Consider the following 41,555-nt stretch of genomic DNA (forward strand, 5'->3'; position numbering starts at 1 on the left):
AACTCGCGACCCCAACCTTGGCAAGGTTATGCTCTACCAACTGAGCTATTCCCGCGTGCCGCTTATAATACATTAAGCAAAACAAGGGTCAACAACTTTATGCAAATAATTATGCTGATTGCATAAAATAAAAACAGAAATGAGCATTTAGAGCTATTTTTATCGATAAGTTGCCGAATAAATAGACATTTTGTTTGAAGTCAAAGCATACAAGAGCAACTTTTGTTTGTGCGTAGACAGGGTATACTAGGTCCAAATATACGAATAATCGTAAAAGGAAAAGCTATGAGCCTTGAACAACAGTTGATTGAACGGTTACAAACCCTTGCACCTAGCCATTTGGAAGTTATTAATGAGTCTGCCGGCCACGGTGGTTATTTCCCAGGTAAAGAATCACATTTTAAAGTGATTGTGGTAAGTGAAGAGTTTAACGGGTTGCGTTTGGTTCAACGTCATCAAAAAGTTTATGCCTTGGCTTCTGATTTAATGAATCCGGGACAAATCCATGCTTTAGCAATCCATGCCTATTTGCCAAGTGAGTGGCAAGGACAAGTGCCAGCGAGCCCAGAATGTGCACATGCACCTAAAAGCTAAGGGCTGATTTATGGACGCACATTTAATCACTAAAATTATTCATATGACTGCGGTGGCTGCCGCACTTATGGTGTTTGTTTTACGCGCTTCTACACTGTTCATTGGGGTACAAGGTCAACAACCTAACCCAGCAGGGCGTAAAGTATTAGTTGCTTTGCAACATTTGTCATTTACTGTGGTTTTTATTACGGGTGCAATTTTACTGGTAATGAAGAACTTTCAGGTCCAGCCATGGTTTTACGCGAAAATTATCTTATTTTTAGTGCTGTTATCATCACTAATGAAAGCCTTTAAAAAGGATGACACTATTTTACTTGCCCAGCGCCGTGCAGGTTTAGCTATTAGTGCAGTCGCATTTATTGCCATTATTATTTTGGTGATCGTGAAACCAGTTTTTGCTTAATTGTTCTACATTCTTTGCCTTTTTGCTTAAGCTCTAGGTTAAACTGCATACAATAAAAAAATATGTAGAGGGAAGCATGCTAACTCGTGTGGTGTTTAACCAAAAAGGCGGTGTAGGGAAATCAAGTATTACTGTAAATTTGGCTGCGATTAGTGCCAAACATGGCTTCAGGACCTTGGTTATCGATCTTGATCCTCAAGCCAACTCTAGCCAATACCTTTTAGGCGAAGAAGCAACATACGCTGCTGATAAAGCCGTTTTAGAACCAAATATTGAAAACTTCTTTGAAGATGTGTTGGGGAATAATCAACAAAAAGGCTTAATTGGTAATGCACTAGGCTCAATTTTAAAAGCTCCTCGTAACAAAGATCTCGACAGTTTTGTGCACTCGACATCCTTTGATAAATTAGATGTACTTCCAGCAAGCCCTACGCTTGGCGCACTTGAGCACGCGCTTGAAAGCAAGCATAAAATTTATAAGTTGCGTGATTCTATTCAAAGCTTAATTGGGCGCTATGACCGTATTTATATCGATACACCGCCGGCCTTTAACTTTTTCACGTTGTCTGCCTTAATTGCAGCAGATAAAGTTCTGATTCCTTTCGACTGTGATGTGTTTTCAAAGCGTGCGTTACAAACATTGATTGAAAATGTTCTCGAAACGCAAGATGATCATAATGATCGCTTGGAAATTGAAGGAATTGTGGTGAATCAGTTTCAATCCCAAGCAAAATTACCGCGGGAAGTGGTTCAACAGTTAAAAGATGAAGGCTTACCTGTGCTTAATAGCATGTTACCGCCTTCGATTTTAATGAAAGAATCACATCAGAAAAATTTACCTTTGGCTCACTTGGCGCCAGAACATAAATTGACTCAGTCGTATGAGGCATTGTTCAGCGAAATTGAACCAAAAAGATAAGAGAAAAATGATGAAAGGCTTATATATTGTGCCTTTGGCAGCAGCCACTTTACTATTGGGCGCTTGTGCCACGACGGTAAAACCGACTTATGTGTCTCCGACGCAGTATCAATCTTTGAGTTGCCAACAACTACAAAGTGAATATAACCGCATTCAACAATATATCGACAATGGTGTACAGACTCCAAAAAGTACAGGTATGGGTGTTGGCGTTGGACTTGGTGGTGGCTGGGGACGCGGCGGTTGGGGTTTTGGTCCATCCATCTCTGTCAACATGGGGCAATCTTCTTCAACCAAGAATACCGAACTTTCACGTGTAATGGGACAACAAGAAGCGATTGTTCAGGCTGCTCAGTTTAAAAATTGCCCAATTATTGTTCGTAAAAAGGCGAATTAATCACCAATTTTGCATCACAATATGCTAGTCAAAGCATATTGTGATGATTAAAGTTTAGCAAAATGTTTCATAATAAAATAAATATAAATCAATCACTTTTTAAAAATAAAACTCTAAATTAGCTGTGTTTTTTCTAGTCAAAATACTCTCTAAACTTGCTATATTTTGCCTATTTCGTTTAAGGTGGCCGCATCTTTACCAATGTGGAAACTTTATGATTGAAAGCTGGTTTTTTGTATTAGCAATGTTGGCTGTGTTGCTTATCCCGGGTCCGACAAATGCACTACTTGCAACCGCTGCTCACTCACAAGGTTTATCTAAAACATTCTGGCTTATTCCAATGCAATGGTTGGGTTATGCTTATGGGATTAGCTTTTGGGCTGTGTTTATTCATTTAGCGGCCCCAGTTTGGCCTGCGCTACTGCTCATTTTGCATATTACGAGTGTGTTATATGTGTTCTGGATGGCATTTCGTTTATGGAAAACTACGCATTTACAGCAGTTTAGCCAGAATCACCGTAATATTCGTCCACGTCAGCTATTCTTCTCTACTTTAAAAAATCCTAAGTCCTTACTGTTTGCAGCTGGTATTTTTCCAGCCGAAACATGGAATTCACCTGAAAATTTTCTTATGGTTTTTGCCGCTTTTACTTTGACGCTTATTCCTGCGGCGAGCTTTTGGATGATTTTTGGACGTGCTTTATTGACGGGTTCAATGCAAAAAATAAAAGCCGATCATTTATATAAAGGATCGGCCATGTTACTCATTTTATGTATGCTTCCCGTGGTATTTCGTTTCTTCTAAATGCAGTCTTAAACGTTAGCCTTACGGTTTTTTAACTTCTCGCGGATAAATCCGATAATACCCGGTAGAACACTAATAATAATGATGCCGAAAATAAGATGGGTAAAGTTGTCTTTTACAACTGGCATATTTCCAAATAAATAGCCCAAAGTTACAAAAGAAGCCACCCAGCAGAATGCTCCAATTAAGTTATATGTTAGGAAAAACTTATAATTCATACTACCGGCGCCAGCAACAAAAGGGGCGAAGGTACGGGCAAATGGAATGAATCGAGCAAAAATAATTGTTTTGCCACCATGGCGGGCAAAGAATTCTTGAGTTTTCGTTAAATGCTGTTTGTTAATGAGACGGGAATTCATTTCAAACACACGTGGACCGATAAAACGTCCAATATGATAGTTCACTGTGTCGCCTAGAACAGCTGCAAGGAAGAGTAGAGTACCCAACAACCATGGATCCATCTTACCTGTAGACGCGGCTAAAGCACCTGCTGCAAATAATAAACTATCGCCTGGCAAGAACGGCATAACCACTAGACCAGTTTCGACAAAAATAATTAAAAATAAAATGCCATAAATCCAGGTCCCGTAATTTGTAATAAATTCGGCCAGATGCTGGTCAACGTGTAGAATAAAATCAAGAAGTTCCATGAGATAACTAAGTGGTAAACCGTGCTCAAATCGTAGCAGTGAGCCTATCGAAAGTCAGTATAAAACATCAAAAATATACAAATTGATCATTCTATTTGTGCAACGATATATATGGATTTTGTATATTTAATTATCAATGTCCCAAACCTAGAATAAGTTCATCAACAAATAAGCATTTAAATAAAGGTGGCTGTATGTTTAATCCAAATGTGGTGGTCAAAAATATCGTAACGCAACCAGGCGCGGATAGTTTTATTAGCCTTGTTGCTCGTGTACTTATTGCGTATATCTTCCTTGTTGCTGGCTGGGGGAAAATTACTGGTTATGCAGCAACTGTAGGTTATATGGAAGCGATGGGTGTTCCAGGTGGAATTCTACCATTAGTCATTTTGGTTGAGTTCGGTGGTGGTTTAGCATTGTTATTTGGTTTCCAAGCACGTTTTGCAGCTTTTGGTCTTGGAATCTTTAGTATCTTGACTGCGTTCTTGTTCCACCAAGGTGGTGCTGATGCAGCAGCGCAATATAACAATGGCATCCACTTTATGAAAAACTTTGCAATGGCAGGTGGTTTATTCTTCTTGATGCTTCACGGTGCTGGACGTATTAGCCTGGACCATGCAATTGAAAAATAATATTCAAGACAAAATAAAAACCGGATGATCAATTCATCCGGTTTTTTTATATTTAAAAATTAGAGCATAAACTGGATTTGTAATTCCCCAACAACAAAACCAAGTACTGCGCCTACTGCAATGAGTGCCCACTCATCTTCTTTGAACGCAGGACGTAACATGCCTTCAAATTCGGATGGTGTTAATTTTTGCATGCGTTCAATTAAAGTACTGCGAATGTTCATCGCATCTTCTGCATACGACTCAACATATTTCATGGTCTCTGGCAGCTGTTGCATAATACGTTCAGCAACCTGCGTTTTCATATTCTGGTATTTTTCTCCACCAATTGCATAAACAACAAGTGGGCGAATCACACCTGCTTGCATGTCAATTTCCTGTTTAACATGACGGTTAACCAACTCAATCACACGTGCAGAGTGAGTACCAGAAAACAACTCTTCCATCATATGACGTGAAGTCAAAAGCTGTTTGGAAATTAAGGCTGCATAGTCAGCTGCTACTTCATTTTGACGTTTAATAAATAGACCTTGCCATGTATAACCCAATATCTTTTTCGGATAGAGAGGTCTAAACATCATTTGTAGCGCAATCCAGTCACTAAAGAATCCTACAAATCCGCCAAACATCGGCAGCATCCAAGGATATTTGCCTTGTGTGATAATCCAGCACAACATTTGGATTACACCAATACCAAAACCGAATACAAAGCCAACATTACTGAAAAATTTGAATTCTTGTTTACCTACACGTTTAAAAATATTGTTGAGTAGACGTTTGTCTTTAAGCAAGTTGCTAATCACCAAATGCTTAATATCAAAATATCGATTTACGTCACGTTGCACCTCACTCATGATGTGCTCGACTATTTCCGGTGCTTTTGATTGCACTCTACGGATCAGTCTTTGACGGGCAAACTCAGGCATACCTTCCCATAAACCGGGTTGATACTCTTGCGCCACTTCACGCGTAATATCTTCTGCTGCTGCCATTAATGGTTTTTCAATTTCTTTGGCAATACGCTTTGGGTCAAGACGAGCAAAAATTTCTTCGGGCTTAATCAGCTTGGCTGTCATGAGTTCAACAGCAATGGTTGCCATTTTTTCAGCTTTACGAGGTACGATACCTTGCCAGCCAAAAAACGGTTTAATACCTTTAAATTCAAGTGGTGAGAACATCATTTGAATGGCAATCACTTTTGTGACATAGCCAATTAAACCACTCATGAAAGGAATAGAGACATACAACCAAAAATGTTGCTGGAAATCTGCAATCATACTTTGAAGCATTGTTGTTCCTTAGATTTCTATTGATTTTGATATGGGGCAACAAGCCATAAAAACGGATAACTGTTTAAGGACAGACAAATATCGCTAATGGTATTTACCTTTCCATGGTAATGCCTGTTTTATCGGGTCATCTTAACATCAAATTCACAACGATGTTGCATAGAATGTGATGAATTTATCAATGTGTATGAAGTTTTTAAGGGGTATACAGTATGTTGATAAATATCAATAAATTTTAATTTATATTGATCAATCCCAATATAGAAATGATTCTGATATGAAAAAAATAAGATATATGATGATTTGCGGTGCGCCGAAGCGTGAAAAATGTTAAAATGGCGCGCTTAATTCTTTTGCCATTTAGTGGTTTGTCATGACTACCAATACTCAAATTACTGAAGATCGTATCCTGATCCTGGATTTCGGCTCTCAATATAGTCAGCTCATTGCACGTCGTGTACGTGAAGCTGGTGTTTACTCTGAAATGTATGCCTTTGATATGTCTGAAGAAGACATTCGTGCTTTTAAGCCAAACGGTATCATTTTATCAGGTGGACCTGAGAGTGTGCATGAAGAGGGCAGCCCACGAGCACCGCAAGTGGTGTTTGAGTTAGGCGTTCCAGTATTGGGTATTTGCTATGGTTTACAAACCATGTCTGAACAGTTAGGCGGTAAAGTTGAGCCGGGTACTGTACATGAGTTTGGTTATGCCGAAGTTGATATCGTTAAACGTGACCAACTGATTGGCAACTTACAAGACCGCGAAAACCAACTCCATGTTTGGATGAGCCACGGCGACAAAGTGAGCAAGATTCCAGAAGGTTTTACGATTACTGCAAGCACACCAAGCTGTCCAGTTGCTGCTGTAAGTGATGAAACGCGTCGTTTCTATGGCGTGCAATTCCACCCAGAAGTAACACACACGGCAAAAGGTGAAGAGTTACTTGCAAACTTCGTTCATAAAATTTGTGGATGTGGTGGTCTTTGGACACCTGAACACATCATCGATTTACGTGTAGAACAATTACGTGAACAAATCGGTAATGAAAAAGTTCTTTTAGGCCTTTCAGGTGGTGTTGATTCATCTGTTGTTGCTGCGCTTTTACACAAAGCAATTGGCGACCAGTTAACATGTGTATTTGTTGATAACGGTTTACTTCGCTTAAACGAAGGTGACCAAGTGATGCAAATGTTTGCTGAAAACATGGGTATCCGTGTTATTCGTGCAGATGCTGAACAACGTTTCTTAACTGCATTGGCTGGTGAAGTTGATCCAGAGAAAAAACGTAAGATTATTGGTCGTGAGTTTATTGAAGTATTTGCTGAAGAAGCACGTAAACTTGATGGCGTGAAATTCTTGGCACAAGGTACGATTTACCCAGACGTAATCGAATCTGCTGCAAGCAAACAAGGTAAAGCACACGTTATTAAATCTCACCACAACGTAGGTGGTTTGCCAGAAGATTTAGCATTTGAATTGGTTGAACCTTTACGTGACTTGTTTAAAGACGAAGTACGTAAATTAGGTACTACACTTGGTTTGCCGCACAGCATGATCTACCGTCATCCATTCCCGGGCCCTGGTTTAGGTGTTCGTATTTTGGGTGAAGTTAAAAAAGAATATGCAGATATTCTTCGTCTTGCTGATGACATCTTTATGCAAGAGCTTCGTGACAGCGGTTGGTATGACAAAACAGCTCAAGCATTTGCCGTATTCCAACCTGTTAAGTCAGTTGGTGTAGTAGGTGATGGCCGTCGTTATGCATGGGTAATCGCACTTCGTGCAGTTGAAACGGTTGACTTTATGACAGCTCGTTTTGCACATTTACCATATGAATTGGTTGATAAAATCTCAACCCGTATTATGAATGAAATTAAAGATGTATCACGTGTGGTATACGACGTGTCATCTAAACCACCAGCAACGATTGAGTGGGAATAATTAAATGAAAAGGCAGGATTTAATCCTGCCTTTTTTATGTCTATTGATAAAAGCATTATTTATGTTTATCGATATACTGGTGACTAGTAATAAAAAAAATACTTTGATTTGAACCAAAACGTTCTACTGATTTCTCAAAAATCATTCCAACACGTTCTAGTAATTTGATTGATGCTTTGTTCTGTGTTTGAGTTTCAGCTATTACTTTCTTAAGATTTAACTCATTAAATGAATAATTTAAAACAAATTCAAGTGCTTGAGTTGCATATCCATATCCCATATATTCTGGCAGCAATTCATACGATACTTCGATATCTGAGCCGTCATGATGAGTATCCAGAGATATAATTCCTAGAAAATTATGATCAGTAGAAGATCGAATTGCCCAAATAGGTAATTTACTTGGAGTATTAATATCAGTATGTGCTCGCGTTTGAGCTAGAGATACTTCCAGGGGTCCACCTAAATACTTTCTAGTCGTATCATTTGTATAAAGTCTAACTAAATTAGAGACATCTGCTAATGTTAAATCGCTTAAATAACACAAGTGCATATTATTTATGATTAAAAAGAAAAATTAACATATTACATTTTATAAGAAATTCATCCTAAATATTATTTTCTTTCGTCAGCTTAAACTTCTTCTCAGAAAACGAGCTAGTAAGATGCTTAAGCACTCTTTTTTATTGCTTAACTTTTAAAGCTAAAAATTAATCCTAATAAATATCAATACACTAGTTCGTATGCTATTACTTATACTTGATAAAAGATATATTAAGATATATCTTAATATACATAAATTAAACATATTAGAGAATCTTCAAAGATGAAACAACAATCAGAACATCATCATGCTGAACACAATGAGCATTATCGAGAACATCACCGTTCGGGGCGTCGTGGGAGACTTTTTGAAGCGGGACGTATGAAACTTCTGGTACTTCACCTTATTCAGCAAAGCCCTAAGCATGGTTATGAAATTATAAAAGAAATCAGTGATTTGGTCGGTGATGGCTATACACCAAGTGCGGGAACAATCTATCCGACTTTAACCAGTCTGGAAGAAATGAACCTAATTAACTTACTAGATATAGAGCGTAAACAATATCAAATTACAGAATTTGGGAAAGCTTACTTAACTGAACAACAGGACAAACTAAGTGGGCTGTTAGAGAAATTGCGTTTGAGACGTGAAATTCACAGTAATGATCAATTAATCGAAATTCACCGCGCCATGGAAAACTTAAAGACGGCTTTACGTTTGAAATTAAATACAACTGATTTGCAGCAAGAGCAGATCTATCAAATTGCTGAAAAAATTGATCAGGCTGCAGTTGCAATCGGGCGCCTATAAGTTGAGATACAACATGTTAGAGCTACAGCAAAAAATCAAAGAAGCAGGTCTAAAAGTTACTCATCCAAGACTTACTGTTTTGTCTTTAATTCAGCAGCAAGCGGAAGATCTAACGGTTAAACAAATTTATCAAAAGCTATATATCCAAAAACAGAAGTTAAGTTTGGCAACAGTTTATCGAGTGGTCAGTGATTTAGTAGGAGCCGGTCTAATCTCAAATACTCAATTTCAGCGTGGCGAAGCTAAATTTAACTTATCAGGCTTAGCCAATAATCAACTCCTACAAATTCATTGTGCAGAACTGACAGAAGCCAAACAAGAACAATTTTTAGCCTGTTTGCAATCGGTATTTACTCAATTTCAAGTTGACTTGAAGCAGGTTGAAATTATCCAAAATCATTAATTTTTAATAGAGAATTTATATATGAAACAACATCAATATCACGTAACAGTACAGCATTTGAAAAATGCCAAAGGCGAAGTTTCTACCTATACGGAAAGACTTGAGTTCTATACTGGTAATCATGACGATATTTTTGAGATTGTTGAAAAGTTAAAGAGTGCAGAATTTTTCGATGATCAAACCACAAAATCTTTTGCTGTTGGTCTAAAGTTATTTAGTGAAGTCATGTTGGAAAATCGGGACCATCCACTATTTGAAGAGTTCTTGCCACAATTTGGACAATTTATGAAAAACTTAAAACAACTTGTTAAAACTCAATCTTCTTAAAAAGTTATCTTATATACCTTTAATCATTTTCTATAAATAAAAAGTCGATTGTCTCATTGATAGCACCCTGTGTATTACTAAAAGACTATATTGAATAATGAGTGTATTGTTAAGATCAGTATAACGACTCATTGCAAAAGCATAGGTAAAAGAGAGTAATATCATGAGCAATAATAATGATTACGATATTTCTGATTCAAAGGATTGCGAGAAATTTGCCAATCAATTTATTCAGGAATTTCCAATTCGCTCTGCTGAAATTGGACAGGGGACAGTAATTAAGCGGGCTTTACCTAGCCGTCAAAAGCGTATGATTGGAGCATGGTGTTTTCTAGACCATGCAGGCCCAGTAACGTTTCCTGCAGGTAATGGTTTAGATGTAGGCCCACACCCGCATATTGGTTTGCAAACCTTCACGTGGATGATTGAAGGTACCATGATGCATACCGATAGTTTAGGTTCAAAGCAGTTAATTCGCCCTAAACAGGTGAACTTAATGACAGCGGGGCATGGTATTTCTCATACCGAAGTTGCACCTAATACAGAAACCCAAATGCACGCTGCACAGCTCTGGATTGCCTTGCCAGATGCTAAGCGCAACATGGATCCGAAATTTGAACATTATCCTGAGTTGCCTGTTGTTGAAAAAGACGGTTTAGAGTTTACCGTGCTCGTGGGTGAATACTTGGCAACGACTTCTCCAGTTGTGGTGCATACACCGTTAGTAGGTGTGGACCTTATTGCTACTCAAGATACTAAAACACGTATTCCATTAAATCCTGAGTTTGAATATGGTTTCATGGCATTAGATGGCGTTGCTCATGTGAATGGTCATGAACTCACTGCTGACAATATGGTTGTATTGGATACTGGATTGAGTGAAATTGAGATTGAAATCAAAAAAGGTAACCGTGTGCTGTTAATTGGTGGTGAACCGTTTGAAACTCCAATTTTGCTATGGTGGAACTTTGTTGCACGTACTATGGATGATTTAAAAGAAGCACGTGAACAGTGGATTAATCATGATGTACGTTTTAGTGAAATTCCAGATTATGTTGGTGCACGTTTAGAGGCCCCAGTTCTTCCAGATCAAATGAGAGCATCAAAATGACAGTAGTAATCGCGAGTAGTAAGGCAAAACCTCTTGCCGAACAGTGGAAAGGTGAAATTACCAGTGGCCGTCATCAATATTTTTGTGATGAACCGGAAAAGTTAGAAGGTCATGATCAGGGGCCCGCACCCTATGATTTGCTGACTGGAAGTCTGGCAGCTTGCACACTCATTACATTAAGAATGTATGCAAAGCATAAAGAATATGATTTTGGTGAGTTCTCGGTTGAAATTGATTTTCATACCAATCGTGAGCATGAAGAACATATCGAGCGTCGTATTGTTTTTAAAGAGTTGCCAAACGAAGAGCTTCAACAGAAAATTTTAACGGTATGTAGTAAAACGCCAGTAACTAAAACTTTGTTACGTAGTTTAGACATTCATACTGTGCTTGTTACAGCATAAAAATGCTATTTTGTTGAGGTGGATGACTTTATATCCATCCCACAAATGGAATAAACAGCATGTTCACATGCTGTTTTTTATGTAAAAAAGAAAAATAAAAGTAGGCAATAACATGATTAGTGTACACCACCTGGAATGTTCGCGATCGTTTCGGATTTTATGGGCTTTAGAAGAGTTAGGCTTAGATTATGATATTCATTATTATCAACGCTTACCCAACTACTCAGCACCGGAAACGCTGAAATGTATCCATCCGCTCGGTAAGGCGCCGATTTTGACAGATGATGAGCAAGTCATTGCAGAATCCGCTGTCATTTTAGAGTATTTGCAGCAGCGCTATGATCAAAAACAGCAATTTAAACCTAAGCAAGCTCAGGATTTACAGCAGTATATTTACTGGATGCACTATGCTGAAGGTTCACTTATGCCATTATTAGTGATGACTTTGGTCATGAATAACGTGAACAAACATGTACCTTGGTTAATTCAACCTGTAGCAAAGAAAATTACGGAAGGGGTTAAAGCTAATTTTGTTCGCCCGCGTATGAAAGATCATATTAGTTTTTTAGAAAACTACTTGTCTGAACATGAATATTTTGCAGGGGATTTTTCATTTGCCGATATTCAGATGAGTTTTCCATTAGAGGCTCTACAGTCACGTCTTCAAGGTAAATATCCGCATATTCAAGCATTTTTACATCGGATTCAGCAAAGACCAGCGTTTCAGAAAGCAAGACAGAAAGGTTTGGGGTCAAACGAAAGAAATTGTGCTGATATTTAAAAGAAAAGGAACAAATATTTGTTCCTTTTTTTATTACTTAATCTTTATTTGCGTTTAATTACGATAGAGTCAATGCCGCTATGCTGTAATGTTTGCTGAGCAGCAAGAGCAGCTTCTTGGGTATCGTATGGACCAGAAATAACACGGTACCACGTCTTACCATTTTCAGAGCTTCTAATTACATCAGCCGATAAGCCATTTAAAATGATTTCTGCGCGTCGAGCATCTGCTTGATCCGGATCGGCATAGCTACGGACTTGTAAAATGTAATTTGGTTGTTGAGGTGCAGCAGCTGTAGAGTCCGTATTATCATCAGTACTAGCAACAGCTTCTGATGCCGCAGGTTGAGCTGTGCTAGGTGCCTCTACAATCATAGCGGTACCTTGGTTTTTGCTCTCTGGAACTGCCTGTTCTGGAATAGGGGTAACTTGCTGTTGAGGCAATAAATCGTAAAAACGGTAATCTTTATTGGTTTCTTCTTCTTTGTAGTGATCAGAAGTAATCTGATTTTTTGAAGAAACTGGCTGCCACGGTTTCCAAAGCATGAGCACTACTGCGATACATAAGACCGCTAAAATAGCGACAAGTGTCCCTAACCATTTAGGAATTAAAGGCTTTTTAGGCTTATTAGGTCTTTCAGATACACCGCGTTGCGTTTTGCCAAACACGTGGATTATTCCTCTGTCTTTTGATTGTTTTATTTCGAGTTTAGTTCTCGTTTACTTTAAAACATCGCTTTGCATGGGTGGATTTCCTTACAAAGCGTTATTTCTTACAACACGAAGGGGTATATGACTTTGCCAAATACCCCAATAGTAAATTACATGGCTTCAGGTGCAGAAACACCGAGTAATTCTAAGCCATTGCGCAATACTTGTTGTACGTTGATTGAAAGTAATAAGCGTGCTTGTGTAAGTTCAGCATCATCACTTAAAACTTTATGCTCATTGTACCAACCGTGGAATAGCGCAGCTAATTCTTTTAAGTAGTTACCTACTTGGTGCGGTTCATACGCATTAGCAGCACGTAACACAACATCTGGATATGCAGCCAGTTTAGCAAGAATTTCAGTTTCTGCATCAAGTGATAAACGTGCAGCATGTGAACGAGCTGCACTTACTTCAAATTGTAAGCCAGTGCTTGCTGCTTTTTCTAACATACGGCAAATACGTGCATGAGCGTATTGAATATAATACACCGCATTGTCTTTGCTTTGTGATACAGCAAGGTCAAGGTCAAAATCAATGTGTTGTTCGCTCTTACGCATCACGTAGTAGAAACGAGCCGCATCATTGCCAACTTCTTTGCGTAAGTCGCGTAAAGTCACGAACTGGCCCGAACGAGATGACATTTGAACCATCTCGCCACCACGCCATAAACTTACAAACTGAACTAAAAGAACAGTTAATTTTTTCGAGTCATAACCCATTGCATCAATCGCAGCTTTTACGCGAGAGATATAACCGTGGTGGTCAGAACCCCAAATATCAACAAGGTCAGTATAACCACGTTGTAGTTTGTTTAAGTGGTAAGCAATGTCAGATGCAAAGTAAGTCGTTTGACCATTACGGCGCTTAACAACACGGTCTTTTTCATCGCCAAATTCAGTCGATTTAAACCAGATGTTGCCATCTTTTTCATAAAGGAAACCACGTTGATCCAGTGTTTCCAACGCTTCGTCAATTTTTGCGCTAAGAGACGCTTCGCTAAACCATTGGTTGAAGGTTACGCCGAAGTCAGCAAGATCATCTTTAATGTCATCTAAAATGGCATGAAGAGCTGCTTGATGGAAAACACGGTAGCCTTCACCTAATAATTGTTGTGAGTTGGCAATAAGACCATCAATGTGCTTTTCTTTGTCGCCAGATAATACGACTTTGTTGCCTTCGCTATCGAGCTCATCTGCATATTGCACGTCTTCTGGCACATCTTTATAGACGTCTGCTACATCACGAACATATGCATTGTTATCTTTGTCGATAATGCTTTGAGCAATCTCTTTAACGTAGTCGCCTTGATAAGCATTTTTTGGGAATACAAGATTTTGACCCAATAATTCTAAATAACGTAAATAAGTGGAAGTCGCCAAAATATCCATTTGACGGCCAGCATCATTTACATAATATTCGCGATCAACTTTAGCACCTGTTGCTTCAAGTAAGTTTGCAACGGTCATACCATAGGCAGCACCACGACCATGGCCTACGTGTAGGCTAGACGTCGGGTTTGCAGAAACGAATTCAACTTGAATCTTTTTAGCTGCATTTGATTGGCTGCGGCCAAAGTCTTCTTTTTGAGCTTGAATTTGGTCAAGAATCGCAAAACGTTGGTCTGCATTTAAGAAGAAATTGATAAAACCAGGACCTGCGATTTCAGCTTTGCTGATGTCTGCAACTTCTGGTAGTGCTGCGAGAATTTTCTCAGCTAAATCGCGTGGTTTCATACCAGCAGCTTTAGAGCCGATCATGGCAATATTAGAAGCAAAGTCGCCATGGCTTCGGTCTTTGGTGCGCGTTAAATTGCTTGAATTATTCCAATCCGAAGGAAGCACACCTTCTTGCTGAAGGGTTTGCACTGCATGGTCGAGAGCTGCTTGTATTGCCGTATTCATATCAATCGAAAATAGATGTCGCAGAAAAACGTCAAATATAGCAAATTTCCTATGAGTTGGGGGAGTGCATTTAACGCTTTCACTGAATTTCTTTCTTTTCGTTCCCTACAACTATTTTTTTTGTAAATATTGAAAAATGACTGTGATTAAATTTTAAAAATACGTAAATACAGGCTTTTTAGGTAATATTTTTGAAATTATAAGATAGTAAAACACTTGGTATTTTTTATAAAAATGTAAGGAAGGGAAAAAATATAAGATTCTAAGTCAGATATACAGTTGAGAAAGAATAATTTTAAAAAAGATGAAAAATGTAAGTAATTGATTTTTAATATTAATTTTGTTATATGTTTTTTCTAAATAGTATTCAATTTCAATATCACGGTTTAAAATACCTATTTTGTATTAAATAGTCTTAAGCTTACGCATACAACGAGCTTTAGAGAGTGCTGAAACTGTACTTTTCGGAGTTCTAAGCTGGAAAATGAGATAGGCAATGATATCAGGACACCCAAGTAAACACCCACTTTATATCCCTTATGCAGGCTATACACTTTTAGAGTTACCCCTTTTAAATAAAGGGTCCGCTTTCACTCAAGAAGAAAGAAGTAACTTTAACTTACACGGGTTACTTCCACATATTATTGAGACTATTGAAGAGCAAAGCCAACGCTCTTATCAGCAATATTGTGCTTTCAATGATGATATTAATAAGCACATCTATCTACGTAATATCCAAGATACCAACGAAACGTTGTTCTACCATTTAATTGAGAATCATCTTGAAGAGATGATGCCAATTATTTACACACCAACTGTGGGCGAGGCATGTCAACGTTTTTCTGATATCTATCGCCGTCATCGTGGTGTTTTCATTTCATATCCAGATCGCGATGTTATTGATGATATTTTGCAAAACGTTAATAAAAATAATGTCAAAGTCATCGTGATTACAGATGGTGAACGTATTTTAGGCCTTGGTGACCAAGGCATTGGCGGTATGGGTATTCCAATTGGGAAACTTTCGCTTTACACCGCATGTGGTGGTATTAGTCCTGCTTACACATTGCCAATCACAATCGATGTAGGAACGAATAACCCTCAATTATTAAATGACCCGATCTACATGGGATGGCGTCAACCACGTATTAGTGGTGACGAGTACTATGACTTTGTAGATATGGTGATTGAAGCTGTAAAACGTCGTTGGCCAAAAGCACTCATTCAATTTGAAGATTTCGCACAAAAAAATGCGATGCCACTTTTAGAAAAGTATCGAGATAAAATTTGTTGTTTTAATGATGATATTCAAGGAACAGCAGCGGTATCTGTTGGTAGTTTGATTGCTGCAAGCCGTGCAGCAGGTAAACAGTTAAAAGACCAAACAATTGCTTTCTTAGGTGCAGGTTCGGCTGGCTGTGGTATTGCAGAGCAAATCGTTGCACAAATGATTGCAGAAGGTTTAACCGATACTGAAGCACGAGCTCGTGTTTACATGGTAGACCGCTTCGGTTTGATCACTGAAAATCAGCCAAACCTATTAGACTTCCAACGTAAGTTAGCTCAAAAAGCTGAAGTAGTAGATCAGTGGGGCAATATTGAAGAAGTGATTTCACTGCTTGATGTTGTTAAGAATGCCAAACCTACAGTGTTAATCGGTGTTTCTGGTCAACCGGGGCTATTCACCGAAGAAATTATTAAGACTATGGCTGCTAATTGTGAGCGACCAATTGTGATGCCATTATCTAACCCGACTTCACGTGTTGAAGCTGTACCGGCTGATATTGTGGAATGGACTGAAGGTAAAGCATTAATTGCAACGGGTAGCCCGTTTGCACCTGTAAATCATCATGGCAAACTTTACAATATTTCACAGTGCAACAACTCATACATCTTCCCTGGTATTGGTTTAGGTGTAGTGGCGTCAGGTGCTAAACGCGTTACAGAAAACATGCTTATGGCATCAAGTAGTGCTTTAGCAAATTGTTCTCCATTGCTTAAAGATCCACAAGCTGATTTGTTACCGCCGTTGGGTGAAATTCAACAAGTGTCTAGAGTTATTGCATTTGAAGTCGCGAAAGCTGCAATGGCAGATGGTGTGGCTGTAACGATTAGTGATGATTTGCTTAAGCAAAAAATTGATCAATCATTCTGGAAACCTGAATACCGCAAATATAAACGTATCCCTTTCTAAGAATTACAAGTTAAAAAGAGGAGCTTTATGCTCCTCTTTTTATTTTTAGTCTTCTAGAATTTCTTCTAACAATTCTTCACTTGGTGCAAAGTAATATGCGCCGTCTAGTGGTGTCACGAAATGCAGTAGGCGGTCATGAATGCCATCGCCGCTTGTACCAAACATACGCTTTAACATAGCATCAATAATGCTTAGGTCTTTAGTGTAAGCAATAAAAAATAAGCCTTGATCACCTTTGCCATCACCATAAGGTAAGCTGTGGCGTAAGATTTCCATTTCTTCGCCTTCATCATCTTCAACGACAGTACGAGCAACATGGGCATTCTGTGGTTTAACGTCATCATCTAATTCAATAGATTCAAGTTTGGTACGTCCCATCACATTTTCTTGTGCATCGACTTTAAGTTTTTTCCATTTTTCCAAGTCATGTGCATAGCGCTGTGCAAATATGAAACTACCATCTGCAAATACTCCAGCACTTTCTGGGAGTAGGGCTGTTTCCGCGCGGTCATCTGGAAATTGAGGGTTTTCAGTACCATCTATAAAACCAGTCATATCGCGACCATCGAAATAACGGAAGCAAACACGTTCATCCAGAACTTCAACTTTATCTTTAATACCTTCAAAAAAAGCTTGGCTTAATGCAAAACAAATATCAGAACGCATACTAGCAATGTGAATAAGCACATCAGCTGGTACTACAGGCATTTGGAAGGCACCATTTTCAGGTTCAAGTTGTTTAAAGCCAGCAGGTGTTTGCGTATAAAGTTGTTTCCATAATTCAGGACCAAAAGCGACTGCTGTTTTGATTTGCGCGTCTGAATGCTGAGTAATGAGACGGTCACGTGTTTCGAATAAAGCTTCGAGTTGTTCTTTTAATTCAGCAATTGTTAAATCTTTTAAACGAAGAACAATAAAACGGGCATGATCAGATGGTAATGGCAAAATGACAGATTGAGCAGTCATTGGAAGGTATCTCCTCAATTATAATTTAGTATGAGCTTCAATTATTGTGCCTGATGCGAAGAGCCGTTAGTAGTCTATTTATTGATTTTATTGTTTGAATTATCACCACGATAGTTTTATAAAACGGTATAATTCCACTTTTATTGCCTATTTTCGCTATGTCTTTGCAAGTTTGGTTTGCTTATATGTTGGCCTGTTGGGTCATTAGTATTTCTCCGGGAGCAGGGGCTATTGCTTCTATGTCGAGCGGCTTAAATTATGGCTTTAGACATGGCTACTGGAATGCAATCGGTTTGCAAATTGCATTGTTAATTCAAATCATGATTGTAGCGGCGGGTGTGGGTGTTCTATTCGCAACGACCCCATTGGCTTTTCAAGCCGTTAAGTGGTTTGGTGTGGCCTATTTATTGTATTTAGCTTATTTGCAGTGGACTGCACCAGTAAAAGACATCGAAATTCAACATGAAAAAAAGAATAAGACTATTTCTGCTCTGCTATTAAATGGATTTGTGGTCAATATCAGTAACCCTAAAGCGATTGTTTTTTTATTGGCAGTTTTGCCTCAGTTCTTAGATTTAAGCAAACCCCAATGGATACAATATCTGATTATGGCAGCCACTATGGTTACGATTGATTTGATTGTAATGGCTGGATATACAGGGCTGGCTTCAAAAGTTTTAAGATTACTTCGTTCGCCTAAACAGCAAAAATATTTGAACCGTGGTTTTGCTGTCATGTTTAGTTGTGCGGCGTTATTACTCAGCACAGTTCATCAAGCGACCTGATTTAGGCCGCCTGTGTTTGATTTTTTAGCTTTTGAGTTATAAAAATAACAGCGAAAGTTAAAGCCATACATAAAACAATACTGAGGCCGGTCGAGATATTTAGCGCTGCGCTTGACCATAGGCCAACACTGACACCAAGTTGAGCTAAAACAAAAGCCCAAACAACCATTTGCTTTGGTGAATGAGCGAGTAGTCGAGCGCTCAATGCTGGAATAACCAGTAAAGCACCCATTAAAAGTGAACCTACTGCTCGTAAAGCTAATACTGTAAATAAGGCTAGCAGTAACATAAAAATGAGACGCTGCCATTTCGCATTTACCCCTTCACTAATCGCAATGTCTGGATCAATGGCAATTTGGATTTGAGGTTGCCAAAAGCGATAAAGAATTGCCAGTGATACGGCAATAATTAATGTGAAAATAGGTAAATCGTGCCAGTCGATACTGAGTAAATCACCGAATAAATAACTTAAAAGCTCTGGTCTTAAACTTGGAACATGTTGAATAAATAGAAGACCACTACATAGTAATGTTGCGGAGCATAAAGCTAGTAGAGCATCGTTTGGCAAACGATTGTCATGCAGTGCCCATAAAATAGCGACTAATAAAATGGCCGTACCTGCCACGCCAAGCCATAGGGGAAGGCTTAAAGCACCAGCAATTGCTACCCCAAGTAAGGTTCCGTGTGCCATGGTGTCTGCAAAAAAAGACATACGTCTCCATAACATGAGACAACCAAGTGGTGCGGTCAAAAAGACCAATAAGGTTCCCATAATCCATGCGGGCAACAATAATTGTAACCATTCCATCATGGCTTAAACTTCCGGTTCCGGGTGAATGTGAGGTCGACTATTGTGAGGACAAGGGTGTGCTGCATCACCATGCGCACAGTGGTCATGATGGTGTTGATAAAAAACTCGCTGGGTACCAAATATTGCCTGATACTCAGGATGCTGTTGAATATTCTCAGGCAGCCCACTACAACATATATGTTTATTTAAACAAACAACTCTATGCGTGCCTTGCATCACCCACTGTAAATCGTGGGAAACAATTAAAATGGCACAACCATAACGCTCTGGCAGACTACGCACATACACATAAAGCTCAGCTTCAGATTGAATATCTAGACCTTGCATCGGTTCATCAAGAACGAGAATATCTGGCTTTCTAAGTAAAGCGCGTGCGAGCAGCACACGTTGGCGCTCTCCACCAGAAAGCTGCTGTACTTTCGATTGTTGTAGCTTGGCAATACCAGTATCTTGAATAATTTCTTGGCGAAGGGCAGGGCTACATTTTTCAAGATCTAATAGATCTTGAACACGTAAAGGAAGACTATGAGAGGGATTAAACTTTTGAGGGACATAAGCCATTTTTAGTTTTTTATCGCTTATGACACGTCCGCTACTTGGTTTTAAAATTCCAAGTAGAACTTTAATTAAAGTCGACTTACCCGCACCATTTGGACCAATTAATGTCACAATTTCATTTTGATGCAGATCAAAATCGACTTTTTTTAATATATCCCGATCATCACGGTGAACAGAAACCTGTTCCAGTTGAATCAATACAGGATCTAGCGAGCTGTGCGGCACTGCTGGCATTTCCCCGAAATTTCAATAATGCTGTGTTGTGCTGTGAAATCATCTAAAGCTGCAAGTTGGTCGAGTTGTTGAGTCAGACCTTGTGAAGATGCTTCTTTAACAGTGTGACATTCGGTGCAAATTAAGAATGCAGCTTGATGTCCTTCACGTGGATGACAGCATGGAATATAAGCATTAATAGATGTTAAGCGATGAATTAGACCTTTTTCTAATAAGAAGTCTAAAGTTCTATAAACAGTAGGTGGAGCGGCAGGGCGATCGGTTTGACTTTTAATACGTGCTAATAAGTCGTACGCACCCATTGGGCCTGAAGCATTTAAAATGAGTTCAAGAACTTCTTTACGTAAAGGCGTAAGACGTGCGCCAACTGCAGAACATAAAGTTTCTGCTTCAGCTAAACGACTTGCGACATTATGGTGATCATGTACACCATGTAAAGAATCATGATGTTCATGCGTGCAAGAACTCATAGACATAACCTCAAATTTTTAATGGAATATTAGCATGAAGCGATGCTTCATTCGATTAATCTTAGGTATTTTTGTAACTTTGTTATATTATAACATGCTTCGAGCTATTACTAATTGATGGTCTGTCATGTTCCGCGTTTTTGTTTTCAGTATGTTCTCTTTAATGAGTACGTTAGGTTGGAGTCAGGGTTTGGTTGTCTCTACACACCCAATCTATTTGATTGCAAAAGAAATTACCAAAGGCGTTGAAGAGCCTCAGTTGTTGCTTCAAGGTCAAAGTGGGCATGACGTACAACTCACCCCGGCGCATCGTAAAGCTATTAATGATGCTTCTTTAGTGATCTGGTTAGGAAAAGCCCATGAAGCTCCACTAAACAAATTGCTGAGTAACAATAAGAAAGCAATTTCTTTATTAGACAGTGGTATTCTTTCTGTTTTGCCGCAGCGTAATACGCGTGGCGCTGCTTTACCAAATACTGTAGATACGCATGTCTGGTTAGAACCAAACAATGCAGTGCGGATTGGTTTTTTTATTGCGGCTTTGCGTTCGCAGCAGCATCCTGAAAGTAAAGCGAAATATTGGAATAATGCTAATGCATTTGCTCGGAATATGTTGCAGGCAGCTCAAGCTTACGATAGCTCAAGTAATGGAAAACCATATTGGTCTTATCATGATGCTTATCAGTATTTGGAACGCTCGCTTAATTTAAAGTTTGCAGGTGCTTTAACGGATGACCCGCATGTTGCGCCTACAGCGGCTCAAATTAAGTATCTTAATGATAATCGACCAAAACCTCAGATGTGTTTACTTGCAGAAAGTTTCACAACAAAAGGTCAATATCAGAAACTGGGCAGTATTACCTTCCAACCCGTTGATGAAAGTATGAATAATGAGGACGATTTTGTAACAGCATGGAAGAAACTGGCTATAAAAACTGATAAATGTGTATTAAATACGCAAAAGTAAGATAAAAAGTAAACAAAGGCTGACTGTAGCGTCAGCACCACCTGTCACGAAAAACCCCGACTAAAGTCGGGAAAAGATTGCATGTTCAGGGGTGTAACTCTATAATGCCTGCGATTAAAAGCGATCATCAGCTAAACTTGTCAAGCATTTATGCTGTGAGTGGATAAATAATGAGCCAAACTAGTCGCTTGATTGACCGACGATTAGCAAAAGCTTTGGTCTTCTTACAAGCATGCATGATCCCTGTTTCCGCACTTGTGGCGTGGAGCATAAAAGACATGACAGCAGCATTAAGTGCGGCACTTGGTGCATTGGTCTGCTGGCTTGCTACCAGTTATTTTGCGTGGCAATCCTTCAGAACAGCAGGTGCGAGAGCATCAAAACAAGTGCTGTCTAACATGTATAGGGGCATGTTAGGCAAATTTGCAATCATGATCGTTGGATTTATTTTGATTTTGAGCAATGTTAAACCTTTATCACCGTTAGCATTGCTGTTTGGTTTTATCCTCGTTCAAATGATGTCGTGGGTTGCTCCTTTTTGGGTTTCACGTCTACAAAAACGAGTATAGAAACAAGAAGAATTGAAGATTTTTTGGAGGGTGGCGAGATATCGACAGTACGCCGATGTTCGTTTCCCTTCTTTTTAGTAATTGACATTGACCAGGTGTGATTTATGGCTGCTGAAGAACATGCCCTCACTTCGACAGAGTATATCAAGCATCACTTGACCAATATGACCTATGGCAAAATGCCAGATGGTACATGGAAATTGGCTGAGACTGCTGAAGAAGCTCATTCGATGGGGTTCACTGCAATTCACTTGGATTCAATGGGTTGGTCAATTGGCCTTGGTGTGATTTTCTGTTTGTTATTTTGGATGGTTGCGAAAACTGCGAAAGCTGGTGTTCCAACAAAATTCCAATCTGCAATTGAAATGATCATTGAGTTTGTTGACTCAAGTGTCCGTGATACTTTTCATGGCAAATCACGTTTAATCGCTCCACTTGCACTCACTATTTTCGTGTGGATTTTCCTCATGAACCTAATGGACTTGATTCCAGTTGACTGGATTCCTCAAGTTGCTGCATTTTTTGGTGCTAACGTATTTGGTATGGACCCTCACCACGTTTACTTCAAGATCGTTCCATCTACAGATCCAAACATTACCCTTGGTATGTCTTTATCTGTATTTGTTCTTATCTTGTTCTACAGCATCCGCGAGAAGGGTGTTGGCGGTTTCGTAGGCGAGTTGGCACTTAACCCATTTAACCCAAGTAATCCAGTTGCAAAAGCGTTGCTTATTCCAGTGAACTTGATTTTGGAATTGGTAACATTCCTTGCTCGTCCTATTTCATTGGCTCTCCGACTATTCGGTAACATGTATGCCGGTGAGTTAATCTTTATCCTGATCGCATTATTGCCGTTCTGGATTCAATGGGCGTTATCTGTGCCTTGGGCGATCTTCCACATTCTTGTAATCACGTTGCAGGCATTCATCTTTATGATGCTTACCATCGTTTACTTGAGCATGGCAAGCGAAAAACATTAATGGTATTGCCTAACTATCAAATGATGGTTGGGCTGAATTTTTTTAATTTAATTTGGTAATAACCTAACCTCTGAGGAATTTTTCATGGAACTCACTTTAGGTCTAGTTGCAATTGCATCTGCTATCTTGATCGCTTTCGGTGCTTTGGGTACTGCGATTGGTTTTGGTCTTTTGGGTGGTCGCTTTTTAGAAGCTGTAGCTCGTCAACCAGAATTAGCTCCACAACTTCAAACTCGTATGTTCTTAATCGCGGGTCTTCTTGATGCTGTGCCTATGATCGGTGTTGGTATTGGCTTGTTCTTCATCTTCGCTAATCCATTTGTAGGTTAATCAGCTTAATTCCTAAATCCACTATTTGAGGAATTGCAATGAATATCAACCTCACATTGATTGGTCAAGCGATTGCGTTTGCGTTTTTTGTCGCATTCTGCATGAAGTTTGTTTGGCCACCACTAATCAATGCGATTAGTGAGCGTCAGCGTAAAATCGCTGATGGCTTAAATGCAGCAGAAAAAGCGAAAGCTGACCTTGCCGATGCACAAGCGCAAGTGAAGCAAGAACTTGATGCAGCTAAAGCACAAGCGGCTCAATTGATCGAACAAGCGAACCGTCGTGCAGCGCAATTGATCGAAGAAGCTCGTACTCAAGCTGCGGCTGAAGGTGAGCGTATTCGTCAACAAGCTAAAGAAGTTGTTGATCAAGAGATCAATTCTGCTCGCGAAGAATTACGTCAACAAGTAGCTGCCTTGGCAGTGACTGGTGCAGAAAAGATCCTGAACCAACAAGTTGATGCAGAAGCTCATAACGCCATGCTGTCTCAGCTGGCTGCTAAACTTTAAGCGAGGCGAATTATGGCTGAACTCTTGACGTTGGCACGTCCGTATGCCAAAGCAGCATTTGCTTATGCTTCTGAGCAAGGTGCAACAGACAATTGGTCGAATGCGTTACAAGTGCTCAGTGCTGCGGTGCAAGACGAAGCATTTTCCGCTTATTTAAATCGCCCTGAACTTACTCCTGCGGAGCAAGTGAAGCTTTTTGCTAAAGTTTTAGGTGAAGATCAATCTCAAGCAGTGTCTAACTTTTTGACACTTCTTGCAGATAACGATCGTTTAATGTTGTTACCTGAAATTGCAGCAGAATATGAACAGCTTAAATCACAGAATAACAATACGGTTGATGTCGTGATTGAATCGGCGTTTCCGTTAACTTCTGTTCAGGAACAATTGCTTGCACATGCGTTAGAAAAACGCTTCAAGGCAGCAGTTAATGTTTCTGTAGAAGTTAATCCTGCTTTGATTGCAGGTGTGGTTATTCGTGCAGGCGATCAAGTGATAGATGATTCTGCGCTTAACAAGCTTGAAAAAATGCGTACTCGTCTTCTTGCATAATGCAAATGATGAAGACTGAACTAATAAAAGATTGAGGAATAGCGCAATGCAACAACTGAATCCATCCGAGATCAGTGCGCTCATTAAACAGCGTATCGGAGATCTGGACACCAGCGCGACCGCTAAAAACGAAGGTACCATTGTTATGGTATCCGACGGTATCGTGCGTATTCACGGTCTTGCTGATGCAATGTACGGTGAAATGATCGAATTCGACGGCGGCTTATTTGGTATGGCACTGAACCTAGAACAGGATTCAGTGGGTGCCGTTGTTTTAGGTAACTACCTAAGCCTTCAAGAAGGTCAAAAAGCTCGTTGTACAGGTCGTGTTTTAGAAGTTCCAGTTGGTCCTGAACTTCTTGGCCGTGTAGTAGATGCTTTGGGTAACCCAATTGATGGTAAAGGCCCAATTGATGCAAAATTAACTGATGCTGTTGAAAAAGTAGCACCAGGCGTAATTTGGCGTCAATCAGTAGACGAGCCTGTTCAAACTGGTTATAAATCAGTTGATACCATGATTCCTGTGGGTCGTGGTCAGCGTGAGTTGATTATTGGTGACCGTCAAACTGGTAAAACAGCAATGGCGATCGATGCGATCATCGCTCAGAAAAACTCTGGCATTAAATGTGTATACGTTGCGATTGGTCAAAAACAATCAACAATTGCAAACGTTGTACGTAAGCTAGAAGAAACTGGCGCTATGGCGTATACAACTGTTGTCGCTGCTGCGGCTGCTGATCCTGCTGCAATGCAGTATTTAGCTCCGTACTCTGGCTGTACAATGGGTGAATACTTCCGTGACCGCGGTGAAGACGCTCTTATCATTTATGATGATTTGTCTAAGCAAGCTGTTGCTTACCGTCAAATTTCATTACTTTTACGTCGTCCACCAGGTCGTGAAGCGTATCCAGGTGACGTATTCTATCTTCACTCACGTCTTCTTGAACGTGCTTCTCGTGTATCTGCTGACTACGTTGAGAAATTCACTAATGGCGCAGTAACTGGTCAAACTGGTTCTTTAACTGCATTGCCAATTATTGAAACTCAAGCAGGTGACGTATCTGCATTCGTACCAACGAACGTAATTTCGATTACTGACGGTCAGATCTTCTTAGAAACATCATTATTCAACGCAGGTATCCGTCCTGCTGTGAACGCGGGTATCTCTGTATCTCGTGTTGGTGGTTCTGCTCAAACTAAGATCATCAAAAAATTGTCTGGTGGTATCCGTACCGCTTTAGCACAATACCGTGAATTGGCTGCGTTTGCTCAGTTCGCTTCTGACCTTGACGAAGCAACTCGTAAGCAACTTGAACATGGTCAACGTGTAACTGAGTTAATGAAGCAAAAACAATATGCTCCTTACTCAATTGCTGACCAAGCTGTTTCTGTTTATGCATCTAACGAAGGCTATATGGCTGACGTAGAAGTTAAGAAAATCGTAGACTTTGATGCTGCGTTAATTGCTTACTTCCGTTCTGAATATGCTCCGTTGATGAAACAAATCGATGAAACTGGTGATTACAACAAAGACATCGAAGCAGCAATCAAAGCAGGTATTGAAAGCTTTAAAGCGACTCAAACTTACTAAGTTCAGTTTTAGTTAAGTTTGGTTCACGGATCAACCTTCGGAAGCTCGAAAGGGCTTTCGAATACTAGGTTAAGCGTATGGCAAATTTAAAAGAAATTCGCGCCAAAGTAGCTAGTATCAAGAGCACGCAAAAGATTACTCGCGCGATGCAAATGGTAGCTGCTTCTAAAATGCGTCGTGCGCAAGAGCGCATGGCTCAAGGCCGTCCGTATGCCGATAATATGCGCCGTGTAATTGCTCACTTGGTACAAGCAAACCCTGAATATAAACACCGTTATATGGTTGATCGCCCAGTTAAGCGTGTTGGCTATATCGTAGTGTCTTCAGATCGTGGTTTGGCAGGTGGCTTGAACATTAACTTGTTCAAGAAAGTTGTGCAGCATGTCAAAGCACAACAACAGCAGTCAATTGAAGTTGAATTTGCTTTAATTGGTCAAAAAGCGGTTTCGTTTTTTAAGAATTACGGCGGTAAAGTGCTTGGTGCAACTACCCAACTTGGCGATGCGCCGAGTTTGGAACAGTTAACTGGCTCAGTGCAAGTTATGCTTGATGCATTTGATAAAGGCGAATTAGATCGTATCTACCTCGTATCAAATGGTTTCGTTAATGCAATGACTCAGCAGCCTAAAGTAGAACAACTTGTTCCTTTAGCACCGGCAGAAGAAGGCGATGATCTCAACCGTACTTATGGTTGGGACTATATCTACGAACCAGAAGCAGAAGAATTGTTAAATGGTTTGTTGGTTCGCTATATCGAGTCTATGGTTTATCAAGGTGTGATTGAGAACGTTGCATGTGAGCAGTCAGCTCGTATGGTCGCGATGAAAGCAGCGACAGACAACGCAGGACAATTGATTAAAGACCTACAACTCATTTACAACAAGCTGCGTCAAGCCGCGATTACTCAGGAAATTTCCGAGATCGTTGGCGGTGCCGCTGCCGTTTAACATTATTAAGTTTGAATTGAGGAGACAGCAATGAGTAGCGGTCGTATCATTCAGATCATCGGCGCGGTTATCGACGTCGAGTTTGAGCGCACAAGCGTTCCTAAGATCTATGACGCTCTCCAAGTTGACGGTACTGAAACTACTTTAGAAGTTCAGCAACAACTTGGTGATGGTGTTGTTCGTACCATCGCAATGGGTTCTACAGAAGGTCTTAAACGTGGCCTTAATGTAACTAGCACAAACGCACCGATCTCTGTTCCAGTGGGCCCAGCTACGCTTGGCCGTATCATGGACGTTTTAGGTCGTCCTATCGATGAAGCAGGTCCTGTTGCGACTGAAGAACGTTTGCCGATTCACCGTCAAGCGCCTTCTTATGCTGAACAAGCAGCTTCTACTGACCTTTTAGAAACTGGTATTAAAGTAATTGACTTACTTTGCCCGTTCGCAAAAGGTGGTAAAGTTGGTTTATTCGGTGGTGCGGGTGTTGGTAAAACCGTTAACATGATGGAATTGATCAACAACATCGCAAAAGCACACTCAGGTTTATCTGTATTTGCTGGTGTTGGTGAGCGTACTCGTGAAGGTAACGACTTCTATCACGAAATGAAAGATTCTAACGTTCTTGACAAAGTAGCAATGGTCTACGGTCAGATGAACGAGCCACCAGGTAACCGTTTACGCGTTGCGTTAACTGGTTTGACTATGGCTGAATACTTCCGTGATCAAAAAGACGAAAATGGTAAAGGTCGTGACGTATTATTATTCGTCGACAACATCTACCGTTATACACTTGCGGGTACTGAAGTATCAGCATTGTTAGGTCGTATGCCATCTGCAGTAGGTTACCAACCTACACTTGCAGAAGAAATGGGTGTTCTTCAAGAGCGTATTACATCTACTAAATCTGGTTCGATCACATCGATCCAAGCAGTATATGTACCTGCCGATGACTTAACAGACCCATCGCCTGCAACTACATTTGCTCACTTAGATGCAACAGTAGTATTGAGCCGTGACATCGCATCTTCTGGTATTTATCCAGCGATCGATCCACTTGACTCAACTTCACGTCAGTTAGACCCATTAGTTGTTGGTCAAGAGCACTATGAAATTGCGCGCGCAGTACAAAACGTATTGCAACGCTATAAAGAGCTTAAAGACATCATCGCAATCTTGGGTATGGATGAATTGGCAGAAGAAGATAAGTTGGTTGTTTACCGTGCGCGTAAAATCCAACGTTTCTTCTCTCAACCATTCCACGTAGCTGAAGTATTTACTGGTGCTCCTGGTAAATTAGTACCACTTAAAGAAACGATTCGTGGCTTTAAAGGTCTATTAGCTGGTGAATACGATCACATCCCAGAACAAGCGTTCTATATGGTTGGTGGTATTGACGAAGTGATTGCTAAAGCTGAGAAACTCTAATTTAAGGAGATCATCTCATGGCGACTATGCAATGTGATGTCGTAAGTGTTAAAGAGTCTATTTACTCTGGCGCAGTGACGATGTTAATCGCGAAAGGTGCAGGTGGTGAACTTGGTATTTTGCCAGGACACGCTCCACTTGTAACTTTGCTTCAACCGGGCCCGATTCGTGTTCTGTTGGAAAATGGTACAGAAGAAATCGTCTATGTATCTGGCGGTGTTTTAGAAGTTCAACCTCATGTTGTAACGGTTCTTGCAGATACTGCAATCCGTGCTGACAATTTGGATGAAGCTGCAATTTTAGAAGCACGTAAAAATGCTGAACAATTGCTTGCAAACCAAAAGAGTGATTTGGACTCAGCTGCTGCTTTGGCATCTCTTTCAGAGATCTCAGGCCAGCTTGAAACAATCCGTAAAATCAAAAACCGCGCTCAATAAGACGCGGTTCGAGATTGAAAAAGCCACCGTAAAGGTGGCTTTTTTTATTCTTGAAAAGAAAATTAAGAATCAGTTTTTGAATCTGATTTTTCATCTCCTGCCATAATCAGTGCAGCGAGTTTGACCATATCCATTTGGATAGTATTAAGTTGCTTCTCAATTTGGTCGAAATCAATTTGTTCTAATTTTCCATTTAATAACGGCATACTTAAAGCTTGTTGGTTTGCTTGTAGTAGGTTTTGACGAATATTTTCAACTTCCTGACTTCTTATATCTAAAGTCAATAATGCTTGATTTAAGCCTTTTAGTTGCTGTTTTAATGTCGTTACAGTTGTTTTTAGCTCTTGCTTATCTTCATCTTGAATGGCTTGTTCAACATCAAGTTGAGTGTCTTTAAGCTTTTCAATATAGTCGCCAGCTTTTAACTGTAAGTTAGCCGCGTCACGAACGATATAAAAAACATTACCGCTTTTTAACTCAGTTTTATTTTTTGTAGGTGTAATTTCTTGTGAAGAATCATCTGCTTGTTCTGATACTTGGTCATTAGTTTGAGCAGACTCTTGTTCCTTAGCATGGTCTTGTGCCTGATCGCATCCAAGTAACAACATACCTGAAGCAAAAATCACAAATGGAAAAAATGCGCCTTGTAAAACTTTTTTCATAACTATACACATACCAAGTAAAGCAAGTGCGTACTATATGCATAAAATATGTAGAAATAAGGTATTGTTGCAAATGAACAACATTTTGACCAGACAATAAAAAAGAGCGCTGTAGCACTCTTTTTTTATGAAATTGCTATAAAAATTATTTAGCTAACTCTGCTTCAACTGCTTTTACAATTTGTTCATCATCTGCTGTTAAGTTTGGGGCAAAACGAGCAACAACTTCACCATTTTTATTTACTAAGAATTTCTCAAAGTTCCATAACACTTCTGGAGCAGGGTTCGTTGGAATACCTAAGCCTTCTAAACGCTCGCGGAAAGGACCTTCGCCAATGCGTTCTGGTTGAGCTGCTGTCAGTGCTTGATAAAGTGGGTGCTTATCTTCGCCTACTACAGAGATTTTTGAGAAAAGCGGGAAATGAACATCGTAGTTTAATGAACAGAATTGTTGAATTTCTTCATCCGAACCAGGTTCTTGTTCTTTAAAGTTGTTTGCAGGGAAACCTAAAATTTCAAGACCTTGATCTTTCTTTGCTTGATAAAGCTTTTCTAAGCCTTCGTATTGTGGAGTTAAACCACATTTAGATGCTGTGTTTACAATTAATAAAACCTTACCTTTATATTGATCAAGGTCAACCGCTTCGCCTGAAATAGCTTTTACTGGAATGTGATATACAGATTGAGTCATGAGTCTTTCCTGAAGATTGTAATTGATATCAAGTAACGCATTTGTTTTAACTGCTATTGTTGAGGAGTGCAATAATATTCGTGTTCAAAAAATAAAAAGAGAAGAAAAAGCAATCTATGAGCTAATTGTTTCTGATTTGAACAGGGGTCTGGCCTGTATATCTCTTAAAAAATTCAATAAAACTGGAACTGTGTTGATAACCTAAATCATATGCTAAACGTTTAATAGGCATGCCTTGTCGAATTTGATGAATGGCATAAACAATTTTGGCTCTATTACGCCATTCGGATAAAGAAAGTTGTAACTCTTGTTGGCTTAAACGCAATAAATGACGATCACTGACTGAAAAATTCTGAAGTAATTGCTGTAAAGAGTGATTAAAAAATAATGGGTCTGAAAGTTTTTCTAAAATTGGTAGTAAAACTGGATGACGTGTTTGGGGTAAGTAATGAGAATATGCTGTGGCTTGTTGTAACTGATCAAATAGAACTTGCAAAAGATGTTCTAAATATTCAGGTTTTCCATTTTGTTTTTGCTGCTCCAAAATTTGTAAAACCAGAGTTCGAAAGAAAGGCTGAATACTAAAGCATTTACAGGCATCACCTAAAATAGAACAGAGGCTAGGGTGTAGTCGAATACAGATATAGTGAATTTCATGATCGATATGAGTAGATTGATGGACCGTTTGAGGTGGAATCCAAAGTCCATAGCTTGGAGGAGATAAGTAGATTTGTTCTTCTACTTGCATTTCCAAAATGCCATTCAAACTGAAATTAAAATCTCCCCAAAGTGAAGCATGAGGACGAACAATATCTTCTTTTTCATATAGAAATTCATGAACTTCTATATTGTTCAATAAGGAAAATTGTTGGTCCTCATTTTTCATCTATTTACTCTGAATAATATTTTAATTTTCACAAGTCGCTTTAGGATTATTTAAGCCTTTGGCAAAGGTAAATGTACTAATTAATGCTAAAGCAACGAAGCTTAATACACCATAAATTAAAGTATTTTCATTGAAATGATCAACTACATAGCCACCTAATAATGAGCCTGTCGCAATCATGACTTGGAACATACCAACAAAGAGCGGCATGCCTTTTTCCACTGCATGAGGTGCGTGTACAAACATCCATATATTGGCAGAGGTAGGAAAGGCACCGAATGCAAAGCCCCATAGTGCAGTCAAAACGATGGCACCAAATTCATGAATAGCAAAGATAGGAAAGCCGAAAAACACGATTGCAAAACATGTTCCAACGAAGGCTAGAGTGTAACGGACGTTTAAGTTGCCGCTATATCCTGCAAATGCATTTCCAAAAATACCAGCAATTCCGTAAAGCAATAGTAATGAACTAATAGTGGTACCGTTGAATCCTGCAATATTCTTAAAGAAAGGTGCTAAATAACTATAAGCACAGAAGTGAGCAAGACCAATTAATAAAACAATTAACATGCCACTACGTGCCTTAGGAGTGCGTAATAGTGCTGGTAAATCTCTTATGTGAATTGCTGAGTCTGGTACAAGTTTAGGCAAGAAAATAAGTTGAAGTACGAGTACAACAAGACCGATCGCAGCGGTAATACCAAATGCACTACGCCACCCATAAAACTCACTTAGCCATGTTCCAATCGGGACTCCTAGTACAGTGGCAAACGTTACACCAGCCATGACTACAGCAGTTGCTTTAGCAATAGGTAAATGTGCAGGTGCGAGCTTGCCGCTTAATGCAATAGCTGTGGCCCAGAAACCGCCAATTGAGATGCCTAAAATTAAGCGGCTCAGTAATAAAACATGGAAGTTTTCTGCAAAAGCAGTAATGGTATTGGCAATCACCATAATTGCTGTCAGTAAAATAAGAACATAACGACGGTCAAGTTGTTTTACTGAAACAGGTAATAGTGGGGCCGCAATCGCTGCCATAATGCCGGGTACGGTAATAATAAGACCAGCTGTACCCACAGAAATATGTAAATCAGCTGCAACGCTATTTAAAACACCAACAGGTAAAAATTCACTTGTTACTAATGCAAATGCTGCAATGGCAACGGCCAAAATGGCAAACCAGCTCCCTTGAGTGGAGGTCATGGGTCGCGGTTTAGAGGTAGTAGATTGGTCCATAATAAATCCTGACTTGGCTAAATTTGGAGTGAAGAAAGGCAATTTTTTAATTAACTAACGATCATTATGAAAATAAAATAGTTGATAAAAAATCGAACGTCAATTAATTTAATAACGATTGTTATAAAAATAGATGTGATCTTTATGACAAATAGGCATGAAACAGATCTTGCTGTTAACGAAGACACGCTAAAAAAGAAGCGTGGACGCCCTAAATGCTTTGATGAGCAACAAGTGTTAGAAAAAGCAATGTTACTTTTTTGGGAACATGGCTATGAAGCAACGTCTATTAGTGACTTGACGCAGGCTTTAGAAATTACAGCACCGAGTTTATACAGTACTTTTGGTGATAAGGCAGGCTTGTTTTATAAAAGCATTGATTACTACTTAGCTCATGAAGCATGTCCTATTGAAACAATCTTTTTAGAAGCAAAAACTGCAAAAATTGCTTTTGAGTTATATCTTTATGACAATGTGAAACGACTGGTTCAACCCAATAAACCAGCAGGTTGTATGTTGGTCGTTGCGGCGATGAATTGCTCTGATGCAACTCAAGATGTACAGCAAAATTTATTAGATAAACGTATAAAGACCAAAGAAAAATTATTAAAACGTCTAGAACAAGGTGTAGAGCAGGGCGACTTATCTGCTAATGCTCCTCTACAAGAAATGACTGATTTTTATGCCACCGTTATTCAAGGGTTGACTATTCAGGCGAGAGATGGCGCGAGTACTGAGCAACTACATAAAGTGGTAGAACATGCCATGAAAGCTTGGGCATTATTTTAAAAAATTAATGATGTCCTAAGTTCAATATCAATGTCGGAAATACGATATTTCAATTTATTAAGACATTCTTCAGAATAAAATCTCTTTTGTAGATGGTGTATTACTATGAGTCAGGTCATGAAATATCACAAATGGGCATTTATTTTTCCCATTCTGGCAGTACTGATTTGGTCTTTAAATATTGTAGTCACCCGCTATGTCTCAGATTATATTTCTCCTGTCAGCATTAGTTTTTATCGGTGGTTAATAGCCTTTATTATTTTAACGCCATTTATGCTTTTACCAGTTTGGAGACAACGACAGCTGGTAAAAATGTATTTGCCTAAGCTTGCAGTATTGAGTGCATTTGGGATGGTGCTTTATCAAGGTCTTGCCTATACAGCGGCTCATTATACTAGTGCGACCAATATGGGAATTGTGAATGCCTTTATTCCGATCTTCACTATTTTTGTTTCGCTTGCCATTTTAAAAGATGTGCCTAATCGATTTGCAGTCTTTGGCAGTATTTTGTCTTTTGCAGGCTTGCTATATGTCATGTGTCAGGGCGACATTAACCAGTTGTTAAGTGCTGGCGGTCATCTTGGTGATGCACTCATGATTGTTGCTGTGTTCTTCTATGCATTTTATGGGGTTTTCCTTAAAAAATGGCAGCTTCCACTTCCAATCATGACAAGCTTATACGTTCAGATTGGTTTTTCTGTATTGTTCCACCTTCCTTTGATTTTCTGGTTTGGTCTTGATGGCTTGAATGCACAAAATGCGCCAAGTGCAATTTATGCAGGTGTATTTGCGTCTTTAATTGCGCCGTTAGTTTGGATGTTAGCAGTACAACAACTTGGACCAAATAGAACAAGTATATTTATGAACTTGGTCCCTGTCTTTACAGCAGTTATAGCAAGCGTTTGGTTATCTGAGCAATGGACGATCTATCATACCTTCGGCGGAATTATGATTCTGGTAGGTATTATTATGGCTCAAAAGAAGGTTAATTCTAAAAAATCGGATCTATTACCGGAGCAAAACTAAAGTCATTGAAAAAACTATGGCATATTTTGAAAAAACTGATGAAAATATGCCATATTTTTCTTAGTTAAAGTTTTTCTATATGATTTATAAATAGATTATAAAAACAAGTTGAAATATAAATATTAAAAAAGACGAGTAAAAATATTAATATAATTTTAACTTATAAGCGAAAAATTCTAAATTCCCTACACTTTTCATGCTTTTTTTAGAGAAATAATATATTTCTCTCCTCTAGCCTCTTAACACATAATAGCGACCACTACGAAAGACGCTATTTTAAGCAATTTTTCTTTCGTTCCAGAGATATCCAAACCCTCTGGATGTGGTATATACCCATCCTTTTTTATGCTCAGTTATCCCTATATAACTGAGCTTTTTTTTGTCTAAAATTATGGGCGAATGACTTCACCAGTTAAGGCATTAATGATTCGACTTGGTTGCTGACTTTGCCCTAAGTCACCATTAAGATAGTTTAATTGTGAACCAAAGTATTGGCAGGCATCTTGTAATGAATGAGCCGGTTCTTGTCCACTCGGGTTTGCACTCGTCGATACAATGAAGCCATGAAAAGCATTACATAAAGCGACACATAAAGGATGGGTTGTTACTCGTACAGCAACAAGCGGGTGTTCGCCCTTAATCCATGAAGGAATATGTTGATCGGCTGGCAATAGCCAGGTCGTGGCTCTTTCTGATGGTTGATGGTTAGACCAGCAATCAATAATTTCTTGTTGAGTCGTTTGCGGTAATGAAGTCAGTAAATGCTCGACTTGACTAATGTGTCCAGCTAATAAAATGACGCCCTTTTCAATAGGGCGCTGCTTCAATTCAAGAATTTTTTGAAAAGCTTGTTCATTAAATGGATCACAGCCTAATCCCCAGACTGCCTCAGTTGGATATGCCAAAACTTGACCTTGTTGTAAACATTCGGCTGCTTCGGTCACTGAGGTCGTAATCATGGTAATACTTTCCTTTTAATCAAACAGAATCGTTATTGTGCGCCCTAATACTAAGAACGACAACGTAAATACAGCCCTGATTGTTGCATACATAAACCGAGTAGTTCTAGTTCCATCAGTGAAGAGGTCAGTTCAGAAACTGCAACATTATGATGAATAACAAGCTGGTCAATATTCTGGCCTACCCAGTCTAAAGACTGATAAAGGTCAATTAAATGCTCAGGAATTTCTGGGGTATTTACATTAACTTCTTCAGTTTGACTTTGTTGCTGACTTTGCCATTGAGTTGGCAATGCAAGATCTTCAATAATTTGTTCAGGATGGTCGACTAAAATTGCACCTTCACGAATAAGTTGATGGCATCCTTGATGAAACTCACTATAAATATGGCCCGGAATGGCAAATACGGTTTTGCCTTGTTCAGCAGCTTTATTGGCCGTGATGAGTGAGCCACTTTTTAAAGTCGCTTCCACAACTAATACGCCTAAACTCAGACCGCTAACAATTCGGTTTCTACGTGGGAAATGTTGCTGTAAGGGCGGTGTCCCCGGTAAAAACTCAGTAATAATGGCGCCGTTCTGAGCCAAAATATGTTCTGCCAGTTTTTTATTTTGAGCTGGATAAGTACTATCTAAGCCCGTACCAGTGACTGCGATTGTACGTTGATGGGCGGATGCACCTTGGTGGGCTGCTTCATCAATGCCATAAGCCAGACCACTACTAATAAAAAAGCCCTTTTCACTTAAGTAATAGGCAAAATCATAAGCTACCTGACGACCATGTGGGCTTGGTTTTCGGCTACCGACAATCGCGATTTGTGGTTGCAATAAAGCTTGAGCTTGGCCTTTCCCGAAAATAATAGGTGGATGATCTGTATAAGGAAGCAATTGAGTAGGGTAGCCAGAGTCATCAGGTGTCAAAATAAAATCAGTATGTTGATGAACTTGTTGTACAAGCTGTTCGAACTGAGCCTGACCTTGGACTGTTTGAAATTCGTTTACACGCTTTAAGTGATTCGCATGTAGCCCAAGAGAGGGCCATTCTGCTAATCCATTAGGTTGAGTTGCTTTTTCACAGTTTCCAAAATAATCAATAATTTTTTTAAAACTGACTAATGAGTGCTGCACCAAATACCACACTTTAAGTGTGTGGTAATGGTGTGAAGTAAGTTGGGTGAGCATTGTAAAAGGTACATCCAGCATTAATCATTAAAGCGAGGTGGCTGAATGCTTGAACCGACTTTAATAGGCAAATCGCTTTCTAGGACATAAGCATAGCTAAGCTGATCAAAAGTTCTAAAAACCATCAGACTACCAATCTGTTGACCAGGAAGTTGAATCGCCTCTTTGGTTTTAGGGTCGCGAATCGTCTCTCCTTGTTGGTCAATGTCAAAAACTTGACCTACCTGAACACCTTGCGCTGTACCACGGTCCAAAGTCACGACACTATTTTTTGCAGCTCTACCAATTGACCCCATGACACGAATGATTTTGCCGCCGTCAGTCACTTGTTTTGCATCTACGGGGTAAAACAATGTTGGTAAATTAGCTTGTTCTTCAGGCATAACACGATCGCCACGACGTACTTCACCATCATAGCTATCTGTAAGTTCTAAGGCGGTGATGTCTTTTTCAGTAGACATTGCAACACCCGAAGCAACCTGTGACAGCTCAATGCCTAGACTATGCTTTTTACCTTTACTGTCTGTAAAATAGTAAGGTTCACCTTCGCGATAAACTGCATAGCGTTGACCATGAACTAAGCCTTGTCCTCGTGCATAAATAGTTTGACCTTTTCCTGCAAGTACACGTTGATCAGCTGTACCAACAACATAAGGTGTATTGGTAATTGAGTCAGCTGGTAAAATAGTACTGTTCTCTAACCACTGTTTAATATGTTCAAGTGGAATAACAGGAACACTATTATTTAATGCTTCGACGCGAACTTGTGGTTGCAGGTTTGTGGTTTGACCTGTGTAGCGGCGGATAATACCGACACAGCCGTCGCCTTCGTCTTTACCGACTAGGGGGCGACCATCTAGGCTACATAATAGTAATCGGTCACCCGGATAGATCCAGTGCGGATTTTTTACATGTTGATTACTTGCCCAGATTTCAGGCCAGCGCCATGGTTTATTTAGAAAATGTCCCGAAATATCCCATAGTGTATCCCCGCGTTTTACAATGTACACATTGGGTGCATTGCTTTTAAGAGAAGGTGGATTATGGTTTGGGCTGGCAGCATGAACCTCTGCTACCGTACCAAGCGCAACTCCTGTACAGAGTGCTAAAGCAAGTAAATGCTTTTTTATCCCCAAAGCATGAAATTGAACCATGCCGTCAAAAACCTTTTTCATTATGATAATTCCTAAAAATTATGCGTGCAGATGCGTTATAATAGGCGGCTAACACACAATTTTTCGATGAAGTATTTCCTTCATTTGGTTTTTCAATCAATGGCATAAGTGAGGACGTCAGTATGGCCTTATTACCTATTTTAAGTTTTCCTGATCCCCGTCTTCGTACCATTGCTAAGCCTGTTGAAGAAGTTACTGATGAAATTCGTCAACTTGCAGCAGATATGCTTGAAACCATGTATGCGGCACCAGGTATTGGTTTAGCAGCTTCTCAGGTCGATCGTCATATTCAGCTTATCGTCATAGATTTGTCTGAATCTAAAGATGAACCTTTGGTTTTCATTAACCCCAAAATAACTCCACTGACTGAAGAGACGCAGCCGTACGAAGAAGGCTGTCTATCAGTGCCACAAATATACGACAAAGTTGATCGCCCGTCACGTGTGAAAATCGAGGCAATTAACCTTGAAGGTCAAGCATTTGAGATAGAAGCTGACGGACTTCTCGCTGTTTGTATCCAACATGAAATGGATCACTTAAAAGGCAAATTGTTTGTGGATTATTTGTCGCCACTTAAACGTCAGCGTGCACGCGAAAAAGTCGAAAAGATTGTTCGTCAACGCGAGCGTGAAAAAGTTGCGGTAAAACGTTAAAAGTTTTTCAAACATTATAGTGTGGATGTGATTTTTGGTTTTTCGTAGTGGTCTGTTGCTCGCATGTGCAGCAGTGTTTTTACAGATTGCGGTATTTCTACAGCCGCTATTACCGAAGCAATATCAAATTGCTCCGGTCTGTGAAACTATTACCCGTGCTTTGCTTAAACCCAAGACACAGACGGAAACCATGTCACATGCCATGCATCATTCACATCACGAACACCATATCGAACAGGCACAAGTACCTGAACATCATGACCACCATGATGCAAATCACCAGTGCCAATATTGTACCGTCTATGCCAATCTCGTTTTACCACCTGAATTTGGCGTAAAAGAGGTACTCGTTCGTATACAAGTTCGCTTAGTCGCCTATCAACAAGCATTTCGACATGTTTATTTTGCGCTACAGCGACTCTTCTTACTCCCGCAAGGGCGAGCGCCGCCTCTATTTGCATAAATAAAAGCAATTTTTTGTTGGGGTCTTGATTGACTTCAATATCACTTTATTTATGTTTTAGAGCGTATAAAAATGCCACATTCTAAATTTTTACTACAACCTTTATGGGTTGCGATGCTTGCTGTCTCTTATTCGTGTCTGGTTTTTGCTGATTCAGAAAAAAATGATGCCGATACCAAAACACTTCACTCATTAGCACCTATTGTTGTTACAGCACAACAAAGTAACGATGCAAATGGCTTGATTGTACATGCAGACCCAAAACAGCCAATTCAGCCAGTACCTGCTACAGACGGTGCAGACTATTTACAAAGTATTATGGGTTTTAACTCGATACAAAGCGGTGGAACAAATGGTGATGTGACATTCCGAGGCATGTTTGGTTCACGTATCAAAATTCTAACGGACGGCACAGAGAACTTAGGTGCATGTCCAAACCGTATGGATGCTCCAACTTCTTATATTTATCCAGAAAGTTATGACCGTATTTCTGTCATTAAAGGTCCGCAAACTGTTCAATATGCCAATACAGGTTCGGCAGCTACGGTACTTTTTGAACGTCAACCTGAGAAACTTACCTCTGAAAAACCTTATCGTGGGCAAGCAAGTGTTTTGCTAGGTTCATATGGACGTATTGACCATAATGTTGAGGCGGCAATTGGCGATGAAAAAAAATATATTCGTTTAAATGCCAACCGTTCAGAGTCTAATAGTTATCAAGACGGTGACGGCAATACCATACCTTCAGCATGGAAGAAGTGGAATGCTGATGTAGCGCTTGGCTTTACTCCAGATGAAGACACATGGATTGAACTCACAGGTGGAAAATCTGATGGTGAATCGCTTTATGCTGGACGTTCAATGGACGGATCTCAATTTGCGCGAGAAAGTTTAGGTCTGCGGTTCGAAAAGAAAAATATCACTGATGTCATTAAGAAAATTGAAGGGCAGGTGAACTACAGCTATAACGACCATATTATGGATAACTTTAGCTTGCGCACACCGCCATTAGTTGAAATGAACCATGGTGGTATGACCATGCTCATGCCAAACGCGATGGCAATGGAAGTGACACGTCGTACACTAAACTCGCGTTTAGCCATGACCTCTGAATGGAATAAGTGGAGCCTAATCACAGGTGTAGATTCTCAATTTAATAAACATGGCGGTAGCATGTCATCGCCAAATATGCTTTCAATGAATATTCCATACCGTCAAGATATGCGTTTTCAATCATACGGTGCTTTTGGTGAACTTGGTTATCAAAGGAACGATCTCAACAAATTGGTTACAGGTGCACGTTTAGATCGAGTCACAGTTGAAGATGAACGTGCCGACTCTAAAGCAAAAGGCTTTAATACTAAACTTGAAAAGACTTTACCGAGTGCATTCGTTCGCTGGGAAAATCAACATCCTGAACATGACCTAAAAAGCTATATCGGTTTAGGTTATGTAGAGCGTATGCCTGATTATTGGGAGCTTTTCTCGCCTAAACATGGGAACGCTGGCTCAACCAATACCTTTAACGGTGTCAATCCTGAGAAAACATTACAGTTGGATATGGGCTTCCAGCAGCAACATGGCGCTTTAAACACATGGGCTTCTGCTTATGCAGGCTTAGTAGATGACTACATTTTAATGAGCTACCACCATCATCCAAGTATGGGAATGGATGGGCATGATATGAGTCATGATATTACTGCGGGTGCCAAAAATATCGACGCAACCATCGCTGGTGCGGAAGCTGGTATTGGATATCAATTTACCGACCATATTCAGGCAGATTTGAGTGCCATGTATGCGTGGGGTAAAAACACCACAGATGACAAACCGCTACCTCAAATTTCCCCTTTGGAAGGTCGCTTAAATATTCGCTATGTAGCTGACAAATATAACTTAGGAATGTTATGGCGTGCTGTTGCTGAGCAAAACCGTGTAAGCCTACATCAGGGTAATATCGTGGGATATGACCTAAAACCAAGCAAAGGTTTTTCAACCCTTTCTTTAAACGGAAGTTACAACCTTCGTAAAGATATTGATGTATCTGTTGGCATTGACAACGTATTAGATAAAACCTACACCGAACACTTAAATAAAGCGGGAAGTGCAGGCTTTGGATTTGCGAGTGAAGAACAGTTCAATAATATCGGAAGAAATTATTGGGTTCGTATGAGCATGAAGTTTTAATCAGCTTAATGAATTAAATGAACTGAAAGAATTAATTTAAAGAGAGAAATGAAATGACAAATAAATTATCGCCTGAACAATCTTGGTGGGGATGGAAGTTACTTATTGTGACTTCTATCTTGGCTTTATTATTTATGATCATTTTTTACTGGGCAATCAACAATGAGCCTGATTATATGCCTAGCCAAAAAAATAAGCAGATGATGGAGACACATGAGCAAATGAATCAAGCTGAAATGCACATGCACAGTTCATCAGCTCAATAAGTTCTTTAAAACTTGGAAAAGGAAGTCTGGTTAACAGGCTTTCTTTTTTATTTTAGGTTTTAAAAATTATTGATGTATTCTCGCTAAGATTTTTGCCTTACTTTGATTCTGATAAAGCCTATTGCGGATAAAGCATAGGACTTCGAAAAGTACAGCATAAATCCTTTGTAAGTATGAATAATATGCTTTTTACCATGATACGTTATGAGATGCAGAACAATTTTCTTATCTCAGAACAACAACTTAAACGCGAATTATCGAGCATAATACTTGTATATTTAAATCGAAAATAAATTATTAAAATAATTATTTATATAAAACAGCATCTTAACTTGGTATTTGGTTTAAAAGTAAACGTTCAAGTCATTATTTTTTAATTTTCGCTTGCAAAGGGTTCTTAATCCTCTATAATGCACATCCATCGGCGGTGATGCAGA

General features: G+C 39.5%; 47 protein-coding genes and 1 pseudogene. 32 read left to right on the top strand and 16 right to left on the bottom strand.

Annotated features, from left to right (window positions below; all coding sequences use genetic code 11):
• The first annotated feature begins 285 nt into the window (after positions 1-285).
• The 5 genes from RMA95_RS10350 to RMA95_RS10370 all read left to right on the top strand — a co-directional run bounded on the left by RMA95_RS10350 (position 286) and on the right by RMA95_RS10370 (position 3,118).
• Positions 286-594, top strand: coding sequence for a BolA family transcriptional regulator (locus tag RMA95_RS10350; RefSeq protein ID WP_114269993.1), 309 nt, complete (start codon positions 286-288; stop codon positions 592-594).
• A 10-nt stretch (positions 595-604) separates the two neighbouring features.
• Positions 605-997: a SirB2 family protein gene (locus tag RMA95_RS10355; protein ID WP_019457982.1), complete on the top strand. Its 393-nt coding sequence runs from the start codon at positions 605-607 to the stop codon at positions 995-997.
• A 76-nt stretch (positions 998-1,073) separates the two neighbouring features.
• A complete protein-coding gene (locus RMA95_RS10360; protein WP_279986181.1) occupies positions 1,074-1,916 on the top strand; it encodes a ParA family protein in 843 nt (280 codons plus the stop codon).
• A gap of 10 nt (positions 1,917-1,926) precedes the next feature.
• On the top strand, positions 1,927-2,313 hold the full coding sequence (locus RMA95_RS10365) for a hypothetical protein (RefSeq protein WP_193329928.1): 387 nt from the start codon (positions 1,927-1,929) through the stop codon (positions 2,311-2,313).
• 214 nt (positions 2,314-2,527) lie between these two features.
• Positions 2,528-3,118 (top strand): LysE family translocator, encoded by a 591-nt coding sequence (locus tag RMA95_RS10370; RefSeq protein WP_004883927.1) that lies wholly within the window; start codon positions 2,528-2,530, stop codon positions 3,116-3,118.
• Positions 3,119-3,126: 8 nt separating this feature from the next.
• On the opposite strand, the gene RMA95_RS10375 is transcribed toward RMA95_RS10370, so the two are convergent.
• On the bottom strand, positions 3,127-3,768 hold the full coding sequence (locus tag RMA95_RS10375; RefSeq protein ID WP_016803506.1) for a DedA family protein: 642 nt from the start codon (positions 3,766-3,768) through the stop codon (positions 3,127-3,129).
• A 194-nt stretch (positions 3,769-3,962) separates the two neighbouring features.
• On the opposite strand from RMA95_RS10375, the gene RMA95_RS10380 reads away from it, so the two are divergent.
• The gene (locus RMA95_RS10380) at positions 3,963-4,400 is read left to right on the top strand and encodes a DoxX family protein (RefSeq protein ID WP_263612690.1); all 438 of its coding nucleotides are present in this window, start codon (positions 3,963-3,965) and stop codon (positions 4,398-4,400) included.
• A 59-nt stretch (positions 4,401-4,459) separates the two neighbouring features.
• On the opposite strand, the gene RMA95_RS10385 is transcribed toward RMA95_RS10380, so the two are convergent.
• Positions 4,460-5,677 (bottom strand): DUF445 domain-containing protein, encoded by a 1,218-nt coding sequence (locus tag RMA95_RS10385; RefSeq protein ID WP_171057494.1) that lies wholly within the window; start codon positions 5,675-5,677, stop codon positions 4,460-4,462.
• 385 nt (positions 5,678-6,062) lie between these two features.
• Here RMA95_RS10385 and guaA point away from each other — a divergent pair, with 385 nt between their 5' ends.
• Entirely contained in the window at positions 6,063-7,631 is a 1,569-nt protein-coding gene (guaA, locus tag RMA95_RS10390; protein ID WP_263612691.1) for a glutamine-hydrolyzing GMP synthase, read from the top strand.
• A gap of 55 nt (positions 7,632-7,686) precedes the next feature.
• On the opposite strand, the gene RMA95_RS10395 is transcribed toward guaA, so the two are convergent.
• Positions 7,687-8,184: a GNAT family N-acetyltransferase gene (locus RMA95_RS10395; RefSeq protein WP_311070364.1), complete on the bottom strand. Its 498-nt coding sequence runs from the start codon at positions 8,182-8,184 to the stop codon at positions 7,687-7,689.
• A gap of 273 nt (positions 8,185-8,457) precedes the next feature.
• Between RMA95_RS10395 and RMA95_RS10400 the strand changes: the two genes are divergently transcribed.
• The 6 genes from RMA95_RS10400 to RMA95_RS10425 all read left to right on the top strand — a co-directional run bounded on the left by RMA95_RS10400 (position 8,458) and on the right by RMA95_RS10425 (position 12,011).
• Positions 8,458-8,985: a PadR family transcriptional regulator gene (locus tag RMA95_RS10400; RefSeq protein ID WP_311070365.1), complete on the top strand. Its 528-nt coding sequence runs from the start codon at positions 8,458-8,460 to the stop codon at positions 8,983-8,985.
• A gap of 13 nt (positions 8,986-8,998) precedes the next feature.
• Positions 8,999-9,388, top strand: coding sequence for a transcriptional repressor (locus RMA95_RS10405; protein ID WP_311070366.1), 390 nt, complete (start codon positions 8,999-9,001; stop codon positions 9,386-9,388).
• Positions 9,389-9,409: 21 nt separating this feature from the next.
• The gene (locus tag RMA95_RS10410; RefSeq protein WP_311070367.1) at positions 9,410-9,715 is read left to right on the top strand and encodes a DUF3861 domain-containing protein; all 306 of its coding nucleotides are present in this window, start codon (positions 9,410-9,412) and stop codon (positions 9,713-9,715) included.
• 163 nt (positions 9,716-9,878) lie between these two features.
• Positions 9,879-10,826: a pirin family protein gene (locus tag RMA95_RS10415; protein ID WP_311070368.1), complete on the top strand. Its 948-nt coding sequence runs from the start codon at positions 9,879-9,881 to the stop codon at positions 10,824-10,826.
• Complete coding sequence (locus RMA95_RS10420; protein ID WP_022574376.1) at positions 10,823-11,230, top strand: OsmC family protein; 408 nt, start codon at positions 10,823-10,825, stop codon at positions 11,228-11,230. The genes RMA95_RS10415 and RMA95_RS10420 overlap by 4 nt, the downstream gene beginning before the upstream one ends.
• 112 nt (positions 11,231-11,342) lie before the next feature.
• Entirely contained in the window at positions 11,343-12,011 is a 669-nt protein-coding gene (locus RMA95_RS10425; RefSeq protein ID WP_022574377.1) for a glutathione S-transferase, read from the top strand.
• Between the two features lie 44 nt (positions 12,012-12,055).
• Here RMA95_RS10425 and RMA95_RS10430 read toward each other — a convergent pair whose 3' ends face one another.
• Together RMA95_RS10430 and argS are read right to left on the bottom strand one after the other, a co-directional pair.
• Positions 12,056-12,679 carry an SPOR domain-containing protein gene (locus tag RMA95_RS10430; protein WP_006582308.1) on the bottom strand — a complete coding sequence of 208 codons (624 nt, stop codon included), beginning with the start codon at positions 12,677-12,679 and terminating at the stop codon, positions 12,056-12,058.
• Positions 12,680-12,831: 152 nt separating this feature from the next.
• On the bottom strand, positions 12,832-14,622 hold the full coding sequence (gene argS, locus RMA95_RS10435; protein WP_031982553.1) for an arginine--tRNA ligase: 1,791 nt from the start codon (positions 14,620-14,622) through the stop codon (positions 12,832-12,834).
• A 496-nt stretch (positions 14,623-15,118) separates the two neighbouring features.
• Between argS and RMA95_RS10440 the strand changes: the two genes are divergently transcribed.
• A complete protein-coding gene (locus RMA95_RS10440) occupies positions 15,119-16,816 on the top strand; it encodes an NAD-dependent malic enzyme (protein WP_311070370.1) in 1,698 nt (565 codons plus the stop codon).
• Positions 16,817-16,861: 45 nt separating this feature from the next.
• Here RMA95_RS10440 and RMA95_RS10445 read toward each other — a convergent pair whose 3' ends face one another.
• Positions 16,862-17,782 carry a Dyp-type peroxidase gene (locus tag RMA95_RS10445; protein WP_311070372.1) on the bottom strand — a complete coding sequence of 307 codons (921 nt, stop codon included), beginning with the start codon at positions 17,780-17,782 and terminating at the stop codon, positions 16,862-16,864.
• 158 nt (positions 17,783-17,940) lie between these two features.
• On the opposite strand from RMA95_RS10445, the gene RMA95_RS10450 reads away from it, so the two are divergent.
• Positions 17,941-18,567: a LysE family transporter gene (locus RMA95_RS10450; protein WP_005135900.1), complete on the top strand. Its 627-nt coding sequence runs from the start codon at positions 17,941-17,943 to the stop codon at positions 18,565-18,567.
• A 1-nt stretch (position 18,568) separates the two neighbouring features.
• Here the strand turns inward: RMA95_RS10450 and znuB are convergent, their stop codons facing one another.
• The 3 genes from znuB to RMA95_RS10465 are packed head-to-tail and all read right to left on the bottom strand — an operon-like array spanning position 18,569 to position 20,640.
• A complete protein-coding gene (znuB, locus tag RMA95_RS10455) occupies positions 18,569-19,378 on the bottom strand; it encodes a zinc ABC transporter permease subunit ZnuB (protein WP_311070374.1) in 810 nt (269 codons plus the stop codon).
• Between the two features lie 3 nt (positions 19,379-19,381).
• Complete coding sequence (gene znuC, locus RMA95_RS10460; protein WP_311070377.1) at positions 19,382-20,170, bottom strand: zinc ABC transporter ATP-binding protein ZnuC; 789 nt, start codon at positions 20,168-20,170, stop codon at positions 19,382-19,384.
• Positions 20,143-20,640 carry a transcriptional repressor gene (locus RMA95_RS10465; RefSeq protein ID WP_002054239.1) on the bottom strand — a complete coding sequence of 166 codons (498 nt, stop codon included), beginning with the start codon at positions 20,638-20,640 and terminating at the stop codon, positions 20,143-20,145. The genes znuC and RMA95_RS10465 overlap by 28 nt, the downstream gene beginning before the upstream one ends.
• Positions 20,641-20,767: 127 nt before the next feature.
• Between RMA95_RS10465 and RMA95_RS10470 the strand changes: the two genes are divergently transcribed.
• The 10 genes from RMA95_RS10470 to RMA95_RS10515 all read left to right on the top strand — a co-directional run bounded on the left by RMA95_RS10470 (position 20,768) and on the right by RMA95_RS10515 (position 28,944).
• Positions 20,768-21,607, top strand: a complete 840-nt coding sequence (locus RMA95_RS10470) for a metal ABC transporter solute-binding protein, Zn/Mn family (protein WP_019457996.1) — start codon at positions 20,768-20,770, stop codon at positions 21,605-21,607.
• Positions 21,608-21,777: 170 nt separating this feature from the next.
• Positions 21,778-22,176: an ATP synthase subunit I gene (locus RMA95_RS10475; protein ID WP_004705940.1), complete on the top strand. Its 399-nt coding sequence runs from the start codon at positions 21,778-21,780 to the stop codon at positions 22,174-22,176.
• 104 nt (positions 22,177-22,280) lie between these two features.
• Positions 22,281-23,156, top strand: coding sequence for a F0F1 ATP synthase subunit A (atpB, locus tag RMA95_RS10480; RefSeq protein ID WP_311070381.1), 876 nt, complete (start codon positions 22,281-22,283; stop codon positions 23,154-23,156).
• Positions 23,157-23,240: 84 nt separating this feature from the next.
• The gene (gene atpE, locus RMA95_RS10485; RefSeq protein WP_000424060.1) at positions 23,241-23,486 is read left to right on the top strand and encodes a F0F1 ATP synthase subunit C; all 246 of its coding nucleotides are present in this window, start codon (positions 23,241-23,243) and stop codon (positions 23,484-23,486) included.
• A 38-nt stretch (positions 23,487-23,524) separates the two neighbouring features.
• A complete protein-coding gene (locus tag RMA95_RS10490; protein WP_002054137.1) occupies positions 23,525-23,995 on the top strand; it encodes a F0F1 ATP synthase subunit B in 471 nt (156 codons plus the stop codon).
• Between the two features lie 12 nt (positions 23,996-24,007).
• Positions 24,008-24,544, top strand: a complete 537-nt coding sequence (locus RMA95_RS10495) for a F0F1 ATP synthase subunit delta (RefSeq protein ID WP_311070385.1) — start codon at positions 24,008-24,010, stop codon at positions 24,542-24,544.
• Positions 24,545-24,590: 46 nt separating this feature from the next.
• Positions 24,591-26,135: a F0F1 ATP synthase subunit alpha gene (gene atpA, locus RMA95_RS10500; RefSeq protein ID WP_004705937.1), complete on the top strand. Its 1,545-nt coding sequence runs from the start codon at positions 24,591-24,593 to the stop codon at positions 26,133-26,135.
• A gap of 77 nt (positions 26,136-26,212) precedes the next feature.
• Complete coding sequence (atpG, locus tag RMA95_RS10505; RefSeq protein ID WP_002114131.1) at positions 26,213-27,082, top strand: F0F1 ATP synthase subunit gamma; 870 nt, start codon at positions 26,213-26,215, stop codon at positions 27,080-27,082.
• Positions 27,083-27,112: 30 nt separating this feature from the next.
• Positions 27,113-28,507: a F0F1 ATP synthase subunit beta gene (atpD, locus tag RMA95_RS10510; protein ID WP_004705936.1), complete on the top strand. Its 1,395-nt coding sequence runs from the start codon at positions 27,113-27,115 to the stop codon at positions 28,505-28,507.
• Between the two features lie 17 nt (positions 28,508-28,524).
• Positions 28,525-28,944 carry a F0F1 ATP synthase subunit epsilon gene (locus RMA95_RS10515; protein WP_002054176.1) on the top strand — a complete coding sequence of 140 codons (420 nt, stop codon included), beginning with the start codon at positions 28,525-28,527 and terminating at the stop codon, positions 28,942-28,944.
• 62 nt (positions 28,945-29,006) lie between these two features.
• On the opposite strand, the gene RMA95_RS10520 is transcribed toward RMA95_RS10515, so the two are convergent.
• The 4 genes from RMA95_RS10520 to RMA95_RS10535 form a co-directional block, all read right to left on the bottom strand.
• Positions 29,007-29,606 (bottom strand): hypothetical protein, encoded by a 600-nt coding sequence (locus RMA95_RS10520; RefSeq protein WP_311070390.1) that lies wholly within the window; start codon positions 29,604-29,606, stop codon positions 29,007-29,009.
• Between the two features lie 145 nt (positions 29,607-29,751).
• A complete protein-coding gene (locus tag RMA95_RS10525) occupies positions 29,752-30,297 on the bottom strand; it encodes a glutathione peroxidase (protein WP_263612703.1) in 546 nt (181 codons plus the stop codon).
• Positions 30,298-30,418: 121 nt separating this feature from the next.
• Positions 30,419-31,183, bottom strand: coding sequence for an AraC family transcriptional regulator (locus tag RMA95_RS10530; RefSeq protein WP_311070393.1), 765 nt, complete (start codon positions 31,181-31,183; stop codon positions 30,419-30,421).
• A 21-nt stretch (positions 31,184-31,204) separates the two neighbouring features.
• Positions 31,205-32,419 (bottom strand): MFS transporter, encoded by a 1,215-nt coding sequence (locus RMA95_RS10535; RefSeq protein WP_311070395.1) that lies wholly within the window; start codon positions 32,417-32,419, stop codon positions 31,205-31,207.
• A gap of 135 nt (positions 32,420-32,554) precedes the next feature.
• Here RMA95_RS10535 and RMA95_RS10540 point away from each other — a divergent pair, with 135 nt between their 5' ends.
• Both RMA95_RS10540 and RMA95_RS10545 read left to right on the top strand, forming a co-directional pair.
• A complete protein-coding gene (locus tag RMA95_RS10540) occupies positions 32,555-33,208 on the top strand; it encodes a TetR/AcrR family transcriptional regulator (RefSeq protein ID WP_079744781.1) in 654 nt (217 codons plus the stop codon).
• 105 nt (positions 33,209-33,313) lie between these two features.
• Positions 33,314-34,234 carry a DMT family transporter gene (locus tag RMA95_RS10545; RefSeq protein WP_311070397.1) on the top strand — a complete coding sequence of 307 codons (921 nt, stop codon included), beginning with the start codon at positions 33,314-33,316 and terminating at the stop codon, positions 34,232-34,234.
• Positions 34,235-34,623: 389 nt separating this feature from the next.
• Here RMA95_RS10545 and RMA95_RS10550 read toward each other — a convergent pair whose 3' ends face one another.
• From RMA95_RS10550 to RMA95_RS10560, 3 genes are read right to left on the bottom strand one after another with little or no spacing between them, the layout of a single operon-like run.
• The gene (locus RMA95_RS10550; RefSeq protein ID WP_019458003.1) at positions 34,624-35,193 is read right to left on the bottom strand and encodes an L-threonylcarbamoyladenylate synthase; all 570 of its coding nucleotides are present in this window, start codon (positions 35,191-35,193) and stop codon (positions 34,624-34,626) included.
• 50 nt (positions 35,194-35,243) lie between these two features.
• A complete protein-coding gene (gene dprA / locus RMA95_RS10555) occupies positions 35,244-36,374 on the bottom strand; it encodes a DNA-processing protein DprA (RefSeq protein ID WP_311070400.1) in 1,131 nt (376 codons plus the stop codon).
• Between the two features lie 20 nt (positions 36,375-36,394).
• Positions 36,395-37,549, bottom strand: a complete 1,155-nt coding sequence (locus RMA95_RS10560) for a LysM peptidoglycan-binding domain-containing protein (protein WP_311070402.1) — start codon at positions 37,547-37,549, stop codon at positions 36,395-36,397.
• A 122-nt stretch (positions 37,550-37,671) separates the two neighbouring features.
• Between RMA95_RS10560 and def the strand changes: the two genes are divergently transcribed.
• The 5 genes and pseudogenes from def to RMA95_RS10585 form a co-directional block, all read left to right on the top strand.
• The gene (def, locus tag RMA95_RS10565) at positions 37,672-38,202 is read left to right on the top strand and encodes a peptide deformylase (protein ID WP_004705924.1); all 531 of its coding nucleotides are present in this window, start codon (positions 37,672-37,674) and stop codon (positions 38,200-38,202) included.
• 34 nt (positions 38,203-38,236) lie between these two features.
• Positions 38,237-38,665, top strand: coding sequence for a DUF2946 family protein (locus tag RMA95_RS10570; protein ID WP_311070405.1), 429 nt, complete (start codon positions 38,237-38,239; stop codon positions 38,663-38,665).
• A 72-nt stretch (positions 38,666-38,737) separates the two neighbouring features.
• Positions 38,738-40,852 carry a TonB-dependent copper receptor gene (locus RMA95_RS10575; protein ID WP_311070407.1) on the top strand — a complete coding sequence of 705 codons (2,115 nt, stop codon included), beginning with the start codon at positions 38,738-38,740 and terminating at the stop codon, positions 40,850-40,852.
• Positions 40,853-40,905: 53 nt separating this feature from the next.
• Positions 40,906-41,118 carry a hypothetical protein gene (locus tag RMA95_RS10580; RefSeq protein ID WP_311070409.1) on the top strand — a complete coding sequence of 71 codons (213 nt, stop codon included), beginning with the start codon at positions 40,906-40,908 and terminating at the stop codon, positions 41,116-41,118.
• Positions 41,119-41,264: 146 nt separating this feature from the next.
• Positions 41,265-41,411: pseudogene (locus RMA95_RS10585) on the top strand (TetR/AcrR family transcriptional regulator); the annotation flags it as partial.
• Positions 41,412-41,555 lie beyond the last annotated feature (144 nt).

The sequence above is a fragment of the Acinetobacter sp. V110_1 genome (genome assembly GCF_031798975.1).
Classification (GTDB): domain Bacteria; phylum Pseudomonadota; class Gammaproteobacteria; order Pseudomonadales; family Moraxellaceae; genus Acinetobacter; species Acinetobacter nosocomialis_A.

Bases quoted from the DNA above. Each gene is read 5' to 3' on its own strand.
- RMA95_RS10395 (WP_311070364.1), bottom strand. From the start codon at position 8,184: ATGCACTTGTGTTATTTAAGCGATTTAACATTAGCAGATGTCTCTAAT.
- RMA95_RS10450 (WP_005135900.1), top strand. From the start codon at position 17,941: ATGTCTTTGCAAGTTTGGTTTGCTTATATGTTGGCCTGTTGGGTCATT.
- guaA (WP_263612691.1), top strand. From the start codon at position 6,063: ATGACTACCAATACTCAAATTACTGAAGATCGTATCCTGATCCTGGAT.
- RMA95_RS10490 (WP_002054137.1), top strand. From the start codon at position 23,525: ATGAATATCAACCTCACATTGATTGGTCAAGCGATTGCGTTTGCGTTT.
- RMA95_RS10445 (WP_311070372.1), bottom strand. From the start codon at position 17,782: ATGACTGCTCAATCTGTCATTTTGCCATTACCATCTGATCATGCCCGT.
- RMA95_RS10520 (WP_311070390.1), bottom strand. From the start codon at position 29,606: ATGAAAAAAGTTTTACAAGGCGCATTTTTTCCATTTGTGATTTTTGCT.
- RMA95_RS10355 (WP_019457982.1), top strand. From the start codon at position 605: ATGGACGCACATTTAATCACTAAAATTATTCATATGACTGCGGTGGCT.
- RMA95_RS10370 (WP_004883927.1), top strand. From the start codon at position 2,528: ATGATTGAAAGCTGGTTTTTTGTATTAGCAATGTTGGCTGTGTTGCTT.
- RMA95_RS10365 (WP_193329928.1), top strand. From the start codon at position 1,927: ATGAAAGGCTTATATATTGTGCCTTTGGCAGCAGCCACTTTACTATTG.
- RMA95_RS10420 (WP_022574376.1), top strand. From the start codon at position 10,823: ATGACAGTAGTAATCGCGAGTAGTAAGGCAAAACCTCTTGCCGAACAG.
- atpA (WP_004705937.1), top strand. From the start codon at position 24,591: ATGCAACAACTGAATCCATCCGAGATCAGTGCGCTCATTAAACAGCGT.
- RMA95_RS10425 (WP_022574377.1), top strand. From the start codon at position 11,343: ATGATTAGTGTACACCACCTGGAATGTTCGCGATCGTTTCGGATTTTA.
- RMA95_RS10350 (WP_114269993.1), top strand. From the start codon at position 286: ATGAGCCTTGAACAACAGTTGATTGAACGGTTACAAACCCTTGCACCT.
- RMA95_RS10415 (WP_311070368.1), top strand. From the start codon at position 9,879: ATGAGCAATAATAATGATTACGATATTTCTGATTCAAAGGATTGCGAG.
- atpB (WP_311070381.1), top strand. From the start codon at position 22,281: ATGGCTGCTGAAGAACATGCCCTCACTTCGACAGAGTATATCAAGCAT.
- atpD (WP_004705936.1), top strand. From the start codon at position 27,113: ATGAGTAGCGGTCGTATCATTCAGATCATCGGCGCGGTTATCGACGTC.
- RMA95_RS10410 (WP_311070367.1), top strand. From the start codon at position 9,410: ATGAAACAACATCAATATCACGTAACAGTACAGCATTTGAAAAATGCC.
- RMA95_RS10575 (WP_311070407.1), top strand. From the start codon at position 38,738: ATGCCACATTCTAAATTTTTACTACAACCTTTATGGGTTGCGATGCTT.
- RMA95_RS10530 (WP_311070393.1), bottom strand. From the start codon at position 31,183: ATGAAAAATGAGGACCAACAATTTTCCTTATTGAACAATATAGAAGTT.
- RMA95_RS10495 (WP_311070385.1), top strand. From the start codon at position 24,008: ATGGCTGAACTCTTGACGTTGGCACGTCCGTATGCCAAAGCAGCATTT.
- RMA95_RS10580 (WP_311070409.1), top strand. From the start codon at position 40,906: ATGACAAATAAATTATCGCCTGAACAATCTTGGTGGGGATGGAAGTTA.
- argS (WP_031982553.1), bottom strand. From the start codon at position 14,622: ATGAATACGGCAATACAAGCAGCTCTCGACCATGCAGTGCAAACCCTT.
- dprA (WP_311070400.1), bottom strand. From the start codon at position 36,374: ATGCTCACCCAACTTACTTCACACCATTACCACACACTTAAAGTGTGG.
- RMA95_RS10475 (WP_004705940.1), top strand. From the start codon at position 21,778: ATGAGCCAAACTAGTCGCTTGATTGACCGACGATTAGCAAAAGCTTTG.
- atpG (WP_002114131.1), top strand. From the start codon at position 26,213: ATGGCAAATTTAAAAGAAATTCGCGCCAAAGTAGCTAGTATCAAGAGC.
- RMA95_RS10385 (WP_171057494.1), bottom strand. From the start codon at position 5,677: ATGATTGCAGATTTCCAGCAACATTTTTGGTTGTATGTCTCTATTCCT.
- RMA95_RS10405 (WP_311070366.1), top strand. From the start codon at position 8,999: ATGTTAGAGCTACAGCAAAAAATCAAAGAAGCAGGTCTAAAAGTTACT.
- RMA95_RS10545 (WP_311070397.1), top strand. From the start codon at position 33,314: ATGAGTCAGGTCATGAAATATCACAAATGGGCATTTATTTTTCCCATT.
- RMA95_RS10515 (WP_002054176.1), top strand. From the start codon at position 28,525: ATGGCGACTATGCAATGTGATGTCGTAAGTGTTAAAGAGTCTATTTAC.
- RMA95_RS10400 (WP_311070365.1), top strand. From the start codon at position 8,458: ATGAAACAACAATCAGAACATCATCATGCTGAACACAATGAGCATTAT.
- RMA95_RS10375 (WP_016803506.1), bottom strand. From the start codon at position 3,768: ATGGAACTTCTTGATTTTATTCTACACGTTGACCAGCATCTGGCCGAA.
- RMA95_RS10470 (WP_019457996.1), top strand. From the start codon at position 20,768: ATGTTCCGCGTTTTTGTTTTCAGTATGTTCTCTTTAATGAGTACGTTA.
- znuB (WP_311070374.1), bottom strand. From the start codon at position 19,378: ATGATGGAATGGTTACAATTATTGTTGCCCGCATGGATTATGGGAACC.
- znuC (WP_311070377.1), bottom strand. From the start codon at position 20,170: ATGCCAGCAGTGCCGCACAGCTCGCTAGATCCTGTATTGATTCAACTG.
- RMA95_RS10440 (WP_311070370.1), top strand. From the start codon at position 15,119: ATGATATCAGGACACCCAAGTAAACACCCACTTTATATCCCTTATGCA.
- RMA95_RS10525 (WP_263612703.1), bottom strand. From the start codon at position 30,297: ATGACTCAATCTGTATATCACATTCCAGTAAAAGCTATTTCAGGCGAA.
- RMA95_RS10550 (WP_019458003.1), bottom strand. From the start codon at position 35,193: ATGATTACGACCTCAGTGACCGAAGCAGCCGAATGTTTACAACAAGGT.
- def (WP_004705924.1), top strand. From the start codon at position 37,672: ATGGCCTTATTACCTATTTTAAGTTTTCCTGATCCCCGTCTTCGTACC.
- RMA95_RS10535 (WP_311070395.1), bottom strand. From the start codon at position 32,419: ATGGACCAATCTACTACCTCTAAACCGCGACCCATGACCTCCACTCAA.
- RMA95_RS10360 (WP_279986181.1), top strand. From the start codon at position 1,074: ATGCTAACTCGTGTGGTGTTTAACCAAAAAGGCGGTGTAGGGAAATCA.
- RMA95_RS10465 (WP_002054239.1), bottom strand. From the start codon at position 20,640: ATGAGTTCTTGCACGCATGAACATCATGATTCTTTACATGGTGTACAT.
- atpE (WP_000424060.1), top strand. From the start codon at position 23,241: ATGGAACTCACTTTAGGTCTAGTTGCAATTGCATCTGCTATCTTGATC.
- RMA95_RS10380 (WP_263612690.1), top strand. From the start codon at position 3,963: ATGTTTAATCCAAATGTGGTGGTCAAAAATATCGTAACGCAACCAGGC.
- RMA95_RS10560 (WP_311070402.1), bottom strand. From the start codon at position 37,549: ATGAAAAAGGTTTTTGACGGCATGGTTCAATTTCATGCTTTGGGGATA.